The sequence below is a fragment of the Cupriavidus basilensis OR16 genome (genome assembly GCF_000243095.1).
Taxonomy (GTDB): domain Bacteria; phylum Pseudomonadota; class Gammaproteobacteria; order Burkholderiales; family Burkholderiaceae; genus Cupriavidus; species Cupriavidus basilensis_D.
Window position 1 is genome coordinate 1 of sequence record NZ_AHJE01000103.1, and the last position, 56,027, is coordinate 56,027.

Below are 56,027 nucleotides of genomic sequence, written 5' to 3' on the forward strand. Positions count from 1 at the left end.
GCAGCTTTTCGCCGTAGACCGACAGGATGCCGGACAGGAATTCCTCCAGCTTGGCGTAGTTGAAGGGCTTTTCGCTGCGGAAGACGAACGAACCGATGCGGTCGGTGTGGTTGTGGTGATGGTGGTGGTCGTGCTGGTGACCGTGGCCGTGATCTTGGTCATGGTGGTCATGGTCGCAGTCATCCTCGCAATGGTCGCCATGGGCGTGCGCGTGGTCGTGATCGTGCTCTTCGGCCTCGGCACGCAGGAAATCCGGGTCGATTTCCAGCTTTTCGTTCAGGTTGAAGCCCCGAAGGTCAAAGATCGTGTCGATTGGCGCTTCGCCAAAATGCGCCGTGCGCACGGGCGCGCGGGGGTTCATATGCAGCAGGCGGTGGCGCAGGTCGGCGATCTCGCCCTCCGGCACCAGGTCGGCCTTGGTCATGAAGATGGCGTCGGCAAAGCCCACCTGGCGCTGCGCTTCTTCCTGCTTGTCGAGCTGCTGGTTGGCGTGCTTGGCGTCCACTAGCGTGATCACGGCGTCCAGCAGGTAGCGCTGGGCGATCTCGTCGTCCATGAAGAAGGTCTGCGCTACGGGGCCGGGGTTGGCCACGCCCGTGGTTTCGATCACGACGCGGTCGAAATCGATCTCGCCGGCGTCGCGCCGGGTCATCAACTGCGACAGCGCCGCCACCAGGTCGCCGCGGATGGTGCAGCAGATGCAGCCGTTGCTGCAGATGCAGCCGTTGCTCATCTGCACGATCTGCTCGCGGCCATCCTGCACCAGGATCTCGTTGTCGATGTTCTCTTCGCCGAACTCGTTTTCGATCACGGCGATCTTCATGCCGTGCTGCTCGCTCAGGATGCGCTTGAGCAGGGTGGTCTTGCCGCTGCCGAGGAAGCCGGTCAGGATCGTGACCGGAATCAGTTTGGACATTATTTTCTCCGGGAAGGGATGCCGCTTTGGCCTGTCGTGCGCGGGTTAAGTGTGGTTTGGGTGACTTGTTCGTTCATTCATGTCGCGGACGGGCGGGCAGGGCCGCCGCTCAGCCATGCTTGCCGTGGGTGCGTGCGCCGCATTCGGCGCAAATGCCGTTGACGGTCAGCTCCACATGCTCAACGGCAAAGCCGCTCGGCACCTTGGGCGCGGCTTGCGCCGGCGCGCTGACGCTGTCCAGGCAGAAGGTGCGGTCGCAGCGGTTGCAGTGGAAGTGGCTGTGCTGCCGATGCACCTGCGCGCGCGCCGCTTCGTGCTCGACCAGGCTGAAGCGGAAAACGCGGTCGTGGCCAGCCCGTTTCTGGGCCAGCCCTTGCTCGACCAGCCAGTCGAGCACGCGGTACACGGTCACGCGGTCGATCGCTTCGCCATCGGCCGGCATGCGGTCGATCACGGCCTGATGGGTCAGTGGCTCATGGCTCTCCATCAGGCAGGCCAGGATGCCAAGACGCGGCTGGGTCACACGGGCGCCCAGCTCGCGCAGGCGTTCGTGGGCGGCGTCCAGGGTAGTCGGCGCGGGGGGCATGGCGGATCCAGGCATGGCCTGGGTGGGGGAGGGGCTGCTGCTCATGGACCGATTTAACCATAGCGCTCCGGGTGATGCAATTCAGTTGCGTCAACTCAGCGTCAACTCAGCGTCAACTCAGCATCAACTCGGCATCAACTCGGCGTCAACTCGGCGTCAACGCAGCGGCGCAACCGGCATCCGCACCGTCCGCGCCTTCAGGCTCCCGGATTGCGTCTATCATCGCCAGCAGGTTCCGAGACGCGAGGAGACACCCCATGCAGAACGACGCCAGCGCCCTGCTGTTCCCCAATTTCGAACCCTTTCGCCTGCACGTCGGCGACGTCGGGATCGCCGGTGTGCGCGGCGGCTCCGGCCCGCCGCTGTTGCTGCTGCACGGGCATCCGCAGAGCCACCTGATCTGGCACAAGGTGGCGCCCGCGCTGGCCGATCGCTTTACCGTCATCGCCACCGACCTGCGCGGCTACGGCAGCAGCAGCGCGCCGCCGGGCGACGCCGGCTTGGCGACCTATAGCAAGCGCGCCATGGCGCAGGACCAGGTGGCGGTGATGGCGAAACTGGGCTTCGACCGCTTCGCGCTATGCGCCCACGACCGCGGCGCGCGCGTGGCGCACCGGCTGATCGCGGACCACCCGGGCCGTGTCGCGCGCGCCATGCTGCTGGACATCGCGCCCACGCTGGCCATGTACGAGCGCACCAGCATGGCGTTTGCCGCCGCCTACTGGCACTGGTTCTTCCTGATCCAGCCGGCGCCGTTCCCGGAAACGCTGATCAACGCCGAGCCCGAGTTCTACCTTAACAAGCTGATGGGCCTGCGTCATGCCGGGCTAAGCCCGTTCGTGCCCGACGCGATGGCCGCCTACACCGCTGCCATGCGCGATCCCGCCCGCGTGCACGCGATGTGCGAGGACTACCGCGCGGCAGCCACCATCGACCTGGACCATGACCGCGCGGACCGCGCCGCTGGCCACCGGCTGGATTGTCCGCTGCGCGTGCTGTGGGGCGAGCACGGCGTGGTGGCCCGCTGTTTCGAGCCGCTGTCGCTGTGGCAGGAGGTGGCGAGCGAGGTCAGCGGCCGCGCGGTGCCTTGCGGGCACTACATCCCGGAGGAGGCGCCCGAAGCGCTGCAGGAGGAAATGCTCGGTTTCTTTTGCTGATCTTCCCTTGCCATCCTGTTGCGCGCCGATTCCCGCGGGCTGCGCCGAGTTCGATACATTTGGCGTGCATTTGCGAAGAAATGTCTTAGCGGGTTATTCCGGATATTTGCCACTTTTCGACATTGATAGCATTGCGCTCCGGTCGCGCGGCCCAAGCTGCGGCGTCCGTATGCGCTGTGCCCGCGTCATGGTCGGCGCTGCCGCCCGGATCGGGCTGGCAGCGCAGGAATGGCAGCGCCCGACAGGGTGCGCCACTCCGGCCGGGGCAGCGTCGGAACGGGAATAGCAGGGTATCCAGGAGATAGCATGAAACGAGTTGCACAGTTTGTGGCTGCCGCGCTGACGGTTGGCGTAATGGGGGTGCATGCGGGCGCGCAGGCAGAGGAATTCCCCGGCAGCAAGCCGGTATCGGTCGTGGTGCCGTTTGCCGCTGGCGGCCCGACCGACAAGGTCTCGCGCGAGCTGGTCATGATCATGTCCAAGCACCTGGGTACCACGATGGTGATCGAGAACCTGGGCGGCGCGGGCGGCACCATCGGCGCCAAGAAGGTTGCGCAGGCCAAGGGGGACGGCTACACCATCCTGATCCACCATATCGGCATGTCCACCGCGCCGGCGCTATACCGCAACCTCGGCTTCGACCCGCTCAAGGACTTTGAAACCGTGGGCGAGATCGCCGACGTGCCGATGGTGATGGTCGGCAACAAGAACCTGCCGCCGGCCAGCTTCAAGGAGCTGCTGCCCTACATCAAGGCCAATGCCAGCAAGTTGTCGCTGGCCAATGCCGGCATCGGCTCGGCCTCGCACCTGTGCGGCCTGCTCTTCCTGAGCGCGATCCAGACCGATCTGACCACGGTGCCCTACAAGGGCACGGCGCCGGCGCTGACCGATATCCTGGGCGGCCAGGTCAACCTGATGTGCGACCAGACCACCAATATCGCAGGCCAGCTCAAGGCGGGTGCGCTCAAGCCCTATGCGGCCATGCAGAGCCGCCGCGTGGAAGCCTTCAAGGACATCCCGACGGCCGCAGAGCAAGGCCTGCCGGGTGTCGAAGTGAAGATCTGGCACGCCATGTACGCGCCCAAGGGCACGCCCAAGCCAGTGGTGGACAAGCTCTCGGCAGCGCTGCAAAAAGCGGTGACGGATCCGACTTTCCGCGCCAAGATGGCTGAGCTGGGCGCCGAAGCCGTGCCCGCGCAGCGCGCCACGCCGGAATCGCTGAAGACCTTCCTGGCCGGGGAGATCGGCAAGTGGAGCCCGGTCATCAAGAAGGCCGGCGTCTACGCCGACTGACCGGGCGCACGGATCGCCCTCGTCCGCGGGCAGCCGCCCGTGGATGGTGAAAAGGCCACGCACGAGATGCGTGGCCTTTTGTTTTCCAGCGGCATTGCCCGCGCGCGCAGGCGGCCGCCTCGTCTATATTGGTCTGATTGCCTTCGACGCGGCAAGGAATGCGCACGGTGGACCTCGCACGGCGGCCCTTGAATTCGGCCACCCCCGTCGCCACCTACCTCTCCGACACATTCTCGCGAAGCCATCATGGAACAGTATCACGGCACTACCATCGTCAGCGTCCGGCGCGGCAACCAGGTTGCAGTCGGCGGTGACGGCCAGGTCACACTCGGCAATATTGTGATGAAGGGCACGGCCCGCAAGGTCCGCCGCATCTACAACGGCAAGGTACTGGTTGGCTTCGCCGGCAGCACCGCCGATGCCTTCTCGCTGCTTGACCGCTTCGAGGCCAAGCTGGAGAAGTACCAGGGCAACCTGACCCGCGCCGCCGTCGACCTCGCCAAGGACTGGCGCTCGGATCGCGCGCTGCGCCGGCTCGAGGCCATGCTGATCACCGCCGACCGCGACACCACGCTGGTGATCACCGGCAACGGCGATGTGCTCGACCCTGAAGGCGGCGTGGCCGCGATCGGCTCGGGCGGTGCTTATGCCCAGTCGGCGGCCAAGGCGCTGGTGGAGAACACCGAGCTTTCGCCCAAGGACATCGTCGAGAAGTCGCTGGGCATCGCCGGCGAGCTCTGCATCTACACCAACACCAATTTCGTCATCGAGACGCTGGAATGAGCGTCGGCCGGCCGCGCAATCGCCTGACGCGCGGCCGCCTGGGCCCGGATGCCGCCCCGCTCCGGTCCGTCGTCTTCCTCTGAACGGATACCATGTCGCATACCATGACCCCGTCGGAAATTGTTTCCGAACTCGACAAGCACATCATCGGCCAGACCAAGGCCAAGAAAGCGGTAGCGGTTGCGCTGCGCAATCGCTGGCGCCGCCAGCAGGTGGAAGAACCGCTGCGCCAGGAAATCACGCCCAAGAACATCCTGATGATCGGGCCGACCGGCGTCGGCAAGACCGAGATCGCGCGCCGCCTGGCCAAGCTGGCCGATGCGCCGTTCATCAAGATCGAGGCCACGAAGTTCACCGAAGTGGGCTACGTGGGCCGCGACGTGGACACCATCGTGCGCGACCTCGCCGAGATGGCGGTCAAGCAGGCGCGCGAATCCGAAATGAAGAAGGTGCGCGCCAAGGCCGAGGAAGCCGCCGAGGACCGCCTGCTCGACGTGCTGCTGCCGCCGCCGCGCGATATCGGCTTCAACCAGCCCGAGGAAAAGGATTCCAACACCCGTCAGGTGTTCCGCAAGAAGCTGCGCGAGGGTCAGCTTGACGACAAGGAAATCGAGCTCGAGGTTGCCGCCGGCTCGCCGAACATGGACATCATGGGTCCTCCGGGCATGGAAGACATGACCGAGCAGATCCGTACCATGTTTGCCGGCCTGGGCCAGGGCAAGAAGGCGCGCCGCAAGATGAAGGTGCACGAAGCCTTCAAGCTGCTGATCGACGAGGAAGCCGCCAAGCTGCTCAATGACGAAGAGGTCAAGCACAAGGCGGTGGCCAACGTCGAGCAGAACGGCATCGTGTTCCTGGACGAGATCGACAAGATCGCCAGCCGCAGCGAAGTGGGCGGCGCCGAAGTATCGCGCCAGGGCGTGCAGCGCGACCTGCTGCCGCTGGTCGAGGGCACCACGGTGAATACCAAGTACGGCATGATCAAGACCGATCACATCCTGTTCATTGCCTCCGGTGCGTTCCACCTGTCCAAGCCGAGCGACCTGATCCCCGAGCTGCAAGGCCGCTTCCCGATCCGCGTTGAGTTGGAATCGTTGTCGGTGTCCGACTTCGAGGCCATCCTGACGCAGACCGATGCCAGCCTGACCAAGCAATACCAGGCGCTGCTGAACACCGAGCAGGTGCAGCTTGTGTTCGCGCCGGATGGCATCCGCCGGCTGGCCGAGATCGCTTTCTCGGTCAACGAGAAGGTCGAGAACATCGGTGCGCGCCGCTTGTACACGGTGATGGAGCGGCTGCTGGAGGACCTGTCCTTCCACGCCACCAAGTCATCGGGCGAGACGGTTACCATCGACGCGGCCTATGTGGACGAACGCCTGGGAGACCTGGCTGGCAACGAGGACCTGTCGCGCTACGTGCTGTAAGCCTGAGCCTGGTTCCGCGGCATCCCGCGACAAAGGGCGCACTTCGGTGCGCCCTTTGTTGTTTTGCGATGTGCCCGCTCAGTGCGCGTGCACATGCGCCGCCGGCATCGGCGCGCTCAGCTCCAGCTCCGCCGCCGGCGTCTTCAGCTCGCGCGGGCTCTGGCCATCCGCAGGGACCTGCGTCCACTCGGTACGGCCGTCCTCGCACTCCTGGACCACTGGGAAATAGAGCTTTCCGGCTTGCTCCGGCAGCTTCATCAGCATCACGAACTCGTCGAAATGCGCGTCGGCCAGCGTGCCGGCAAACCAGCGCAGCGTGCGCACGTCCTCGCTCACGGTCTTGCCGTGCGAGGCATAGGGCTTGGCCAGCGGCGCGCGTTTCACTTCCAGTTGCCAGCCCGCCTTGGGCTGCGGATGGGCACCTTGCACGCCTTCGGGGATGGTCACGGTGATGGACCGGGTGGCGCTGCCGTTGCAGCCGTGACCCACCATCAGCGCGCCTTTGAAGTAGCTGCCCGCTGTTGCTGTCTTCTGCTCGAACACGATGTGGGAAAGCGCGGCGGGCGCCCAGCTGGCGCCGAGCGAGGCCAGCGCGATGGTCACTGCGGGCCGCAGGCGGGATGCGGTCATGTGGATTCTCCAGGGAAGCGCGCCAGTCTAGCGCCGATGGCGGTCGCCGGCGCTGCGGCGCACAGCCGCAGCGCCACGGCGCCGCCTGCCCAGGGAATCATGCCGGCATTGTCTTGCGCGGCTTTCGGAGCGTGACGCCTGATCGCAGCTGTGTGTTCGATGATGTTCGCCGGCCCTGCCGCCTTCACGCATGACGCATGCCGCGCCAGCAGCTAGAACGCACGGCTAAGACAAGCTCGTAAAGAGAAGAGTAAGACAGGTAAGCATTCGTAAGCACGCTGGTGCGTGTTGCGATGCAATGCCAAAGTGGCGGCCGGCACGATCGAACGATCGCAGCCGGCCGGTTTGTACCCGCTTTCTCAACCACCAACCAGGCAGGAGAACCGAAATGAAACGCGAGCTACTGTCCTCGTTCGGCGTGCTGTGCGGCCTTGCCGCGGCAACCGTCTTTCTCTGCGTGCGCCCGGAGGCCGCGCCCGTACTGCGCCAGGCGAGCGCGCCCGTTGTGGCGAAGCCCGCGATGTTGGCCAGCGTCACGCCGCAAGCCGCGGTGGAGCTGGCTGTGCAGGCCGGCGATCTTGGCTCGCGCGCCGATCGCCACGCCAGCGACGCCCTGCGCGTGGCCGAGCAATCCCCCGGGCGGGAAGAGGATCTGGACTGGGACTACGTCCAGTTGCGCCTCTGAACTTGCCGAATCCCGGCGATTGCCTAGCGCGATACCGGCCGCTTGCCCAGTTTGCGCTGCAGCGTGCGCCGATGCATATTGAGCGCACGCGCGGTGGCCGAGATATTGCCCTCATGCTCGGACAGGACGCGCTGGATGTGTTCCCACTCCAGCCGGGCCACCGATAGCGGCACCGGCTCTTCCATGGCGGCCTCGGCCGCGTCTTCCGATACCCCGGCCATCAGCGCGGTCAGGATCGAATCCACATTGGCCGGCTTGGCCAGGTACTCGTCGGCACCATGCTTGACCGCGGCCACCGCGGTGGCAATGCTCGCGTAGCCCGTCAGCACCAGGATGCGCGCCTGCGGCAACGCGGCGCGCAGCGGCGCGACCAGTTGCAGGCCAGACTCGGCCGGCGCGGTGCTGCCGGCTTCCGGCGGTGCGCTCAGGTGCAGGTCCAGCGTGATGTAGGCAAAGGGCGTTTGCGCGGCCAGCGCAAGCGCCTGCTGGCGGTTGTGCGCGATCTGCACGGCATAGCCGCGGCGCGTCAGCGCACGCGCCAGCGCGCCGGCAAACACGGCATCGTCGTCGACCACCAGGAAGGGAGCGGCGTCGCTGGCGCCGGGCTGTGCGCCATCGGCGGCGGGATCGTGGAGGGCGTCGGTCATCGCGGGCTCGTTGTCAGGGGTGAGGCAAACGGTGGGGCGGCCGGTAAGGCTGCCAGGGAGGGCGCGGGCAGGCGCAGCTCGGCGACGGTGCCGCCCTCGTGGTGGTCGTGCCAGGCCAGCCGGCCTCCCATCTGCTGGGCCGCGCTTTGCGCCAGGTACACGCCAATGCCCTGGCCGCCATGCATGCTGGTCATCGGTGCTTCGCCCAGGCGCGCGCGCTGGGATTTGGGGATGCCCAGGCCGCGGTCGGTGACACGGAAGGTCAGCGTCGGCAACTCGCGGTTGTTCTCCAGTGCGATGGCCAGGCGCAGCGGAATCTGCTCGTGCCCGCGGCCAGCTGGCTGCGCGCGGCGTTGTCCAGCAGGATCGTCAGGATCTGCCCCACGCGCGCGGCCTCCACCGGCAGGGCAGCGGCTTCGCCAATGGCATTGGCTTCCAGGCGGGCATGGGGGTGGCGCAATTGCCAGCGTTCCACATAACCGTCCAGCCACGTCTCGATGCGCTGCGGCGCCGCGGTCTCGTGGTCGTCGCGCAGGCGGGCCAGGATCGATTTGCACAGATCGAGCTGTTGTTCCATGGTCTGCAGGTCCGGCAGGTAGACGGACACTTGCGTGGTGGCCAGGCGCGGGTCCGCCGCATCGGCGCGCAGCTCGCCGGCGATGACCGCCAGCGTGGCCAGCGGCGTGCCGATCTCGTGGGCGACCGCGGCGGCCTGGTCGTTCAGCGCTTCCACGCGTGCGTCGCGCAGCAACTGCTCGCGCGCCAGGTTGAGTTCGGCGTCGCGCTGGCGCAGCACGCCCGAGAGCCGCGCCACGAACACCGCGATCATGGTCGCGCTGGCGACGAAGTTGAGCCACATGCCGGCCAGGTGGTAGTTGACGGCATTGTCCGGGTTGCGCAGGTTCAGCGGCACATACTCGATCAGCATCAGGCTGTAGCAGGCCATCGCGTAGACGGCGAGCGCGATCACGTTGCGCCACGGCAGGATGGCGGCGGCAATCGCCAGCCCCGGCAGGTAGAACGAGACAAAGGGGTTGGTCGCGCCGCCGGTGAAGAACAGGTTGGCCGACAGCGCCGTCAGGTCGACCATCAGCTGGCCCATCAGCTCGGCGTCGCTCGGCATGCCGCCGCGGCCGGTGTGCATGCGCAGGCGCAGGCCGGTCAGCAGGTTGAACACAGCCTGCAGGGAGAGGATCGCCAGCAGCGGGCTGTAGGGCAGGATCACGCCGGCCACGGCCTCGCACGACACCAGCAGCACCGCCTGCCCGCCCATCAGCGCCCAGCGCAGCCAGAACAGGCGGCGCAGGCTCATCAGGTTGTGGCGGACCGGGGCGATGCTCGTGGCGGAGCCGGGGCGGGAGGGGGCCGTGTCTGGTGGCACGGCTGCGGTGGTATCCATGCCGCGAGTTTAACAACGACCGGCGCCCGGCCCGCCGCGTGCGACACCGTGCCGCATTGGTTGGCGCCATGGCCGCTGCCAGACTGAGCGGTTCGCCGCCAGGCCGGCTCGCCGGTTTGCGCCGCCTGGCTCACGCTGCCAGGGTCGCCATGGTTTAATGCTTCCTTTATGCAGTCCTTTGAATCTCAGTGGAGATAGTCCAGATGCAAGCCAGATTCCTCGCCGCGGTGCCCGCAGCCCTGCTCGCCGCGCTGTGCTCGAACGCGGCGTTTGCCCAGGTCGATGTCAGCAACGCCTGGGCGACAAGCTGGTCGGCGTCAGCACGCCGGCGGCAGCCACGGCCGAAGTGCATGAAATGAAGATGGATGGCAACGTGATGCGCAAAGCCGGGTGGCTATCACGTGATGCTGATGGGCCTCAAGGCACCGCTGAAGAAGGGCGATACCGTGGCGCTGACGCTCAAGATCGAGCAGGGCGGCAAGGTGATCGAGCAGAAGGTCGACGCCGAAGTGCGCGACCTCACCGCAACGGCGCCGGCCGCCGGTGCGCACGGCGACCACAAGCACTGAAGTCTGAAGCCGTGCAGGCAGCTAGCCAGGCTGCCTAGCTGCGCAGGCTGATCGCGTCGTCCGGCTCGTCGCCGGCGGCCACCGCGATCACGCGCTCGCGCAGCCAGCTATGGCCGGGATCGGCGTCGGTGCGGTCGTGCCAGATCAGGCTGAAGCCAAAGCCCGGCAGGGGGAAGGGCGGATCGAACACCGCGAAGCGCGGGTCCTCCTCGAACGCGGCCAGGCTGCGGCGTGCCGTGGTCAGGACCAGGTTGGTGCCGGCAATCAGCGCTGGCGCCACGCTCCAGTGGGGCAGCACGCAGGCAATCTTGCGCCGCCCACCGACCTTGGCCACGGCAGCGTCGATGGCATCCACGCGCTCGCTATGGGTTGCCACCAGCACATGCGAGCGGGCCAGGTACGCCACCTGGTCGAGCTTGCCCAGGCCGCGCACCGTGGCCGCGTCCACCATGCAGGCATAGGATTCCTCGAACAGTTCCGTGGTGCGCACGCCCTCCGGGGACGGCCCGAACACGCCCAGCGCCATATCGATCTCGCCGTCCGCGACCTTGGCTGTCATGGCTTCGCGGCTGGCCTGGCTGACCACCAGGTCGATGCCCGGGGCGATCTTGCGCACCGCACGCAGCAGGCCGGGCAGCAGCGCCATGGCGCCGTAGTCGGACATGGCCAGGCGGAAGCTGCGGCGCGCCGTGGCGGGCTGGAAGCCGGACGGCCCCAGCAGGATGCGCACCTGCGCCAGCGCCTCGGCCAGCGGGCCCGCCAGTTCATGGGCGCGCGCGCTCGGCACCAGGCCGCCCTGGCCGCGCACCAGCAGCGGGTCGTCCAGCAACTGGCGCAGGCGGCCCAGCGCGTGGCTGACCGCAGGCTGGCTGAGGTGCAGGCGCAGCGCGGCGCGCGAAATATGTCGTTCGGCCAGCAGGGCTTCCAGCACCACCAGCAGGTTCAGGTCGATACCGCGGAGATCATTCATGCGGCGCATATTAACGCTATGAAACGAGAATTGGTAATTCGCGGCGCAGTATTTCACACTGAGGCATCAAATTTCTTGCGAAGGAGATGCCCCGATGCCTGGTCTCAACAACTTTTCGCCGGCGCTTGCAGGCCTCGTTCCCATAGCGGTGACCATTGTTTCCGGGGCACTGATTCCCTTCCAGGCCGGCGCCAATGCCACGCTCGGGCGCAGCCTGGGCCATCCGCTGTGGGCCACCTCGGTATCGCTGCTGGTTAGCCTGGCGGTGGTGCTGCCGCTGCTGTGGCTGCTGAAGGTCCCGCTGCCCTCGCTGGCGGCGGGCGGGCCGGCCTGGATGTGGGCGGGTGGCGTGGCGGGCGTGTTCTACATTACGGTGGCGCTGGTGCTGGCCCCACGCCTGGGCGCCGGCGGCTTTATCGCGGCGGTGGTGGCGGGGCAGATGGTGGGCGCGTTGCTGCTGGACCAGTTTGGCCTGGCGGGCTTCGCGGCGCGCGCCGTGACGCCGGGGCGCCTGGCCGGCGCTGCGCTGGTGGTGCTGGGCGTCGTGGTGATGCAGTTCGCCGCGGTGGCGGGGCAAGCACAACGCCAGCGCAGGCGGCGAACTGATCAGCCTGCGGCTTGTGCCTGGCCGGCATCCTCGCGCCGGCGCGCCAGGCAGGCGGGGCAGAGGCAGTGCTGGCCCGGCACGATCTGGCGGGCGGGCAGCAGCGGCTGGGTGGCGCACCAGCAGTGCGGCAGGCCGGCGGCATAGCCGCAGACAAAGCCGGCGCCGCAGGCGCTGCAATGCTCGACGGGGCGCAACTGTCCCGTCAGCACCGTGGCCGGATCGCTCACGGCTTGTCCCTGGGTGGCTCGTCTTCCTGGCCCAGCCGGGACATGGCGGAGCGCATCAGCCGCATCTGGCCCGAAAAATTGGTGCACGCATCGCAAATGGCCATGTGCCCGCGCATGCGCACGCGCTCGAACCAACTGAGCGGACGGTCCATGCCCTCCATGGTCAGGTGATGGATCTCGCGGCAGTTTGGCAGCAGCCGGCGGCGGGGTGGCGTATCAGACATGGCTTCCTTTGATCGACAGGTCGACAGGCGGTTTCAGGCCGTAGCAGCTCGCCTGGCTGCGGTGGCCCGGTTACAAGGTCCGGCTAGGCGCTTACGCCTTCTGCCCGAACCAGTTCAGTTCCAGGCACTCGCGCAGGCGCATGCGGGCTCGGTACAGCATGACCCATGCATTAGTCGTCGTGATTTCCAGTTCCTGACAGATTTCTTCGGTTTCCAGTTCCAGCCATTCCCGCATCATGAAAATCCGGCCGATCTTGGCGGGTAGCTTGTCCACGCACAGTTGCAGTATCTCGAAGAACTCGCGGCGCTCCAGCGCGCGGTCCGGGTTGCCCCAATCGGACGGTGGCGTATGGTAGTGGCCGTTCTTGGCGAACAAGGCGTCGAAGGCATCGATATCGGACTGGGCCTCGCCATCGTCGCCGCCGCCAAGCGTCAGGCGCACTTCGCGCCGGCCGCTGCGCAGCGTATCGATGATCTTGTGCTTGAGGATGCCGATCAGGTAGGTCTTCAGCGCGGATTGGCCGCTGAAGCGCTCCGGGTGTTCCAGCGCGGCCACCAGGGTGTCGGAGACGGTATCCTCGGCCAGTGCCTGGTCGCGCAGCTGCAGGCGGGCGAAGCGCAGCAAATGGGGGCGCAGGGCGCTAAGATCGTCGGGGTGCAGGCTCATTGAGTTGCCGCTATTCGGTGGCGATGCGACTGTAGGACTACCGTTGAATAACTGTTGCGTGGATAGAACGCCATGGTGCGCCGCAGTACGCATGCACCGGTTTTGGACCCCCGCTGCACCACCGTCTGCACGCGTGTGCCGCGGTTTCTTGTAAAATCGGCGCCTGCCGCGGCCGGAGGTGGCCTATTCGGGGTAAAAAGCCCCTTAACCAGTAGCTCACCGCCGGTCAGAATTGCCATGATACCTGTTGAATCTCACGGATGTCCCTTGCCATGAACGCCGACACCCCTGGGCCTGCCGCTACCGCGGTGGCCGCAATTGCCCCAGCCCTCAAGGCCGAAATCCTTGCCGAGGCGCTGCCCTATATCCGCAAGTTCCACGGCAAGACCATTGTGGTCAAGTACGGCGGAAACGCGATGACCGAGGAAAAGCTCAAGCACGGCTTCGCGCGCGACGTGATCCTGCTCAAGCTGGTCGGCATGAACCCGGTCGTGGTTCACGGCGGTGGCCCGCAGATCGACGAAGCCCTGAAGAAGGTCGGCAAGGTCGGCACGTTTATCCAGGGCATGCGCGTCACCGATGAAGAGACCATGGAAGTGGTCGAATGGGTGCTGGGCGGCGAAGTGCAGCAGGACATCGTCATGCTGATCAACCAGTACGGCGGCCAGGCCGTGGGCCTGACCGGCAAGGACGGCGGCCTGATCCGCGCCAAGCGCCTCAAGATGCCGGACCGCGAAAGCCCCGGCGCCTTCATCGACATCGGCTTCGTGGGCGATATCGAGGCCATCAACCCGGCGGTGGTCAAGGCCCTGCAGGACGACGCCTTCATCCCGGTGATCTCGCCGATCGGATTCTCCGACGATGGCCAGGCCTACAATATCAACGCCGATGTGGTGGCGGGCAAGATGGCCGAGATCCTCAAGGCCGAGAAGCTGGTCATGATGACCAACATCCCGGGCGTGATGGACAAGGCCGGCAACCTGCTGACCGACCTGTCGGCGCGTGAGATCGAGGAACTGTTCGCCGACGGCACCATCTCGGGCGGCATGCTGCCCAAGATCTCGTCGGCGCTGGACGCGGCCAAGAGCGGCGTCAATTCGGTGCACATCATCGACGGCCGCATCGAACACTCGCTGTTGCTGGAAATCCTGACCGAACAAGCGTTCGGTACCATGATCCGTTCGCACTAGAACGCATCTCCCGGCAGCGTGCCCATTGCGCGCATTGCGCGCGCTGCCGCCTCACTCTTCTTTCTTTCCCGCGTGCCCTCTATTTCCCCGCCCTTGCGCCGCAGCCTGCGCGGTGCGCGCCGACGCCGCCCCGCGGGCGACAATTCCGGCCGCACAGTCTGGCTGTTCGACCTCGACAACACGCTGCACGACGCGTCCCATGCGATCTTTCCCGCCATCAACCAGTTGATGACGGCGTATGTGGCGCGTGTGCTGGGCAGCGACGAGGCCACCGCCAGCGAGGTACGGGTGAAATACTGGCAGCGCTATGGCGCGACCTTGCTCGGCATGATCCGCCACCACAACGTCGACCCGGCCGACTTCCTGCGCGCCGCGCATGATTTCCCCGAGCTGGCGGAGATGGTGCGGGTGCGCCGCGGCCTGGTCGGCCACCTGCGCCGCCTGCCGGGGCGCAAGATCCTGGTGACCAACGCGCCGGAGCAGTACGCGCGCGCGGTCATGAAGGTGGCCGGCATCCAGCGGTGTTTCGAGCGGGTGGTCGCCATAGAGGACATGTGGGTGCATGGGCACCTGCGGCCCAAGCCGGACCGGCGCATGCTGCGCCGGCTGCTGGTGCAGCAGCGGGTGGCGCCGCATCGCGCGGTGCTGGTGGAGGACACGCTGTCCCACCTCAAGCGCTATGCGGGCACGGGCATCCGCACGGCCTGGGTGACGGGCTACCTGCGCACGCTGGCGCCATCGCGTCCGCACGACGTGCCGATGCCCGCCGGCGCTGCCGTGGCGGGCGCCAGCGGCGACGCCGTGCTGCGCAGCACGCTGGATGCGGAAGACCGGCAGCACGCCGGCCACGCCGCGCAGGAACATTCGGTGACGCTGGTAGCAGCCGAGACGCAGGATCCGCCGGCGCTGGCGCCGGGCACGATTGCGCCGCAGGCGCTGCCGGCATCGGCACCGCGCGTGCGGGCGCGGATCGTAAATCGCCCCGGTTATGTGGACGTAAAAGTACAATCCATGCATCAACTCCAACGACGAATGCGGAGAATCGGGTCATGATGCACAGTAACGAGCGCCCATCGGGTGCGGCCCCGGCCGCCGCCGGGCAGGGCGCAGGCGCGGACGGGGCGCCGGCACGCAAACGCCCGCGTCCTGGCGAGCGGCGTGTGCAGATACTGCAGACGCTGGCCGGTATGCTGGAAGTGCCGCGCGGGGAAAAGGTCACCACCGCGGCGCTGGCTGCCAAGCTCAGCGTGTCGGAGGCGGCGCTGTACCGCCATTTCGCCAGCAAGGCGCAGATGTTCGAAGGCCTGATCGGCTTTATCGAGCAAACCGTTTTCGGCCTGATCAACCAGATCACCACCCAGGAAGAGCATGGCTTGCGCCAGGCGCACGCCGTGGTGCGCATGCTGCTGTCTTTTGCCGAGAAGAATCCCGGCATGACGCGCGTGCTGACCGGCGAAGCGCTGGTGGGCGAGCATGATCGCCTGCAGGAGCGCATCAACCAAGTGGTGGACCGCATCGAGGCCTCGCTGCGGCAGTGCCTGAAGATCGCCATCAGCCAGGGCGCGTTTCCGCCCGACGCCGATGTGCCGGTGCGCGCCGCGCTGATCATGGCGACTGTGCAGGGGCAGTGGCACCGCTATGCCAAGAGCGGCTTTCGCAAGCTGCCGAGCGAGAACGCGGACGCGCAGCTGCGCGTGTTGCTCGGCTAGGCCGCGCCGGCGGCCATGAGAAAGGGCAGGCTCGCGCCTGCCCTTTTTTCGTTTTCAGGCAGCCGGCACATGGATGCTGGCCTTGATGTGCTTCAGGTTGGCCACGATCGTAAACGTCATCACGATCAGCAGGGACCAGGAACTCCACTTGCCCACATGTACCGCCGACCACGCGCCAAGCTGGTTGGGGTAGTGCCAAACCGCGAAGAACGTGCTGATGTTCTCCGCGATCCAGACGAACAGCCCGATCAGCACGAAAGCCAGCAACAGCGGCATCTCGCGCTCGCGGTCCAGCGGGCGGAAGCGCACGGTGGTGCGCGCGTACAGCCCGGCGATGCCACAAGCCAGGTACCAGCGGTAGTCGCCGATAAAGTGATGGGCGAAGAAGTTCGCGTAGACCAGCGCCGCCGCCAGGCCCGCCATCCAGTACGGCGGGTGATGGCGCACACTCACATCCAGCATGCGCCAAGCCTGGATGATGTAGCTGCCCACCGCCGCGTACATGAAGCCCGAGAACAGCGGTACGCCCAGCACCTTGGTGTACGCGAAATCAGGGTAGCTCCAGGACTGGATGCCGCCCGAGACCTTGAACACCTCCAGCGCGAAGCCAACGACGTGGAACAGGCTGATGGCCTTGAGCTCGTCCAGCGTTTCCAGGCGCGCCCACACCATCGCCGCCTGGATGCCGAGCGCGGCTGCCAGCAGCAGGTCGTAGCGCGGGATGCCAAGCAGGCCGCCGCGCGGGACAGCGAACACGCAGAGGAAGAACAGCCCAGCGAACAAGCAGGAGCGCGCCTCCTTGACGCCGAAGGCCAGGAACTCGCACAGCCCGCGCCGCGCGCCGGCGAGCGCGAGGCCAGGGCGTGGCGCGGTCAGGATCCGGTCGAGCCGGTTATGCGCGGGGCCATGGCCGTGCTGCAGCCCCGGGCGCAAGCCGAGCGAATCGCGCATGCGTGTAGCGATGGTTGTCATGCTGGCTTCAGTCCGCATAGGCGCGCGCCGGCACGCGGCGATCGGCAGGCCTGATGCGATCGCACCAGCGGCGCAGCGCAGCACCGAACGCGGCGAACGCCAGCAGCGGCAGGCCGATCCATGCACACTCCAGCCAGAAGCGCGCGGCGCCAAACAGGCCCGCGGCTGTCAGCGGCAGCGGCCGCCACGGCAGGCTCACGCGCTGCTCCGTCAGCGGGTAGAAGAGTGCCGTGCCGATGCCGCGGTCGGTCAGCAGGTCCAGCACGGGATGCGACACGGTGCTCAGCGCCACGAACAGGAACGCGATGCCGCGCTGCCAGCCGCAGCGCCGTGCCGCCAGGGCGGCCAGCAGGCCCAGCGCCACGGCGAAGCCGATCGAGTGGGTCAGGCCGCGATGGCCTAGCAAGGTGTTGTAGCGCACACCGGCGTACCAGACGTTGAGCATGTCGATATCCGGCACGATGCTCGCAGCGACGCCGGCCAGCAGCAGGCCGGTCGACACCCGGCGCCGTCCCAGCATGGCCGCCAGCGCGAGCGGCGGGCCGCAGTGCAGATAGGTTGGCATGGCGTTGCCCTCGGTTCAGGCTTGTACTGCGGCGGCATCGGTGGCCGAGTCGGCCGGGGCGGCAGGCTTGTCGCGCAGCGGCTGCCATGCGGCGCCCGCGGCGTACCAGTCGATGCGCCGGGTCATGACCATGATGGCGGCCAGGATCACGAACATCAGCAGCGAGCCCAGCATCAGCGCATTGTCCTCCGACAGCAGCAGGCCATAGAGCGCGCCGTACAGCACGGTCAGCAGCGTGGCAAAGGCCAGCCCGCGCCGCCAGCTCTGCAGCACGAACGACAGGTAGAAGCCCAGCAGCCCGATGCAGGCGGCACTGGCCGCCAGGTAGGCGAGCGCGAACGAGATATGCTCGGACAGGCTCAGCAGCAACAGGAAGAACACCGCGAGTGCCAGCCCTACCAGCAGGTACTGGATCGGGTGGATGCGCAGGCGCTTGATGAGCTCGAACATGAAGAAGCCGGCGAAGGTCAGTAGCACGAACATGGCGCCGTACTTCACCGCGCGCTCCGCCTGCAGGTAGATGTTGACCGGATCGATCAGCGTCACCGACACCGTTTCCAGTGTGCCGTCGCCCGAGCCAGCGAGCTGGCCGCGGACCTTGGTGTTGTACGAGGTCACGCTCCAGTTGCTGCGAAAGCCCTGCGCGGTCACGCTGCGGGTGCGGGGCAGGAAGTCACCGTCGAAACTCGGATGCGGCCAGGCGGAGTCGAGCGAGATATCGTTCTGGTCGCCCACCGGGGTGAACGCCAGCGACTGCGCGCCCAGCAGCGGCAGGGTCAGCGAGAACGGCACCACGCGCTGCGCCTGCGCGGACCTGCCATCCTGGCCGGGCCTGGCGGCTTTGGCGGGCGGCAAGTCGATCTCGGCGTGCAGGCCTTGCGACAGGCTCTTGAGCCGCGCGCCTTGCTCGAGCTTCAGCGGCTTGCCGTCCAGCTCGAACGCAGGCGCCGCCATCAGGCCGCGCGTGTCGCTGATGCCGATCGTGATGTACGGCTGGCCTACCTCAAAGCCGACGTGGCCGGCCGAGCGCGGCAGCTCGGCCGGGTCAGGCAGCGCGATGGTGCCCTGCCAGCGGCTTTGCATCTCGTACACCAGCACCTTGTGAATGCCGCGATAGCGCTCGCTCGGCGTGACCTCGCCCTTGACGCGCAGCGTCGTGGGGAAGACCAGCACCTGCCCGAGCTCCGCCTGCAGCACGGTGGCATTTGGCCGCTTCGGGTCGCTGCTGTCCGTTACGCGCAGGATCTCCTTGTACGGCAGTACCAGCACCGGGCCGGTCAAGGTCTGCGGGCCCGCGTAGCTCTGCCAGACGCTGCGCACCGCTTCCTCGCGGTAGTGCTTGCGGTCCTGCACGGCATTGCCCACGAGGTGCAGCGGGATCAGGATCAGCAGGATCAGCAGCGCGGTGATGGCGGATTTGGTTCATGGCGGCAGGCGCGCGAAAAGTGACGATGCCGCTAGCTTGGGATCGTCGTGTGAGCCGCCGCGGAAGCCTGTGTGAAGCGATGGAATCGATTGTGTGCCGAGTGTGAAGACACTATGCCGCTGGCAGCGTCAGCGTCGCGCAGGCTCCGCCCCCGGCGCGGTTGGCGAGGCTGATTTCACCGTGATGCAGCGTGGCGATTTCGCGCACGAAGCACAGGCCCAGCCCGGTGCTTTTGTCTTGCCCGCCGGGGCGAGGCAGCGAATAGAAACGCTCGAACAAGCGCGGCAGCGCATAGTCGGGAATGCCGGGGCCTTGATCGGTCACGCGCACGGCGATCTTCTCGGCGGGCTCACTGCCATGTGCCACGGACACTTCGACCGTGCTGGCCGCCGGCGCGAAGTCGATGGCATTCTCCAGCAGGTTGCCCAGCGCCTGGTGCAGCAGGAACGGATCGCCCTTCACGACCAGCGCGGGCTGGTCCGGCGGCAGCATGCGCAGTGTCAGGTCGCGCTGGCGGGCGCGCGGCTCCAGCTCGTGCAGCAATTGCTCGATCAGCGGCACCAGTGCAACCGGCTCGTGGGTCTCCAGGCTCTGGCGTTGCTCCAGCGCCGCCAGCGCCAGCAGCTTGCGGATCATTTCCTCGAGCCGCTGTGCTTGCCGCCGGATATTGGCGACAAAGCGGCTGCGGTCGGTGGCCGGCATGTCTTCCTGCAGCAACTCGGCGGCGCCGCTGATGGCCGCCAGCGGACTCTTCATCTCGTGCGTCAGCGTGTGGATGTAGTGCTCGACATACTGCTTGTTCTCCAGCCGCAGGCGCATGCTTTGCACCGAGCGCCCCAGCTCGGCCAGCTCGCTGGCGCCGCGCAGCGGCATCTCAGCGCGCTCGCCGGCGGCCACCGCGCGCGCATAGCGCTGCAAACGGCGCAGGCCGTGCACCAGCCACAGCGTGCAGCCGAGGCCGATCACGAACGCGCCGCCCATCAGCAACAAGCCGTTGAGCAGGATCTTGCGCTGGCTGCGCTCGATGAACGGCGCCATGGTCACGTTGGGCTTGGCCACGGTCAGCACGCCGATGGTCTTGTTGCCGTCGCGGATGGGGGCTGCCACATGCATCACCGTGCTAGCGTCGTCGTCGGGGTTGGCACGCGTGCTGCGCGCGCCGTACTCGCCCCGCAGCGTGCGGTAGACATCGTTCCAGCGCGAGTAATCCGCGCCCACGGCCGCCTCGCCGGAATCGAAGCGCACGATGCCGCGCTCGTCCGTGATGTAGATGCGGTAGCCCACCGCATCCTTGTGCATGCCCCATACATTGGCGTCGACCTTATCCTCGCGCAGCCGCGCCAGACGGCGCGCGAAGGCGCCGTTGGCAATGCGGCCGCTCTTCATGTCGTCGGCGGCCAGCACCGCCAGCACGTGGGCGGTGTCGACCAGCGTGTCTTCCATGGCCTGCCGCACGCCGGGCTTGACCTCCTGCACGAACACCCGCAGCGTGAGGAAGGCCGCCAGGCCGACGATCAGGAAGAAGCCGAGGAAGATGCGAAGCCCGATATGCATGCGTGCCCGTGGGTGGGTTGTGAATGAGGTGGAGGAGTGGCTTAGCCCTCGAGCGAATAACCCATGCCGCGATGGGTGCGGATCGAATCGCACTCGGGATCGAGCGCGCGCAGCTTGGCGCGCACCGTCTTGATATGCGTGTCGACGGTGCGGTCGATGGTGTCGAGCGCGTCGTGCCAGACCAGGTCCATCAACTGCGCGCGCGAATAGATGCGCCCGGGATGCTGCAGCAGCAAGGCCAGCAGCCGGTACTCGTAGCGGGTCAGGTCGAGCCACTGGCCCCGATAGGCCAGGCGCGCGCCGTCGGCATCGAGTGTGAATCCTTCGGGCGGCGCCGGGGCTTGCACCGGCTCCCGTGGCGCCGCGCGCTTGCCCGCGCGCCGCAGGATCACGCGTACCCGCGCCGCCAGCTCGCGCGGCGAGAAGGGCTTCACCACGTAGTCGTCGGCGCCGATCTCCAGGCCGACGATGCGGTCGATCTCCTCGTTGCGCGCGGTGAGGAAGATCACCGGCACATCGGAGAAGGTGCGCAGCGTGCGGCAGACTTCGAAGCCATTGATGTCGGGCAGGCCCACATCCAGGATCACCAGGTCCGGCGCCTGCGTGCGCAGGCGCGCCAGCGCCACGCTGCCGAGCGCGCAATGCTCGACCGTCATGCCCTCGGTGGATAGCGCATAGAGGATGGTGTCCGCGATCGCGGATTCGTCTTCGATGACCAGGATGCTGGGTGGATTCGTCAAGGCTGGATTGGCGTTGGGTTGGCGTTCGGAGCGCGTCCTGCGGTGCGCCGCCGCTGGCGCGTTTGTTTGCTCTATAATAAGCGGGTCGCGCCGATTTGATGACTGGCTTGCGGGCGCGCGGCGGCATGGTAACCCCTGGAGGATTGGTTTTGGGGGTTCCGGCAGCCAATATAAATGCGGCTAAAGAGGTGGGTCGGTTCCCTGCCACGCAAGGCACCGACCCGCGGGACGCAAGACCCGCGCAAAACCCGATTTGGCTGCGCCGTCGTTGATGCTGTGCTTGATGTCAGGTTTGATGTCATCCGCAGGCAACGTCCACGCAAGGCCGGTCGGGTTTTTTTACGCCTGTTGCCAACGGGCTTATTCCATGACAGACGTAGCCCCGCCTCCTGCCGCCCTTGCCCTGCCGACCGACTCGGTCGGCATCGTCGCGCCGCAGTGCATGCATTTCACCGAGCCGTTGAAGCTGCGCAACGGCACCTCGCTCGCCGACTACGACCTGATGGTCGAGACCTACGGCACGCTCAACGCCGCCCGCTCCAACGCCGTGCTGGTGTGCCACGCGCTCAATGCCTCGCACCACGTGGCCGGCGTGTATGAGCACGACCCGCGCGACGTGGGCTGGTGGGACAACATGGTCGGCCCGGGCAAGCCGCTCGACACCGACCGCTTCTTCGTCATCGGCGTCAACAACCTCGGCTCCTGCTTCGGCTCGACTGGCCCGATGAGTGCCAACCCCGCCACCGGCCAGCCCTACGGCGCCACCTTCCCGGTGGTCACCGTGGAGGACTGGGTCAATGCCCAGGCGCGCGTGGCGGACCGGTTCGGCATCACCCAGTTCGCGGCGGTGATGGGCGGCAGCCTGGGCGGCATGCAGGCGCTGGCCTGGAGCCTGATGTACCCGGATCGGCTGCGCCACTGTATCGTGGTGGCCTCCACGCCCAAGCTGTCGGCGCAGAACATCGCCTTCAACGAGGTAGCGCGCAGCGCCATCCTGTCGGACCCCGACTTCCACGGCGGCAACTACTACGCGCATGGCGTCAAGCCCAAGCGCGGCCTGCGCGTGGCGCGCATGATCGGCCATATCACCTACCTGTCCGACGAGGACATGGCGGAGAAATTCGGCCGCGAGCTCAAGACCGACGACATCCGCTTCTCGTTCGATGTCGAGTTCCAGGTGGAGAGCTACCTGCGCTACCAGGGCGACAAGTTCGCCGAATACTTCGACGCCAACACCTACCTGCTGATCACGCGCGCGCTCGATTATTTCGATCCGGCACTGGCCTTCGGCGGCGATCTCACGCGCGCGGTGTCGCAGACGCAGGCCAGCTTCCTGGTGGCCAGCTTCACCACCGACTGGCGTTTCGCGCCCAACCGCAGCCGCGAGCTGGTCAAGGCCTTGCTCGACAACAAGCGCCCGGTCAGCTACGCGGAGATCGATGCGCCGCACGGGCACGACGCCTTCCTGCTCGACGACCCGCGCTATCACAACCTGATGCGCGCCTACTACGAACGCATTGCCGAGGAGATAGGCGCATGAACGCCGCGGCCAACCCCAATATCCTGGCGCTGCGCCCCGACTTCCGCGCCATCGCGCGCTGGATCGAACCCAACTCCACCGTGCTCGACCTGGGCTGTGGCGATGGCAGCCTGCTACGCGTGCTGCAGGATGAGCTCGACGTGCAGGCCTACGGCATCGAGATCCAGGACGACGGCGTGCTGGCGTGCGCGCAGAAGGGCGTGCACGTGATCCAGCAAAACCTGGAAGGCGGCCTGGCGCTGTTCGAGGACAAGAGCTTCGATACGGTGATCCTGTCGCAGACGCTGCAGACCATCCACAACACCGCGCAGGTCCTGCGCGAGACGCTGCGGGTGGGGCGCGAGTGCATCGTGTCCTTCCCCAACTTCGGCTACTGGCCGCACCGGCTGTCGGTGTTCCGTGGCCGCATGCCGGTGTCGGAGGCGCTGCCGTACCAGTGGTACAACACGCCGAACGTGCGGGTGCTGACCATCAGTGACTTTGAATCGCTGGCGTCCAAGGTCGGCCTGCGCATTCTCGACCGCGTGGTGATGCACGAGGGCGTGACGGTCAACTGGGGCTCGAACTGGCGCGGCAGCCTGGCGGTGTACCGGGTTTGCGCCGCCTGAGCAGGCGAGGGCGGGGGGGCTGCGCTTGGCCGCCCGCCGCGCTAGCTGCCGGTCTCCAGCGCGGCCTGCGCCACCAGGTAGTCAATAAAGGCGCGCACCTTGGGGGCCAGGTGGCGGGTCGGCGTGTAGACCGCGAAGGCTGTGCCGACGTAGGGTTCGAGGATTTCCCAGTCGTCCAGCACCGGCACCAGGCTGCCTGAGGCCAGCGCAGCGGCGGCCGAGAAATCCGGCACCAGCCCGATGCCGCCGCCGGCTTGCGCCATGGCGACGATGGCAGCGCTGTTGTTGAGCGTGACCTTGGGCGGGATGCGCAGCGCCACGGTTTGCCCGTCGCGCTTGCGGCGCAGGCTCCAGCGCTCGCCGAAGGCGCCATAGCCCAGGTACAGGCAACGATGGCCGGCCAGCGCCTCGGGCTCGGGCGGCGTGCCATGCCGGGCCAGCCAGCCAGGGGCCGCCACCAGCCGGTAGCGCACCGCGCGGATCGGCCGCGCTGCCAGTCCCGGCGCCAGCTCGCGCGCAATGCGGATGGCCACGTCCACGCCCTCTTCCACCAGGTCCACCAGGCGGTCCGCCAGCGTCAGTTGCAGGTCCAGCGCGGGAAAACTGTCCAGCAGGGCCGGCAGCCGCGGCGCCAGCCAGGCCTGCCCGAACACCACCGGCGCGCTGACCCGCAGCAGGCCGTGCGGCGCGCCGCCGTGGCCGCCGGCCAGCGTGCTGACTTCCTGCGCCGCGGCCACCATCCGGGCGCACGCGGCGTGCACCGCCTGTCCGAGCTCGGTCAGGGTGAAGGCACGCGTGGTCCGTTGCAGCAGGCTCCCGCCGATGGCTGCTTCCAGCCGCGTCACATGACGGCTGACGGCAGATGGCGTCATGCCAAGCTCGCGGGCGGCGGCGGAGAAACTGCCGCATTCCACCACCCGGGCGAATACGGCCATGGCATTGAGTTGCACGACCGGCATGGGCTGGCTCCCGTATTTGTGATTACAGGTCAAATAGTAATTGTTTCCTGAGTGGATTGTTGACCTGGTTGCGCGGTGGAACAATGACGGCCAAGCGTATGGAGTCCCGTAGGAGATTGGCATGAATATCGATACATCTGGCGCCGCCGCGGCTTCCCCTGCCGCCGCCACGCAGGCCACGGAACCCATGCGGCGTGGCGGCGCCTGGCGCATGGTGGCGGCCATGGCCTTGTCGGGCACCATCGGCTGGTTCGTGGTGACCAGCGGGCAGTCGCCGCTGGACGTCGTGTTTTTCCGCTGCATCTTCGGCGGCGCCGCGCTGCTGGGCACGCTCGCCCTGCGGCGCGGCTGGCAGCCCATGCGCGCCGGCGACTGGGGCTGGCTGGCGCTGGGCGGCGTTACGCTGATCCTCAACTGGCTGGCCCTGTTCTCCGCCTATTCGTACAGCGGCATTTCGGTGTCCACCGTGGTCTATCACACCCAGCCATTCTTCCTGCTGCTGCTGGCAGCGCTGTTCCAGCGCGAGGCCATCGCGCCCGGCCGGCTTGCCTGGCTGGTACTGGCCTTTGGCGGCGTGGTGCTGATTACCGGCCTGGAACACGGCGGCGGCGCCGGCGGCATGCTGGCCGGGGTCGGACTGGCGATGCTGGCGGCTTTGCTCTACGCGATCACCACCATGGCCACGCGCCGCCTCAAGGGGATTCCGGCCGGGCAGATCGCGGGCCTGCAGATGGCGATGGGGGTGGTCATGTTGTTCCCCCTGGCGCATCCGGCGGTCCAGACGTTCGGCGGGCGGACCTGGGGGGCATTGCTGGCGCTTGGCCTCGTGCATACCGGCGTGATGTACACGCTGCTATACGGCGCCTTCCAGCGCCTCAACGTGCTGTCGATCGCCACGCTCTCGTTTGTCTATCCGCTGGTGGCCATCGTGATCGATGTGCTGGTGTTCGGGGTGGTGCTCACGCCGCTGCAACTCGCTGGCATGGCGCTGGTCCTGTTGGCGGTGATCGGCAACCAGCTCGGCTGGAATCCGCTGCGGCGGGCGCGGGGCTGACCCGGCGGCGGATTGGAGGGGGCGCTCGGTTGACGCGGCCCCAGCGCCCGTCCATCGTTTGCAGTATTATCGAACGATCGTACTTTTTTGGTCCACAACATGCCCGCCATGCCAGCCAGCCAGACCGTCCATTCCTTCGACCACGCGCTTGCGCTGGAGCCGGCCGGAGGCAACCTTTTCCATGGCCGCACCACGCCGGCTTACTGGAACATGATCGGCCCCTTCGGCGGCATCACCGCGGCCACCTTGTTGCAGGCCGCGCTGCAGCATCCCGAGCGGCTGGGCGATCCGTCCGCACTGACCGTCAATTTTGCCGGCCCGATCGTCGAAGGGCCGTTCGTGATCGAAGCGCGTCCGGTGCGCACCAACCGCAACACCCAGCACTGGACCATCGAACTGCGCCAGGGCGACGAAGTGGCGACCACCGCCACCGCCTTCTTCGCGGTGCGCCGCGAGACCTGGAATTGCGGCGAGGCGGTGTTCCCGCAGGTGCCGCCGGCAAGCGATGTCCCGCCGATGGCGGGCTTCGCACCGGTGCGCTGGCTGGATGCTTATGAGATGCGGCCGGTGCGCGGCGCCAAGCCGAATGCCGAGGCCGGCACCGAGAATCCTGACAGCCTGACGCAGTTCTGGCTGCGCGATGCGCCGGCACGCACGCCGGATTTCGCGTCGATGGCCGCCTGGTGCGACACTTTTTACCCACGCATCTTTCTCAAGCGCGCCGGCTTCGTGCCGGCCGGCACGGTGTCGCTGACCACGTATTTCCATGCCGATGCCCCGACCCTGGCCGCGCTGGGCGACAGCCATGTGCTGGGCAGCGCCCAGGCCCAGGTGTTCCGCCAGGGCTTCTTCGACCAGAGCGCGCAGATCTGGAGCCCGCAGGGCGAGCTGCTCGCGACCTCGCACCAGATCGTCTACTACAAGCAGTAAGCGGCAAGCGCCGCGGGGTGTCAGGCCGCGGCGCGGGCCTGGGCCTCGTAGCGGTGCACGGTGTTGCGCATCGCCCATAGCAGCACCACGCCGGGCACCGCCACCACCACGGTGCTCAGGTAAAAGGCCGACCAGCCATAGGCCTCCACCAGGTAGCCCGAGCTCGGCCCCACATAGACGCGCCCGACCGAGGCCAGCGCCGACAGCAGCGCGTACTGGGTGGCCGAGAACGAGCGGTTGCACAGCGTCATCAGCAGCGCCACGAAGGCCGCCGTGCCCATGCCGCCGCAGAGGTTCTCCACCGCGATGGTGGCGCCCATGGTCCACAGGTGCGGCGGCGTCACCGCCAGGATCCAGTAGCCGAGGTTGGACACCCCCTGCAGGATGCCGAACAGCAGCAGCGAGCGGTACAGGCCCAGGCGCACCATCAGCGTGCCGCCGAACAGCGCGCCCACGATGGTGGCGGCCAGCCCCAGCGTCTTGTTGACCAGGCCGACTTCGCCGGCCGAAAAGCCCACGCCGCGGATCAGGAAGGTGGTGGACAGGCTGCCGGCAAACGCATCGCCCAGCTTGTAGAGCACGATCAGAAGCAGCAGCCACCAGGCGCCGGGGCGCGAGAAGAAGTCGCGCAGCGGGCCCAGGATGGCTTCTTCCATGGAGCGCGGCATGCGCGCGGGCGATTCCGCCTCGGGCGCCCACAGCAGGCTGATGATGCCGATGCCCATCAACCCCGCCATCAGCAGGTACATCTGCTGCCAGCCCAGCACGCGGTCGGCCAGCCACAGCGCCAGCCCGCCTGACACCAGCATCGCCAGCCGGTAGCCAAGCACCTTGACCGCAGCCCCACGCCGCGCTCCGGCGCGCGCAGCACGTCGGTGCTGTAGGCGTCGAACACGATGTCCTGCGAGGCCGACATGAAGGCCACCAGCGTGGCCAGCGCCGCCAGCATCCACAGTGCCTCGCGCGGCGGGCAGAAGGCCATGCCCGCAATGCCCAGCACCAGCCCGATCTGGGTCGCCAGCAGCCAGCCGCGGCGCCGCCCCAGCAGCGGCGGCGTGTAGCGGTCCATCAGCGGGGCCCACAGGAACTTGAAGATATAGGCCTGGCCCACCAGCGAGAAGAAGCCGATGGTCTTGATATCAAGCCCTTCCACCGTCATCCAGGCCTGCAATGTGCCGGAGGTGAGCGCCAGCGGCAGCCCGGACGCGAAGCCCAGCGTGAGCATGGCGCCGATGCGGCGATTGCGGAAAATGTCGAGATAGGCTTGAAAGGTCATGAATCAGGATGGCAATCGGGATGGCAATCGGGGTGGCATTCAGGCGGGGCAAGGCGCCGTGTATTATTGCATTACCGTCAGCGCCGACCCGATGAGCGGGATGCGCCGGACCCATACGGTGTCCTGGGCGCAACACCCTTGCTCACCCTGCTTGCCGAAAACCGCATCCAAGGAATCGTCCATGTCCGATCGCCAGCGTTGTCAGTGCCGCCACCGGCGGGCCGGGATTGCGTTGCCACGTCGATTGGCCGCGCTGGCGCTGGCAGCCAGCGCCGCGCTGAGCATGAGCGCGGTCCGGGCTCAGGCCCAGCCCCAGGACGCCGAAGATGGCATCCGCGTGCAACGCGGCGGCGCTTCCATCCGCCAGATCGTGCCGGTCGAAGTCATCGAGCAGCAGGCCTCGCAGGAGTACGAGCAGCTCAAGGAAGAGGCGCAGGCCAAGAAGACGCTGGCCGGTGACAACAACCCGCAACTGGTGCGCCTGCGCGCCATCGCCAAGCGCATCCTGCCGCAGACCCCGCGCTGGAATGAGCGCGCGAAGCAATGGAAGTGGGAGGTGAACCTGATCAATTCCAAGCAGGTCAATGCGTTCTGCATGCCAGGCGGCAAGATCGCCTTCTACTCCGGCCTGCTCGACCAGCTCAAGCTGACCGACGACGAAGTCGCCATGGTGATGGGCCACGAAATCGCTCACGCGCTGCAGGAGCATGCGCGCGAGCGGGCGGCCAAGTCCGAGATCACCAACCTGGGCGCCAACGTGATCTCGCAACTGTTCGGCTTCGGCAATCTCGGCAATATGGCCCTGGGCACCGGGGCGCAGCTGCTCACGCTGCGGTTCTCGCGCTCGGACGAGACCGAGGCCGACCTGGTCGGCATGGACATCGCCGCGCGTGCTGGCTATGACCCGCGCGCCGCCGTGTCGCTGTGGCAGAAAATGGGCGCGGTCTCGCAAACCTCGGCGCAGTCGGGCTCGGAGTTCCTCTCCACCCATCCATCCGGGCGCACCCGCATCGCGGAGCTGGAGAAGCATCTGCCCGAGGTGTTGCCGCTCTACGCGCGCGCGATCGATTCCAGCGTTGGCAAGCTGCCGGCTTATCGCGCCAATATGGCTAACCTGGGCGGCGCGCCGGTCGACAGCGGCGACGACGACCGGCAAAAGCCACTAAAAAAGTAAAGACGCCCGAGAGGCTCTCTTTATGGTGGATCCTGTACGATAAAAACATCGAACCGGGGCAATGAGGAGAAGACCATGAAGCATTGGGTGCGATTCAGCCTGGTGGCTGGCGCCATGCTGGCGGGCGGCAGCGCGCAGGCGGCCGACCAGTTGCTGAACATGCCGATCGAAAAGGCGCTGGCGACGCCGGCGGCCAAGGAGCGCGTGGATCCGTCGATCAAGCTGTTGTTTGGTTTCAACAAGCTGCCGGGCGCGCACGATGGGCAGTCCTTCAAGACCGTCAAGCGCATGCGGCGGCCTATCGACAACAGCCGTGCCACCGGCGGTCCGCCGCCGCCAGGCGACGAGGAACTGTGCGCCACCATCTTTATCCAGGCGGTGCAGGAACTGCAGCAGCGCGCGACCAAGGACGGCGGCAACGCCGTGGTCGATATCCGCAGCAACTGGAAGGACGACGAGACCGCGAGCGACAGCACCTATGTCTGCGCCAAGGGCAGCGCCTATCTTGGCGTTGCGCTCAAGGGCATGGTGGTCAAGGCCGGGGGCTGATCAAGACGCTGCCTGAAGGCGGAAGGCGAAAAAAAGCCGGCGAACCCATCGCCGGCTTTTTCATTGGCGGGCGGATAGTGCCGCCGCATCAGTGCATCAGGCGCTCAGGCCGGTCGCTTCGTCCGCGCCGACATGCACGTTCATGCATTGCACGGCAGCGCCGGCAGCGCCCTTGCCCAGGTTGTCCAGGCGCGCCATCAGCACGATGCGCTCGGCCGAGCCGAACACGAACAGGTCAACGCGGTTGGTGTCGTTGCTGGCCTGCACGTCGAAGAAGCCGCCGTCCAGGTTGGCTTCGTCGCCGACCGGCATCACGCGCACGAACTGCTCGCCTTCGTAGTGCTTGCGGTAGATATCGGCGATCTGTTCCGGCGTGACCTGGCGCGCCAGGCGATCCGGGTACACCGGCACTGTCACGGCCAGGCCCTTGAGGAAATTGCCGACGATCGGGTTGAAGATGGGCGCTTGCGCCAAGCCGGCCTGCACGCGCATCTCGGGCAGGTGCTTGTGCGCGAGGCCAAGCGAGTACGGGCGCGGGCTATCCAGCTTCGGGTTACCGCCGGCTTCGAACTCGGCAATCATCTGCTTGCCGCCGCCGCTGTAGCCGGTCAGCGAGAACGCCGAGACGGGATAGTCGGCTTGCATCACGCCGGCTTCCACCAGCGGACGCACCGCCATCAGGAAGGCGCTGGCGTGGCAGCCCGGCACCGCGATGCGCTTGCTGGTGCGGATCTTCTCGCGCTGGCCGCGCGTGAGTTCCGGCAGGCCATAGGCCCAGCTATCGGTGGTGCGGAACGCCGTGCTGGCGTCGATCACGCAGGTATTGGGGTTGGTCACCAACGCCACGGCCTCGCGCGAGGCAACGTCGGGCAGGCACAGGAAAGCGACGTCGGCGGCATTCAAAAAGCGTGCTCGTTCGGCCGGATCCTTGCGCTTGTCATCGGCGATACGCAGCAGCTCCACATCGGAACGGCCGGAGAGATAGTCGAGCAACCGGAGACCGGTGGTGCCTTCCTGACCATCTACGAACACTTTGAAAACCATGGCGGACTCACTTGGAAATACGAAAGGTCCCACGCCGGAATCGGATGGGAACCTGCATTGTAACTAGGTTGGGGGGACGTCGCAGGGTGCATGCCGCAGTGCAACGCAAATCCCTTTGTTATTCGTAACCTAGTAGGTTAAATTCGGTGGAGAAGCATACGTCTCATAGCAGGCTCCCGGTGATGATGGCAGGAGGCTGGGCCTGGAACAGCGCGAGGCCGCCGGGATCTTCGGCGGCGGCGTCAATGCCTTCTCGCGCTATGAAACCGGCAAGTCCAAGCGGCCGCTGGCGCTGGTCAAGCTGCTCAAGGTGCTGGAGCGGCACCCCGAGTTGCTTGAAGAAGTGCGCTCGGCGTAGCCGGCGCGCCTGCTTACAACGGGAAGTCGTAGTCGATCGACAGCGGCGCGTGATCGCTGAACTTCTCATCCTTGTAGATCGAGGTGGCCTGCGCGGTCTCGGCGATTTTCGCCGTGGCCAGGTGGTAATCGATGCGCCACCCGACGTTCTTGGCATAGGCCTGGCCGCGGTTGCTCCACCAGGTGTACTGCTCGGGGCGCGGGTCCAGCTTGCGGAACACGTCCACATAGCCGTGCACATCGAACAGCTCGCCGATCCAGCCGCGCTCTTCCGGCAGGAAACCCGAATTCTTCAGGTTGCCCTTCCAGTTCTTGATGTCGATTTCCTTGTGGGCGATGTTGACGTCGCCGCACAGCACGATCTCGCGCCCGCTGGCCTTGAGTTGCAGCAGGTGGGGCAGGAAGGCTTCCATGAAGCGGAACTTCGCTTGCTGGCGTTCTTCCCCGCTGGAGCCCGAGGGCACGTAGACCGAGATTACGGCGAGATGCGGATACTGCACCTCTACATAACGGCCTTCGTTATCGAACTCGTCGACACCAAAGCCGGTGATGACACGCTCGGGCTTGTGCCGGGTATAGAGGCCGACGCCGCTATAGCCTTTTTTTCCGCATAATGGAAGTAGCCGTGGTAGCCATGTGGCGCCAGGAACGCTTCCGTCATGTCGGCAGCCTGTGCCTTGAGCTCCTGGACGCAGACCATGTCGGCGTCCTGCTTGCCCATCCATTCGAAAAAGCCTTTCTTGGCCGCGGAGCGGATGCCGTTGAGGTTGGCGCTGATAATCCGTAACATCTCGGGAAATTTTGAAATCAGAGAGAAAAGATGACGCAGCAGACGACGCCGCAGCCCGGCGCTGGCGACCTGAGCCAGACCTTCATCCGCTTCGCGCTCGACGCTGGCGTGCTGTCCTTCGGCGAATTCGTGACCAAAGCGGGCCGCAAGTCGCCGTATTTCTTCAATGCAGGCCTGTTCAACCAGGGTGCGATGCTGGGCCAGGTGGCGCAATTCTATGCGAAAACCCTGCTGGCCTCCGGTTTGGAGTTTGACGTGCTGTTTGGGCCGGCGTACAAAGGCATCACGCTGGCGTCCGCGACCGCGGTGGCGCTGGCCGGGCTCGGCCGTGACGTTGGCTTCGCCTACAACCGCAAGGAAGCCAAGGACCACGGCGAAGGCGGCACGCTGGTGGGCGCCAAGCTGCAGGGCAAGGTCGTGATCATCGACGACGTGATCTCGGCCGGCACCTCGGTGCGCGAGTCGATGGCGATGATCCGCGCGGCTGGCGCGGAGCCGGCTGCCGTGCTGATCGCGCTCGACCGCATGGAAAAGAGCGGTACGGCCGACCAGGTCGGGACGCATTCCGCAGTGCAGGACGTGCAGCGCGAATATGGCGTGCCGGTGATCTCCATCGCCAGCCTGAAGGATCTGCTGGCTTACCTGGACGCATCGCAGGATCCCGCACTGGGCGGTTCGCGCGAGGCCGTGGCTGCCTATCGGCAGCGCTACGGCGTATAGTCTGGAACCTGTTGCCTGTTGTTTGCAAAGCTTTCCCGCAATGCAGCAGATAACCGGGAACCGCGCAGGAAAATCGCCGGTCTGACTGATCTCGCTGGCCGGCCCCACCGGATCCCTGGGCCGCCGGCGATTCGCCTTGCCGCCCGGCAAGGTGGCACAGCATCTCTTTCCTGGAGGTTAGCTGGCGATGGACATCAAGACGATCCGCGAGCAGGCATTCGCCATGCCGCTCACCAGTCCGGCCTATCCGATGGGGCCATACCGCTTCATCCATCGGGAGTTCTTCATCATCTCCTACCGCACCGATCCCGAGCTCTTGCGCGCGGTGGTGCCGGAACCGCTGGAGATCACCGATGCGGTGGTCAATTACGAATTCATCCGCATGCCAGACTCCACCGGGTTTGGCGACTACACCGAGTCGGGCCAGGTGATTCCCGTCACCTACCAAGGCAAGCCCGGCAACTATACCCACGCCATGTACCTCGACGACCATCCGCCACTGGCGGGCGGGCGCGAGCTATGGGGCTTCCCGAAGAAGCTGGCCAGCCCCACGCTGGCGGTCCACACCGATACGCTGGTCGGCACGCTCGACTACGGGCCGGTGCGCGTTGCCACCGGCACCATGGGCTACAAGCACCGCGAGCTCGACAAGGATGCGCTGGGCCTGGCGCTCGCGAGCACGCCCAACTACCTGCTCAAGGTCATCCCGCACGTGGACGGCTCTGCGCGCATCTGCGAACTGGTCTGCTACTTCCTGAAGGACGTGCAGATGAAGGGCGCGTGGACCGGGCCTGCGGCGCTGTCGCTGTCGCCCCATGCGCTCGCGCCGGTGGCCGCCCTCCCTGTGCTGGAAGTCCTTGGTGCCAAGCATTACGTTGCCGACCTCACCCTAGGGCTGGGCGAGGTCGTGTTCGACTACCTGGCCTGAGCGGCCACGCGTACATCGGTTTCCAACGGTGCCGGCGCATCGGCCCGGCCCACCTGAACCATCCAGACAGGAGAAACGTCCATGAAGCTCCAGGGAAAATCCGCCATCGTAACCGGCGCTGCCAGCGGCATCGGCCGCGCTATTGCCGACCTGCTCGCCAAGGAAGGCGCGGCGGTTGCCATCGCCGACCTGAATCTCGAGGCGGCGCAGAAGGCCGCCGCCGATATCGAAGCCGCCGGCGGGCGCGCCATCGCCGTGGCGATGGACGTGACCAACGAGGACGCGGTCAACAGCGCGACCGAGGCGGTAGCCAAGGCGTTTGGCGGGATCGATATCCTGATCTCCAACGCCGGCATCCAGATCGTCAACCCGATCCAGAACTATGCTTTCTCCGACTGGAAGAAGATGCAGGCCATCCACGTCGACGGCGCCTTCCTCACCACCAAGGCCGCGCTCCAGCATATGTACAAGGACAAGCGCGGCGGCACCGTGATCTACATGGGCTCGGTGCATTCGCACGAGGCCTCGCCGCTGAAGTCCGCCTACGTTGCCGCCAAGCATGCGTTGCTTGGCCTGGCGCGTGTGCTAGCCAAGGAAGGGGCGGAGTACAACGTGCGCTCGCACGTGATCTGTCCGGGCTTCGTGCGCACGCCGCTCGTGGACAAGCAGATTCCCGAGCAGGCCAAGGAACTCGGCATCAGCGAGGAAGAAGTGATTCGCCGTGTCATGCTTGGCGGCACCGTGGACGGCGTCTTCACCACCGTGGACGACGTGGCGCAAACCGCGCTGTTCCTGTGCGCGTTCCCGTCGGCGGCGCTGACCGGTCAGTCCTTTATCGTGAGCCACGGCTGGTACATGCAGTAAGCGATACGAAAAGCGGCCGGGCGCAGATACCGCCGCCCGGCCGGCATGACCGCGTGAAACGTCGGAAAACAATGTCATCAAGGAGGGGTCGTGGCAGGTGGACGTCGGCAGAAGCTGGATAAAGTGGCACAGGAAAATACAGTGGCACAGCAAAAGGGCACGCCGAAGCAGGCTGTTAAAAGCGCGGCTGTAAAACGCGCGGCGGCGGCCGTGGTCGCGACCCCGGCGGCGCCCGCGCGCCAACGCGGGGCGCCAAAGCCCGAATCGCTAAGAGAGCCGGAGCCAAACCTGCTGCCTCCCGGCGGCTGCGCGCCACCGGACCTCGCGCCCGAAGGCGCCGGCCGCAAGCGGCCGGTTCACCATGAATACACGGTCAGGGCATTGGTGCTGCAAGGTGGCGGGGCGCTGGGTTCCTACCAGGCAGGCGTGTACCAGGGCCTGGCCGAGGGCGGCATCCAGCCGAACTGGGTAGCCGGGATTTCAATCGGCGCGCTGAACGCTGCTGTGATCGCCGGCAATGCGCCCGAGCGCAGGGTCGAGCAGTTGCGCGCTTTCTGGGACTACATCTGCCAGCAGCCCTGGCTGCCCAGCCTGCTGCCTTACGAGGTGGCCGCGGAGGGGGCCGCGCATTGGCCCGATCCGCTGCGCATCTGGTTCGACGGCATCGAGGCCGCGCGCGCCATCTTCGAGGGACAGCGGGGCTTCTTCCAGCCGCGTCCGTGGTCCAGCCTGGTGGAGCGCCAGTGCGGCCCCACCAACGCCAGCTATTACGATACCAGCCCGCTCAAGGCGACGCTGGAGCGCTTTGCCGACTTTGACCGCATCAACGCGCAACATAAAGAGATGCGCGTGTCGGTGGGCGCGGTGAATGTGCGAACCGGCAATTTCGCTTATTTCGACAACACCCGGCGCAAGCTGCGCGCCGAGCATTTCATGGCCTCCGGCGCTTTGCCGCCAGGATTTCCCGCGGTGGAGATCGATGGCGAGTTCTATTGGGACGGTGGCCTGGTCTCCAACACGCCGCTGTCGGAAGTGCTGACCGCCCAGCCCCGGCGCGATGCGCTGATCTTCCAGGTGGACCTGTGGAGCGCGCGTGGCAAGTTGCCGCACAACCTGCTGGATGTGGCCGAGCGCCAGAAAGACATCCAGTATTCCAGCCGCACGCGCACCATCACGGATTACATGAGCGAGCAGCAGAATTACCGCCGCATGCTGAGCGAGGTGATGGCGCTGGTGCCGCAGGGGCAGCGGGACAATGACTGGTACCGCAAGGCGGCGGAGTACGCATGCGATGCGCGCCGCAACGTGATCCAGCTGATCTATCGCGACAAGACGTTTGAGGGCAATGCCAAGGATTATCAGTTTGGCTTGCTGACGATGAATGAACACTGGACCAGCGGGCTGGATGACATTCGGGAAACGTTGAAGCATCCGGAATGGCTGGCCATGCCGGCGCACGAAAAGCCGTTTGTCACGCACGACATCCATCGCGGCAACGGGCACGTCTGATCAGGTGCGCGGGGGCAGGGGCCGGCCTGGCCCTGATCCCCTCGCTTCGGCTTGCGGCCTTACACCACCTTCAACTTCGCCAGCTCCGGCTTTCCCGGCGGATACTTGGGCTTCAACTTCTCGAACACTTCCAGCAAGATCTCCGCCACCATCAGGTTACGGTGCGTCTTCGAATCCGCCGGCACGATATACCACGGTGCTTCCTGGGTGCTGGTCGCGGCAATGGCGGCCTGATAGGCGGTCTCGTAGTTCTTCCAGTATTGCCGCTCTTCCAGATCCTTGGGGTCGAATTTCCAGTGCTTCTGCGGATCCGCCAGGCGCGCTTCCAGCCGGGCCTTCTGCTCGTCCTTGGAAATATGCAGGAAGCATTTGACGATGGTGGTGCCGGTTTCCAGCAGCATCGTCTCGAAAGCGCGCAGCTGCTTGTAGCGGCGCTCGCATTCGGCTTCGTCGATCCACTCGTGCACCCGCGTGATCAGCACGTCTTCGTAGTGGCTGCGATTGAACACCACAATCTCGCCGTCGCGCGGCACCTGGGCATGGATGCGCCACAGGTAGTCGTGCGCGAGTTCTTCGGCGGTGGGGGATTTGAAGGCGACGACGCGAATGCCAAGAGGGTCGAAGCTGCGGAACACGCCGCGCACGGTGCCGTCCTTGCCGCTGGTGTCCATGCCTTGGAGCACCACCAGCAGCTTGCGCCGGTGTTCGGCGTAGAAGATGTCCTGCAGCGCGTCGAGCCGGGTGCTCAGTTCGGTGATGCGGGCCTGGTCGGCGGCCTTGTCGCCGCTGGAGAACGGCTTGGCGCTGCTGTTGAAGTCGGCCAGGCGGAAGTTCTTGTCCGAGGTGATGCGGAAATCGGCGAGCGGCATTGGCACTCCATGGAGGGCGCGGCCGTGGCAGGCCGCAAGCCCCTATGGTCAGGCAGGCAGCCGGTCCAGGTCAATGCTGCCTTCGAACACGGTGGTGGCCGGGCCGGTCATGCGTACCGGCTCGCCCTCGCCGTCCCAGGCGATTGAGAGGTCGCCGCCGTGGGTGTGCACCAGCACCGGCGAGTCCAGCAGGCCGCGGCGAATGCCGGCGACGACCGCCGCGCAGGCGCCGGTGCCGCAGGCCAGCGTCTCGCCGGCCCCGCGCTCGAACACGCGCAGGCGGATCGTATGGCGCTCCACCACCTGCATGAAGCCGGCGTTGACGCGGTTGGGAAAGCTCGTGTGATGCTCGATGATGGGGCCGTCCTGCAGCACCGGGAACGCCTCGGTGTCGCCCACCACCTGGACCGCGTGGGGGTTGCCCATCGAGACTGCCGAAATCCACTCGGTGCGCCCGTTTACTTCCAGCCCGTACAGGGTGTCGCGGCCTTCGGCCTTGGCCGGCAGGCCGTCGGGGCGGAACGGCACGCGGGCCGGTTCGAGTTCCGGCGGGCCCATGTCGACCGTGACCTGGCCGTCGTCCTGCAGCGTCAGGGTGATCACGCCGTTCATCACCTGCACGCGTACCGAGCGCTTGTCGGTCAGGCCGTGGTCGGTGACAAAGCGTACGAAGCAGCGTGCGCCATTGCCGCAGTGCTCGACCTCGCCGCCGTCGGCGTTGAAGATGCGGTAGCGGAAGTCAACGTCGTCGCGGGTGGGCTTCTCGACCACCAGGATCTGGTCGGCGCCCACGCCAAAATGCCGGCTGGCGAGCGCGCGCCACTGCACCGGTGTCAGGTTGAGGGTCTGGTGGATGCCGTCAAGCACGACGAAGTCGTTGCCGGCGCCGTGCATCTTGGTGAACTGGAGTTTCATAGAGCGATTGTAGTCGGGCCGTCCGGCGCTTGCTGGCGGCGTGTCGAGGGTGGCGCGTGCAGCACGTCTGCCCGGCGATGCCGCCGCCGCGCGCACGTGGTCAGTAGTTTTCGCGCTCGCCGTCCGGGCGGTGCTTGAAGCGCTTGTGCACCCAGTAATACTCAGTCACGCGGGGGCGGATGCAGTCTTCGAAGAAGGCGTTCATGCGCCGGGTGTCCTCGGTCACGCTATCGCCAGGATAGTTTTCCCAGGCCGGCAGGATGCGCAGCATGTAGCCTTGGTAGTCGGGCAGCATTTCGGTATAGATCGGCACGACCTTGGCCCCGGCCAGCCGCGCCAGGCGCGAGACCGAGGTCAAGGTCAGGGCCTCCACGCCAAAGAACGGGATGTACTCCGAGTCGCGCTCGCCAAAGTCCATGTCGGCGATCAACTGCAGGGCCTCGCCCTTGCGCAGGCAGCGGATGATGTCGCGCGCGCTGTCGTTGCGGGCAATCATCTTGGCGCCAAAGCGGCCGCGCGCATGCTTGAGGAACCCGTCGAACAGGTCGTTCTTCTGCTTGGTGTAGAGCGATGCGCCGGAGCGCTTCACGTGCTCGCGCAGGTGGATGGTGAGGCGGATCGCACCGGCTTCGACGCCGGAGAGATGCAGCGTGACGAGGATATGGGGCGTGCCGTCCAGCGCCACCAGGCCGGCCTGGTCGTCGATCTGGACCCAGCGGCGCATCTGTGCCTCGCTGCCGGTCCAGAAGATGCCGCGTTCGGCAAAGCTGCGAAAGACGGTGCGGAAGGTCTGGCGCGAGAGCGCTTCGATCTCGGCGTCGGTCCGCTCGGGAAAGCACAGGCGCAGGTTGGTCTGCACCACGCGGCGCCGGCTGCTGGGAATGAGGTAGAGCAGGCTGCCAAGGCCTTCGCCGAAGCGCGCCACGAGCGGATAGGGGAGCTTGCCCAGCACGGTCAGGAGGCCGATGCCAAGCCAGGTAAAGATGCGGCTCATTTTTGGTCGTTGGAGAGAGAGGCAGGTGCCGCTTCCGGCACCTCCAAGGGGTTGCGCGAGGCGTCGGCCGCGGGCGTGCGAGGTGGCTCCGCGGGCGGCAGCGCAGCGCCGCCCGGATGCTTGTAGCGGTTGTAGCCCCACAGGTACTGCGTCGGGCATGTCTTCACCAGCTTCTCGACAGCCGCGTTGATCACGGCGGCGGCTTCGGCCTGGTCATCGGGCAGCAGGTCCTTGATGACCTGCATATGGCCGAGGAAGCCGGCGCCGCGCGGCAGGCGCTCTGCAAAAATCACCGCGATGGGCGCGCCCGTGTGCTGCTGCAGGCGCTGCACCAGCGTCATGGTATAAGCCGGCTTGCCGAAAAACGGCGCCCAGGCGCCTTCGCCGCCGGTCGGGACCTGGTCCGGCAGGATGCCGATGGCCTCGCCCCGCTTGAGCGCCTTGACCAGCATGCGCACGCCGCGCGGCAGCGCCGGCGCCATTGCCAGGTTGGGGCGGGTGCGCATCTTGACGATCCAGTCGCGCAGCCAGGCCTGGTGCGGCGGCTTGTACAGCGCCGTGACCGGATGCCGCAGGGCAAACGCCTGCGGAAGCACTTCGAAGCAGCCGTGATGCGGCACCAGGATGATCAGCCCGCGGCCCTGCGCCATCAGCTTGTCCAGTTCCGGCCAGAGCCGGTCGGCAAAGCTGTACATGCGTGCCTCTGGATTGCGCCGGCTCCAGAAATAGGGCATTTCGAGGATCATGCGGCCCGTCGAGCGGGCCGCCTCCGCCACCATCGCGTCGCTGGCGTCGGGATAGGCATGGCGAAGGTTTTCCCTGAGCCGCGTGCCATAACGTCCTGGCAGGCGTGCCGCCAGCAATCCGAGCGCGCCGCCGATGGCGTGGAGCCAAGAAAGCGGCAAGCGGGAAATCAGCCAGAACAGGAAGGTCATCGGATTGCGGTAGCGGCCCGGCGGGCCGGGTAGGTCGTTAATGTTTTGCCGGGCGCTGCCGTTAGTGGGGCAATCAAAATGAATCTGGTGTTGTTACGGGGCCCACCGTACGGCTCGCACTGCTTGCCGGCTTGCGCCAGGCCGGAAACGCGCCGCTGATATGGGTGGCGCGGCCTGGCTTCGACAGCGTCCGGTATTTGGCAGGCTTGCCAGATAACCGGGGTGCTGCAGCGTAGCTAGCAGGCGCGTATAATAGCGCGTATCGCCGAGTTAACTGACAACTTGCGGGGCGATACCGTTCTACCGGAACGGCATGAAAATACCGCTAAAGCGTCGCCGCCCGGGCTTAGAGGTTGGCGCGCAATAGCCAAACCTGGAGAAAAGTTCGTGGCAAACGACTTCTTGTTCACTTCGGAATCCGTCTCCGAAGGCCATCCCGATAAGGTCGCCGACCAAATTTCCGATGCTGTCCTGGACGCCATCCTGGCCCAGGACAAGTACGCACGCGTGGCCGCTGAAACGCTGTGCAACACCGGCCTGGTTGTCCTGGCCGGGGAAATCACCACGACCGCCAACGTCGACTACATCCAAGTTGCGCGCGACACCATCAAGCGCATCGGCTACGACAACACCGAATACGGCATCGACTACAAGGGCTGTGCAGTGCTGGTCGCTTACGACAAGCAATCGCCTGATATCGCCCAAGGCGTGGACCGCGCCTCCGACGATTACCTGAACCAGGGTGCCGGCGACCAGGGCCTGATGTTCGGCTACGCTTGCGATGAAACGCCGGAGCTGATGCCCTTCCCGATCTATTACTCGCACCGCCTGGTCGAGCGCCAGTCGCAGCTGCGCCGCGATGGCCGCCTGCCCTGGCTGCGTCCGGACGCCAAGTCGCAGGTGACCGTGCGCTACGTCGAAGGCCGTCCGCACAGCGTGGATACCGTGGTGTTGTCGACCCAGCACTCGCCGGATATCACCCAGGCGCAGATCCGCGAAGCCGTGATCGAGGAAATCATCAAGCCGGTGCTGCCGGCCGCGATGCTCAAGGACACCAAGTACCTGGTGAACCCGACCGGGCGCTTCGTCATCGGCGGCCCGCAAGGCGATTGCGGCCTGACCGGGCGCAAGATCATCGTCGACACCTACGGTGGCGCTTCGCCCCACGGCGGCGGTGCTTTCTCGGGCAAGGATCCGTCCAAGGTCGACCGCTCGGCAGCCTATGCCGCACGCTATGTCGCCAAGAACGTGGTCGCCGCCGGCCTGGCGCGCCAGTGCCAGGTGCAGGTCAGCTACGCCATCGGCGTGGCCCGCCCGATCAACGTGACGGTGTACACGGAAGGCACCGGCAAGATCTCCGACGAGGCGATCGCCGCGCTGGTGCAAGAGCACTTCGACCTGCGCCCGAAGGGCATCGTGCAGATGCTTGACCTGCTGCGCCCGATCTACGAGAAGACCGCTGCCTGCTTTTTTTTCGCGCCTGGGGTGGCGTTCCTGGCTTGCCGCAGCTTTGTCCTGGATCAACCGGGGCAGGGCGGGGCGTGGCGCGCCATGGCCGCGAGGGTAGAATCGCGGGATGGCAAGGCGGCCCGGCGAGTGGCGTTTTGTTATCCTGCCGCGGCGCGCGCATGCGCGCTCAAGACCGCCGGAGCCCGCATACCGAGGATGCCCATGTCACTTGATTCGACCTTTAGCCCTTCCACGCCCTCCCCGGCCACCGTGCCCGGGGCAGCTGCGCCCGCGTTCAACCTGATCCGGCCCCAGCCCTATACAGAGTGGGCCCCGCAACTCGATGCCGCCACCAAGGCCGGGTTGCGCCGCGAGCTGGAGCAGGGCGCCGTGCTGTTCTTCCCCCAGTTGCGCTTCCAGTTCGCGCCCGGCGAGGAGCGCTTCCTGGATAGCCGCTGGTCGGACGGCAAGGCAAAGAACATCAACCTGCGCGCCAACGACCAGGCCGTGCGCGGCGCGATTGGCGGCGAGCAGGACCTGAAGGACCTGTACCAGCTGATTCGCCGCTATGCCGAGTACAGCGAGAAGCTGGTGCTCAGCCTGTTCCCGGAGTATGGCCCGCACATGGTGCGTGCCGGCACGTCGCTGCGGCCGAGCGAGATCGCCGGGCGGCCGGTGAGCTGGCGCAAGGACGACACGCGGCTGCACGTGGATTCCTTCCCGTCCAATCCGATGCTGGGCCAGCGGCTGCTGCGCGTGTTCCACAACATTGACCCGCAGGCGCCGCGCGTGTGGCGCGTGGGCGAGCCATTCGGCGATTTCGCCAAGCGCTTCGTGCCGAAGACCAAAGGCATGTGGCCGGGGCAGGCGCGGGTGATGGAGATGCTGCATATCACCAAGCGCCGGCGCTCGGAATACGACCACCGGATGCTGCAGTTGCATGACCTGGCCAAGGCTGACCTGGACTATCAGGCCAATGTTGCGCAGCAGGAGTTCCAGTTCCCGCCGGGGTCGACCTGGATCGTATTCAGTGACCAGGTGCTGCATGCGGCCATGCGGGGGCGGGCCATGATGGAGCAGACCTATTACCTGTCGCCCAAGGCGATCTCGGACCATACGCATTCGCCGGAGGCGGTGCTGGCGCGGATGCTGGGGCGGCCGATGGTGGCGGGTTGACGCCTGGCTTGAACCGGCACCTGCCTGGCTGCTGGCTTTCGCCCCCGCCTCAGCGCATCAGCAGTTTGATCATCGTTTCAAAGCGCTTGCCATAAGGCGGCTTGAGCAGCCCGGCGCCATTGATCCCGGACTGGCGGAAGATCGGCTTGAGCTTGGAGAAAGTTTCAAAGCCAGCCTGGCCGTGATAGGCGCCCATGCCGCTGGGGCCTACCCCGCCGAAGGGGAGGTTTTCCTGGGCAATATGCAGCAGCGTTTCGTTGACACTGACGCCGCCTGCCACGGTTTGCGCCATCACGTGGTCGATCGTGCGGCTGTCTTTCTCGAACAGGTAGAGCGCCAGCGGGCGTGGCCGGTCGTTGATGAAGCCGATGGCCTCTTCGAGCGTGCGGTAGGTCACCAGTGGCAGCACCGGGCCGAAGATTTCCTCGCGCATCACAGTGGCGTCGGCGGGGACATCCAGCAACAGCACCGGCGCGAGGCGGCGGCGCTCCGGGTCCGATGGCGCCTGTGACAGCGGCACCACGCGCGCCCCGGCGCGGGCGGCGTCGCTCACCAGGCCGTCCAGCCGCGCGAAGTGCCTCGGGCTGATGATGGTGGTGTAGTCGGGGTTGCCGGCATCGCCCGGCTGGTCCGGGTAGAGGCGGGCGGCGCAGGCGCGGGCGGCCTCGACGAAGGGCTCGCGCAGGGCCTCCGGCAGCAGCACATAGTCCGGGGCGATGCAGGTCTGGCCGGCGTTGAGCAGCTTGCCCACCAGGATGCGTTCGACCGCGCGCTGCAGGTCGGCGCCGGGGCCGACGATGGCCGGCGACTTGCCGCCCAGCTCGAGCGTGACGGGCGTGAGGTTGGCAGCCGCCGCGCGCATCACATGGTGGCCAACCTGGGTGGATCCGGTAAAGAGCAGGTGATCGAAGGGCAGGGCGGAAAACGCGCTCGCCACCTCGGCGTCGCCATTGATTACCGTGACCTCGTCGGCGGCGAAGATCTGCTGCGCCAGGCGCGCGAACAGCGCGGCGAAGCGCGGGGTGTACTCGGAGAGCTTGATCATGGCGCGGTTGCCCGCGACCAGCGCGCCCACCAGCGGGCCCACCGTCAGGTACAGCGGGTAGTTCCACGGCACCACGATGCCGATCACGCCCAGCGGCTGCGGCATCAGGCGCGATGTGGCGGGCTTGAACCACAGCCCGGTGCTCACCCGGCGCACCCGCATCCAGCGCTTGCCATGACGCAGTGCATCGTCGATGCCGGCCACGCTGGGAAAGACCTCGAGCAGGGCGGTTTCCTGGCGCGCTCGGTTGCCGAAATCGGCGCTGATGGCTTGCGAGATCTCGTCCATGTGCCCGGTCACCAGCTTGCGCAGGCGTCGCAGCCGGTCGGCGCGCACTTCCCAGGCCGGAGCCTGGTCGCGCCGCGAGGCGGCGCGCATGGCGTCGAATACGGATGACATCTCGGGCACTTCTCTCATGGCGCGCTCTCCTTGGGGTTGTGCGCTGCCCTTGGCGCGCGAGGCGTTTCGAATCCCGCACCATATGCCATGCGGCGGCGCCTGGCAATGGAGACCGGTCACTAGCCGCGCGCTTCAAACAACCGTATTGGCCGACCCGCCTTCGCCCTTTCCAGGGCCCCGGCAACGCCCTACACTGATTTCGCGGCATGCTCTCGGCGTGCCAGCCAGACCGGGTTGACCGGCACTGCCGAAGCGTTCGGCGCAACCCCGGCACACTGACCTCGGACCAGGCGGGGAGACGGATGGAAACCACCTTTGACTATCTCGTCGTTGGCGGCGGTTCGGCGGGGTGTGCCCTGGCCGGCCGGCTGGCCGACAGCGGCAGCGACAGCGTGGCCGTGCTCGAGACCGGCGGCCACGATCACCATGTGCTGGTGTCGACGCCGGCGGGCTGCGCGGCAATGCTGCCGCGTGCCGGCAGCCATAACTACGGCTACCGCACCGTGCCGCAGCCCGGGCTGAACGGGCGCCGCGGCTACCAGCCGCGCGGGCGCGGCCTGGGGGGCAGTTCCTCGCTCAATGCCATGATCTACACGCGGGGCACGCCGTCCGACTATGACGGCTGGGCCACGGCCGGCTGCGACGGCTGGGCCTGGGACGATGTGTTGCCCTTAACGTGTCGGACCTGCGCACGCCTAATCCATTTGGCCAGCGCTTTATCGAGGCGGCCCAGCAGGCCGGCTATCGCCGCAATGACGATTTCAATGGCGTGGATCAGGAAGGCGCTGGCTGGTACCAGGTGACCCAGCATGGCGGCGAGCGCTGGAACGCAGCGCGCGCCTACCTGCATCGCGCCGACGCCGCCGACCGCGCCTGCAATGGCGGGCGCGACAACCTGCATGTGATGACGGGCACGCAGGTGCTGCGCATCGAGTTCGAGGGCCGCCACGCGGTGGGTGTGGTGGTGCGCCTGGATGGCCGCGAGACCTTGCTGCGGGCACGCCGCGAGGTGATCGTGTCGGCCGGCACGTTCGGTTCGCCGCAACTGCTGATGGTGTCGGGCGTCGGCCCTGCCTCGCATCTGCGCGAACTAGGCATTCCCGTGGTGCACGACCTGCCGGGCGTGGGCGCCAACCTGCAGGACCATCTCGACATCATCATCCATAAGCGCGTGGCGGCATCCGAGCTGTTCGGCGTGTCGGTGGGCGGCGCGTTTCGCCTGCTGGCCGAGATCCTGCGCTACCGGCGCGAGCGCACCGGCATGCTGACTTCCAACTTTGCCGAGGCAGGCGCCTTCCTGAAGAGCCACGCCGGGCTGGACGAGCCGGACCTGCAGCTGCATTTCGTGGTCGGCATGGCCGACGACCATATGCGCCGCATCCGCCTGGGCCATGGCTACTCCTGCCACGTTTGCGTGCTGCGCCCGAAGAGCCGGGGCGAGGTGCGGCTGGCCTCGCCCGATATCCGCGAGGCGCCGATGATCGACCCGTGCTTCCTGTCGGACCCGCGGGACCTGGACGGCCTGGTGACCGGCGTGCGGATCGTGCGCCGCATCCTGGCCCAGCCGCAACTGGCGGCGTTCGGCGGCAAGGAGCTGTATTCGGCGCACCTGCCGGCCGATGGCGGCGACGACAGCACGATCCGCGCAATGATCCGCGCCCACGCCGACACCATCTACCATCCCGTCGGGACGTGCCGCATGGGCATGGACGAATACGCGGTGGTGGACCCGCAACTGCGGGTACGGGGCGTGGAGGGCTTGCGCGTGGTGGATGCGTCGATCATGCCGACGCTGATTGGCGGCAACACCAATGCGCCGGCCATCATGATCGGCGAGCGCGCGCATGACCTGATCCGGCACGGCCCGCGCGTGGTATTGCGCATGGCGGAGGTGTTGGCGGTATGAGGGGCGGGGTCGCGCCCCCCATACCCACGCTCAGGCCGTAGCCAGGCGGAAGGTCGATACCGTGTCGCGCAGCTTGCCGGCCTGGTCGTCCAGCGACTGCGCGGCGGCGGCCGCCTCTTCCACCAGCGCGGCATTCTGCTGCGTGACCTCGTCCATCTGGCCCACGGCCTGGTTGACCTGCTCGATGCCCGCGCTTTGCTCATCGGATGCCGCGGCGATCTCGGCGATGATGTCCGACACGCGCTTCACCGCATTCTGGACTTCGCTCATGGTCTTGCCGGCATCCTCGGCTTGCGCCGAGCCCGTGCGCACGGTGTTGACCGAGCGGTCGATCAGGTCCTTGATTTCCTTGGCGGCGCTGGACGAGCGCTGCGCCAGGCTGCGCACCTCACCCGCCACCACCGCGAAGCCCCGGCCTTGTTCGCCGGCGCGCGCGGCTTCCACCGCGGCATTGAGCGCCAGGATGTTGGTCTGGAATGCGATGCCCTCGATCAGGCTGGTGATTTCCGCGATACGGTTGGAACTGGTGCTGATCGCGCCCATGGTTTGCACCATCTGCTGCACGGCGGCGCCGCCGTGCTCGGCCACGCTGGCGGCATTGCCGGCCAGGCCGCTCGCCTGGCGCGCGTTGTCGGCGTTCTGGCGCACGGTGGTGGTGAGTTCTTCCATGCTCGATGCGGTCTGCTCCAGCGACGCAGCCTGCTGTTCGGTCCGTGCCGACAAATCGGTATTGCCCGCGGCGATCTGGCGCGCCGCCACGCCGACGGAGTCGGTTGAATCGCGGACCTCGCGCAGCGCCACGCTTACCCGCTCCAGCAGGCGGTTGAAGGCAGCCGCGGTACGGCCGATTTCGTCCAGGCGGCCCACCGGCGCGTGGCGTTCCAGGTCCAGGGAGTTGCTGACGTACTCCAGGGTTTCCTCGATCTCGGCCAGGCTGCCGCGGATGCGGCGATACAGCGTTGCCGCCAGGAAGCCGGTGACGAGCACCGAAACGACGATGACCGCCGAGAACACGCGGACCGCCGTGGTGTACTGCTCGCGATTGTGCTTCTCGGCGAGATCGCCCAGATCGCCGTTATAGGTGATGTGATCGTCGATCGCCTTGCGCAAGGCGATCGATGCGTCGTCCAGTTCGCCGCTCACCAGCATGGCATGGGCCGCGGCGAAATCGTTGGCACGCGATTTTTCCAGCATGGCGGCACGCCCGGCGCGGTAGCGCCTGATCGCGGCGCGGTCGGCTTCGAGCATCTTGCGGTCGGTATCGTCGCTGATGTCGTCGCGCTCATACCTTGCGGCGGTGGTGTCGAACTTCTCGTCGGCGCGAGCCAGTGCGGCTTCGGCTTCGGCCTTGGCCTTGGGGTCTTCGCTCATGGCGTGCCGGTAAAGCGAGATGCGCATGGCGTTGACGTTGTCCTTGAGCGAAATCAGGGTGCGCACGCTACCCAGCGTGTTGTCGTTGAGGTACTCGAAACGCTGTTCCGACTCGCTGAGTTGCCAGATGCCGCCGAGGCCCACGGTGAGCAAGGCGAGCAGGGCCAAGGATAAAGATAGCAACAGGCGTTGGCTGATGTTCATGTCGGGATGTCGGCGCCCGCCGTGTAGCCGGGCGCGCCGCTTGGTGATTTAAAGGGGATCAATATGCACTTATGTATTAAGTGCATGACATTAATACCAAGGGATTTACGGCAGGACCGGCGCCACCTGTAGCGGGATGGCGCGAGAAAATGCGTGACGAGGCCGTTGACGCGCTCGCTTGCCTCAGGCTGGCCAGGCACGCGCCACCACGCGCGCGAGCGCGGCATCGTCGCCTTCCAGCGTGCCGAACACGCGGCCGTGCTGACGCCCCAGCCGGCTCGCGACGAAGCGCTGCGCATCGTCGGCGTCGGCATATGCGAGCATCAGCGCCGCCTGCGCCGTCAACACCAGGCCTTGGGCAAAGCGCCGCGCGCCGGCTTCCAGGCGCTCGGGTGCATCGCGCAGCATCGCCTGCAGCGAGGCAAGCTCTGCCCGCACCGCGGGATGGCCGCCCGCGCGCCGGCCAAGGTCCTGCAGCAGCCGGCCAGCGTCCTCGGGGTTGCGCTGCAGCGCGCGCAGCACGTCCAGGCACATGATGTTGCCCGAGCCCTCCCAGATCGAGTTGACCGGTGCCTCGCGGTATAGCCGAGCCATCGGCCCCTCTTCCACGTAGCCGTTGCCGCCCCACACTTCCATGGCTTCGCCGGTGACCTCGATGGCGCGCTTGCAGATCCAGAACTTGGCCGCCGGCGTGACAACGCGCTTCCAGGCGGCGGCCAGCGGATCGGCATCGGCCCGCTCGAAGGCATTAGCGAGTTCCATCATGAGCAGCGTCGCGGCCTGGCTCTCCAGCGCCAGGTCCGCCAGCACGTTGCGCATCAGCGGTTGCTCCACCAGCAGGCGGCCGAAGGCCATGCGGTGCCGCGCATGGTGAGTGGCCTGCACCAATGCGGCACGGATGATGGCGGCGCTGCCGATCACGCAGTCCAGCCGCGTATAGGTGGCCATCTCGATGATGGTCGGGATGCCACGCCCTTCCTCGCCAATCAGGATGCCCGTCGCCTCGCGGAATTCCACCTCGCTGCTCGCGTTGGAGCGGTTGCCGAGCTTGTCCTTCAGGCGCTGTATCTGCACCGGGTTCTTGCTGCCGTCGTCGCGAAAGCGCGGCACGAAGAAGCACGACAGCGGCCCGTCCTCCGCGCCCATGCGCGCCACCACCAGGTGCGCGTCGCACATCGGCGCGGAGAAAAACCACTTGTGCCCGGTGATCGCATACTCGGCGCCACGGCCCTCGCCGCGCAGCGCGCGCGCCACCGTGGTGTTGCTGCGCACATCCGAGCCACCCTGCTTTTCCGTCATGCCCATGCCGATCATCACGGCGCGCTTGTCGCGCCAGGGCAGGTCGCGCGGGTCATGGTCGGTGGCGAACAGCTTGGGGCCGATCTGCGCGAACAGCGCCGTTTCCTTCTGCAGTACGGGGATGCTGGCAAAGGTCATGGTGGGCGGGCACAGCGAGCCCGATTCGGCCTGCGCCTGCAGGAAGTAGCCCGCCGCGCGCGCCACCCAGGCGCCCTCGCGCGGCTGGGCGAACGGCAGCGCCTGCAACTGCTGGCTGCGCAGCAAGGCCAGCAAGGCGTGCCAGGCTGGCGGGAATTCCACTTCGTCGATGCGCTCGCCGGTACGGCTGTGCGTATGCAATTCGGGCGCGTGCCGATTGGCCTCGGCCGCCCACTGCTGCACATCGGCCTTGCCCAGGCGGGCTCCGAACACGTCGAGCGCATCGGCATGCCAGCCGCCGCCCAGCCGCTCCAGCGCGGCGCGCAGGGCGGGGTCGCCGGTGAACAGGTTGTAGTCGGTCAGGTCCGCGACCTGATTGAACACGCGATGGGTGGCGGCTTGCGGCATGAGGTCTCCTGTGCGGTCTTCTGCGCGCGTGCGCATGGGCATGTCTGATTACATGGTAGAGCAAGCGGCGGGCGCTGTGCGGGGCCGGAACGCTGTGCCGATTCGGGCGCTCCACGCCCGCCGCGGCGCGGTCGTGCACCGCAGCAAGACGATAAGCTCCCTGAAACGCACGACACTCCAGATTGAAACAGGGGTGGTCAAGCCCCGAGCCTTGTGCTTAAATTCACCCCGTTGGATGAAACAGGGGTGCCGTACGGATGGGCCGTGCGGCTGAGAGAGTCCCTTCGAACCCGATCCGGCTAGTACCGGCGTGGGAAGTTTCATGGTTACCGAACAGCTCCTGCCTTCTCCAAGGCACATGACCCGGCCACACCGCCGCGGCCATGCTCACAGGGCGGCCGGCGCCAATGTGTCGCAGATGCACTATGCGCGCCGCGGCATCATCACGCCCGAGATGGAATACGTGGCGCTGCGCGAGTCGCTGAACCTGCAGGCGCTGTACGACAAGCCCGAATACAAGGCGCTGCTGCGCCAGCACCCCGGCAACGCGCTGGGTGCTTCGCTGCCGCTGCGCCCGGAAGACATGACGCCGGAATTCGTGCGCCGCGAAATCGCCTCGGGCCGCGCCATCATTCCCGCCAACATCAACCACACCGAGCTGGAGCCGATGGCGATCGGGCGCAATTTCCGCGTCAAGATCAACGGCAACCTGGGCAACTCCGCCGTGACGTCGTCGCTGGCCGAGGAAGTGGAAAAGATGGTGTGGTCGATCCGCTGGGGCGCCGACACCATCATGGACCTGTCCACCGGCAAGCACATCCACGAAACCCGCGAGTGGATCCTGCGCAACTCGCCGGTGCCCATCGGCACGGTGCCCATCTACCAGGCGCTGGACAAGACCGGCGGCGTCGCCGAGGACCTGACCTGGGAAATGTTCCGCGACACGCTGATCGAGCAGGCCGAGCAGGGCGTGGACTACTTCACCATCCACGCCGGCGTGCTGCTGCGCTACGTGCCGATGACCGCGGACCGCGTCACCGGCATCGTCTCGCGCGGGGGCTCGATCATGGCCAAGTGGTGCCTGGCGCATCACAAGGAAAACTTCCTGTACACGCACTTCGACGAGATCTGCGAAATCATGAAGGCGTACGACGTGTCGTTCAGCCTGGGTGATGGCCTGCGTCCCGGCTGTATCGCCGACTCCAACGACGACGCCCAGTTCGGTGAGCTGCGCACGCTCGGCGAGCTGACCGACAAGGCCTGGAAGCACGACGTGCAGGTCATGATCGAAGGCCCGGGCCACGTGCCGCTGCAGCGCATCCAGGCCAATATGGATGAAGAGCTGAAGCACTGCTACGAAGCGCCGTTCTACACGCTGGGGCCGCTGGTGACTGACATCGCTCCCGGCTATGACCACATCACCAGCGGCATCGGCGCGGCCAATATCGGCTGGATGGGCACCGCCATGCTGTGCTATGTCACGCCGAAGGAACACCTGGGCCTGCCGGACAAGGAAGACGTGCGCGAAGGCATCATCACCTACAAGATCGCCGCCCACGCGGCCGACCTTGCCAAGGGCTGGCCCGGCGCGCAGCTGCGCGACAACGCGTTGTCCAAGGCGCGCTTCGAGTTCCGCTGGGAAGACCAGTTCAACCTCGGCCTGGACCCGGAACGCGCGCGTTCGTACCACGACGCCACGCTGCCGGCCGAAGGCGCCAAGATTGCACACTTCTGCTCGATGTGCGGTCCCAAGTTCTGCTCGATGAAGATCACGCAGGAAGTGCGCGACTACGCCGCCTCGCTCAAGCCCGAAGCCCAGCAAGGCATGCAGGAAAAGTCGATCGAGTTCGTCAAGAGCGGCAGCAAGATCTACTCGTAATGCAATAGGTGATTAGGTGATTAGGTGAATAGGTGTGGCGCATGCCCGTGCAGCGCCGCACACGAAGTTCCGTGCCCTTCGAGGGGCACGCCATGACTTAAAGGAGGCCGGTGCTCGCCGCGCCGTCGCGGCGAGCACCGGCACAACCATCCCCATGACAGTGCAGTCGTTTGATGTGGCCGTGCTCGGCGCCGGCCTGGCCGGGCGCCTATCCGCCTGGCAACTGGTACGTGCCGGCCTGCGCGTGGCGCTGGTCGAGCGCGGCGGCCCCGATGGCGCTGGCTCGGCCGCGCACGTTGCCGCGGCGATGCTGGCGCCCCTGGCGGAATCCGCCATTGCCGAACGCCGCATCGTGGAGCTCGGCACCGCCAGTGTCGGCCTCTGGCGCGCCTGGGTAGCCGAAATGCTGGAGCCCGTGTTCTTCCAGGAAGACGGCACGCTGGTGCTATGGCATACGCGCGACCGCAGCGAGATGTCGCTGTTCACCAGCCGGGTGCGTGCCGTGGCGCCGCCCGAACTGGTGGCCGAGCGCATGCGCGCGCTGGACGGCAATGGCGTGGCCGCGCTCGAGCCGGCGCTCGCGGGCCGTTTCTCCCAGGGGCTGCTGCTGGCGGGCGAAGGCCAGCTGGACAATCGCGGCACGCTGCGCGCGTTGCTGGCTTGCGCGGTTGCCGGCGGCCTGCATTGCGTCTGGGAAGCCGGTGAAATCGAGGCCGGCGACCTGCCGGCGCTGGGCATCTGCGCACGCGTGGTGCTGGATTGCCGCGGCCTGGGCGCCCGCGCCGCGTGGCCGGGACAGCCCGCCGCGCACGGCAGCATGCCGGGATTGCGCGGCCTGCGCGGCGAAGTCGTGCGAGTGCACGCGCCCGAGGTCAAGCTGCATCGCCCGGTGCGCCTGCTGCACCCGCGTTATCCGATCTATATCGCGCCCAAGCCTAACGACCTCTATGTGATCGGCGCCACCGAACTCGAAAGCGAGGACGATTCGCCGATGAGCGTGCGCTCCGCGCTGGAACTGCTTTCCGCGGCGTACTCGCTGCACCCGGCCTTTGGCGAAGCGCGCGTGCTTGAACTCAATGTGCAGCGCCGCCCGACGCGCCCGGACCACCTGCCGGCCATCCGGGTCGACCAGCATGCCCGCATCGTGCGCCTCAATGGCCTGTACCGGCACGGCTTCCTGATTGCCCCGGCGGTCACCGAGGCTGCCTGCCAGGTGGTACAGGCTTTGCTCGGCGACGATCCCGCCGCGCATGCCGTGCCCGCCTCGGTGCGCTGGCCAGGCATGATCGCGGCCGTGCTCGATACCGTCGCCGGCTCGCCGGTGCTGCACTGAACGACAATGACCATGGATATCCTGCTCAACGGCCGTCCGCTCGCCCTCGCCGATCGCGCCACACTGGCCGATGCGGTGGCGGGCGCAGGCATCGCGCCACCCTTTGCCGCCGCGCTCAACGGCCAGTTCGTGCCGCGCGCCGCGCATGCGGCCACCGTGCTCGCCGCCGGCGACCGAATCGACCTCGTGCAACCCGTGACGGGAGGCTGACCAAACATGACCTTCAATACCACTGAACCCCGCCGCGACCTGTTCGCCGACCCCTTCGTGCTCTATGGCGAGTCGTTCGCCTCGCGCCTGTTGCTGGGTACCGCGCGCTACCCGTCTCCCGCCACGCTGCAGGCCGCGGTGGAAGTGGCCCGGCCCGCCATGCTGACGGTGGCGCTGCGCCGCCAGGGCGCGGTCGGCGATGGCGAGGGCGGCCAAGCCTTCTGGCAGATGCTCCGTGCACTGAACGTGCCGGTGCTGCCCAATACCGCCGGCTGCATGGCGCCGCAGGAAGTCATCACGACCGCCATGATGGCGCGCGAGGTGTTCGAGACCGACTGGATCAAGCTGGAGCTGGTGGGCGACGATTACACGCTGCAGCCCGATACGCTCAACCTGCCCGCCGTGGCCGAGACGCTGATCAAGGAGGGCTTCAAGGTGCTGCCATATTGCACCGAGGACCTGGTGCTGTGCCGCCGCCTGCTGGACGTGGGCTGCCAGGCACTCATGCCATGGGCCGCGCCGATCGGCACCGGCAAGGGCGCCGTCAATCCGCACGCCATGCGCCTGTTGCGCGAACGCTTGCCCGATACCCCGCTGATTGTCGACGCCGGCCTCGGGCTGCCGTCGCACGCCGCCCAAGTGCTCGAGTGGGGCTATGACGGCGTGCTGCTGAACACCGCGGTGGCGCAGGCCGCCTATCCGGTCAACATGGCACGCGCCTTCGCGCTGGCCGTGGACGCGGGCCGCACCGCCTACCTGGCCGGCCCCATGCCGGAGCGCGATATCGCACAGGCCAGCACGCCGGTGGTGGGCATGCCGTTCTGGCATGCCGAAGGCGTGGAGGACCGCGCATGACCCGCAATCTTCTCCCGGCCGGCATCGACGCCGCGCTGCGCGACACGCTGCTGGCGCGCTATGGCGCCACCTTCGGCATCAGCGACAAGACCTGGCGCGCCTGGGCGCGGGGCGACGTGCCCGCCGCGCTCGGCGATGCCGATGTGGCGCTGTTCGACGGCGAGGCCGACGCGGCCACGCTGGCGCGCATTGCCGCCGCCGGCGCCATCGCCATCGAGAGCGACCGCGAAGGCGGGCAGTGGAGCGACACCGTGCGCTCGCCGATGGGCACCTGGGTCTTCAGCGCCCATGCCGACGACGATACTGCGCATTCGCCGGCCTTCGTCGCCGTGCTGCTGGCTTGCCTGGCGCTGCATTTCCCCGCGCACGATGCGCTCTGCCTGGCGCGTGCCTGGCAGCCGGGCTCGCTGGACTGGCCGGTGGATTTCGCGCGCTTCCCGCACGTGCGCCACGCCGCGCTGGTTGCGCCGGAGCAGCGCGCCGAGCCCTTCGCACCGTGCCCGCCGCTAGGTCTGTACGCGGTGGTGCCCAGCGCTGAATGGATCGAGCGACTGGTCGCGCTGGCGCTGCCCACCGTGCAGCTGCGCTTCAAGTCCGACGATGCGCAGGCCGTGCGCAGCGAGATCGAGCGCGCCGCCAAGGCCGCGCGCGGCAGCGCCTCGCGCCTGTTCATCAACGACCACTGGCGTGCCGCCATCGACTACCACGCCAGCCAAGGCGGCGACAGCGGCATCTACGGCATCCACCTCGGCCAGGAAGACCTTGATGACGCCGACCTCGACGCGCTGCGCGCCTGCGGGCTGCGGCTTGGCGTGTCCACGCACGGCTATGCCGAGATGCTGCGCGTGGCCACCATCGGCCCGAGCTACCTGGCGCTGGGCGCGATCTTCCCGACCACCACCAAGGTCATGCCGACCGCGCCGCAGGGCCTGGGCCGCTTCCACGCCTACGTCAAGCTGATGCAGCCGGTGGTGCCATCGCTGGTGGGCATCGGCGGCGTCGATGCCGCGCGGCTGCCGGAAGTGCTGGCGGCTGGCGTGGGCAGCGCGGCCGTGGTGCGCGCGATTACCGAGGCCGCTGACGTGCCGGCGGCGGTGACGAATCTGCTGGGGATGTTCCCGGCGGCCTGAGCGCGTTGGGCCCGGACGGGCAGGCGCACGCGGTGTGACTGTCCTCGTCCGGGCGCCCGAGCTAGCCACATACCGTCGCACACAGATGCCGTTGCCAGACATTCGCCTCGCCACGCCTGAAGACATAGCGAGCCTGCCCGCCATCGAACGCGCGGCGGCCGCGTTGTTTCCCGAGTCCGACCTGCCGCCCACGCTGCGCCAGCACGTCACCCCCATTGGAGACCTGCGGTGCGCGCAGCGTGAGGGCCGCCTGTGGGTCGCCGTTGCTGACGACGGCAGCGTCGCCGGCTTCGCGCTGGCAAGCGCGAACGGACCGCATGCCTGCCTCGAAGAGATGGACGTCCACCCCGACCATGCCCGCCGTGGCTTCGGCCGCGCGCTTGTGAGCGCCGTCGCGGATGGCTTGCGCCGACAAGGCCTGCAGTCGCTCAACCTCACCACTTTCAGCCACCTGCCATGGAACGCGCCGTTCTATGCGCGCCTCGGCTTTCTCCCGCTCGATGAAGCCGATCTCAGCGCGGAGCTCCGCGCCGCACTGGCGCGCGAGGCCGCGCTCGGCTTGCGGCAGCGCATCGCCATGCGCCTGGCGTTGCAGGCGTCGCCCCGGGTTACGATAGCGCCGTGCCATCCACTCCGGCAAACACCATGCTCCGCTGTACCACGCTGATCGTTTCGCTGTTGATGCTGCTTGTCACATTCAGTGCCGGGGATGCGCACTGGATCGCCGGTGCTGGCATTGCCGACCGAGGGTTGCAGGGCGGCGCCTTTGTCTGGCTTTTCCTGTTTTGCTTCCTGGCCTACATTCCGCTCGTGGTGCTGGTTGCCAGCTACATGCTGAGGGACCTGCTGGCGCTCTATCTGTATAGAAACCAGCGCGCCGCCGTCAACCTGGTCTTGTTTTCCGTGATGCCATCGATCGCGCTCTATCGCTTCAATGCCTGGTTTGTCTCGGAGATCCTGTAGGCCAGGCAAACGCCTGCACTCAGCCGCGCGCGCCACGCTCCAGGAGCTTGTACAGATGCGAGCGTGAAATACGCAATTGCTCCGCCGCGCGCTTCTTGTTGCCACCGTGCCGCGCGATGGCCTGCAGCACGGCCTCGTACGCTACTTCACGCAGGTCTGCCGGCGCTGCGGCACCCGCGTCGATCGCGGCCTCGTTCATGGCCTCGTCCAGTGCCTCGCCATACGGCAACGGCGGCTCGCTCAAACCGTACGCCGCCGCGCTTTCCTCGCCCCGGGCGAAATCCGCCGCGCGCAGCACGCGCGCGTCGCAGAACACCAGTGCTTCCTCGATCTTCTGCCTGAGCTGGCGCACATTGCCCGGCCACCGCCGCTCGGCCAGATAGCGCGGCACTTCGGATGCCACTTCCGGCACCGGCACCCGGTTGCGCGCGCAGAAGCCGCGCACGAAATGGGTCAGCAGGGCAGGGATGTCCTCGCGCCGCTGGCCCAGCGCGGGAATGCGCAGCACCACGCCGCTCAGGCGGTAATACAGATCCAGGCGGAAGCGTCCGCCATCGATCAGCGCCTGGATGTCGCGGTTGGTCGCCGCCACCAGCCTGAAGTCCACGCGCTGCGCCTGCCGGCTGCCGAGCCGTTCCACCATATGGTCCTCCAGCACGCGCAACAGCTTGACCTGCATCTCCATCGGGATATCGGCGACCTCGTCGAGGAACAGCGTGCCGCCGGCCGCCTGCTCCAGCTTGCCGGCCTGTCCAAGGCGATGGCTGCCAGTGAAGGCGCCCGCCGCATGCCCGAACAGCTCGGACTCGATCAGCGTGGCGGGCAGCGCGGCCAGGTTCAGGCTCACCAGCGGCTTTCCCTGGGCCGCGCGGCTGGCGCCGTGAATGGCGCGCGCCACCAGTTCCTTGCCGGTGCCGCTCTCGCCGAGGATCAGCACCGGCACGTCCAGCCGCGCCACGGTGTCGATCTCTCTGCGCAGCCGCTGCATGGGTGCGCTGTCGCCAATCAGCAGGCCGGGGCCGGCGCCCGCTTGCTGCTCGCGCAACGCGTCGAGCTCGCGCTGTGTTTGTGCCAGTTGCGAGCGCAACTGTGTCATCTCGCGGTGCATGCGGCCAATGGCTTCGGGCTCCTTGAAGAGGATCTGGCCGATGGCGCCAACCACCTCGCCCGCGGCGCTGATCGGGATGCGGTTCACCACGCGTGTCACGCCGTTCATCTCCTGCAACTGCCCGATCTCGGCCTTGCCGCTGGCGGCCACCTGCGCGAGGCGTGAATTGGGGATGACGTCCACTGCGGGCCGGCCCGTG

Annotated in this window: 47 protein-coding genes, 10 pseudogenes and 1 riboswitch; of the genes and pseudogenes, 31 read left to right on the plus strand and 26 right to left on the minus strand. The window is 66.9% G+C overall.

Annotated features, from left to right (window positions below):
• Together OR16_RS31490 and OR16_RS31495 are read right to left on the minus strand one after the other, a co-directional pair.
• Positions 1–916 (minus strand): CobW family GTP-binding protein (locus OR16_RS31490; RefSeq protein ID WP_006162710.1); only part of this gene is annotated, 916 nt, incomplete at its 3' end.
• Between the two features lie 109 nt (positions 917–1,025).
• The gene (locus tag OR16_RS31495) at positions 1,026–1,547 is read right to left on the minus strand and encodes a Fur family transcriptional regulator (protein ID WP_043421910.1); all 522 of its coding nucleotides are present in this window, start codon (positions 1,545–1,547) and stop codon (positions 1,026–1,028) included.
• A 212-nt stretch (positions 1,548–1,759) separates the two neighbouring features.
• Here OR16_RS31495 and OR16_RS31500 point away from each other — a divergent pair, with 212 nt between their 5' ends.
• From OR16_RS31500 to hslU, 4 genes are all read left to right on the plus strand, one after another.
• Positions 1,760–2,659, plus strand: coding sequence for an alpha/beta fold hydrolase (locus tag OR16_RS31500; RefSeq protein ID WP_006162712.1), 900 nt, complete (start codon positions 1,760–1,762; stop codon positions 2,657–2,659).
• A gap of 306 nt (positions 2,660–2,965) precedes the next feature.
• Positions 2,966–3,952 (plus strand): tripartite tricarboxylate transporter substrate-binding protein, encoded by a 987-nt coding sequence (locus tag OR16_RS31505; protein WP_006162713.1) that lies wholly within the window; start codon positions 2,966–2,968, stop codon positions 3,950–3,952.
• A 246-nt stretch (positions 3,953–4,198) separates the two neighbouring features.
• Positions 4,199–4,735: an ATP-dependent protease subunit HslV gene (hslV, locus tag OR16_RS31510; protein WP_006162714.1), complete on the plus strand. Its 537-nt coding sequence runs from the start codon at positions 4,199–4,201 to the stop codon at positions 4,733–4,735.
• A 92-nt stretch (positions 4,736–4,827) separates the two neighbouring features.
• Positions 4,828–6,159 carry an ATP-dependent protease ATPase subunit HslU gene (hslU, locus tag OR16_RS31515; protein ID WP_006162715.1) on the plus strand — a complete coding sequence of 444 codons (1,332 nt, stop codon included), beginning with the start codon at positions 4,828–4,830 and terminating at the stop codon, positions 6,157–6,159.
• Between the two features lie 78 nt (positions 6,160–6,237).
• Here hslU and OR16_RS31520 read toward each other — a convergent pair whose 3' ends face one another.
• Complete coding sequence (locus OR16_RS31520; RefSeq protein ID WP_006162716.1) at positions 6,238–6,789, minus strand: YcnI family protein; 552 nt, start codon at positions 6,787–6,789, stop codon at positions 6,238–6,240.
• A gap of 388 nt (positions 6,790–7,177) precedes the next feature.
• Between OR16_RS31520 and OR16_RS31525 the strand changes: the two genes are divergently transcribed.
• Complete coding sequence (locus tag OR16_RS31525) at positions 7,178–7,474, plus strand: hypothetical protein (protein ID WP_006162717.1); 297 nt, start codon at positions 7,178–7,180, stop codon at positions 7,472–7,474.
• Between the two features lie 23 nt (positions 7,475–7,497).
• Here OR16_RS31525 and OR16_RS31530 read toward each other — a convergent pair whose 3' ends face one another.
• Together OR16_RS31530 and OR16_RS31535 are read right to left on the minus strand one after the other, a co-directional pair.
• Positions 7,498–8,121: a response regulator transcription factor gene (locus tag OR16_RS31530; RefSeq protein ID WP_006162718.1), complete on the minus strand. Its 624-nt coding sequence runs from the start codon at positions 8,119–8,121 to the stop codon at positions 7,498–7,500.
• Positions 8,118–9,520, minus strand: a pseudogene (locus OR16_RS31535) (ATP-binding protein). The gene OR16_RS31530 and the pseudogene OR16_RS31535 overlap by 4 nt, the downstream one beginning before the upstream one ends.
• Positions 9,521–9,723: 203 nt before the next feature.
• Here OR16_RS31535 and OR16_RS31540 point away from each other — a divergent pair.
• A pseudogene (locus OR16_RS31540) lies at positions 9,724–10,089 on the plus strand (copper chaperone PCu(A)C).
• Positions 10,090–10,123: 34 nt separating this feature from the next.
• On the opposite strand, the gene OR16_RS31545 reads toward OR16_RS31540, so the two are convergent.
• Complete coding sequence (locus OR16_RS31545) at positions 10,124–11,059, minus strand: LysR family transcriptional regulator (protein WP_043421919.1); 936 nt, start codon at positions 11,057–11,059, stop codon at positions 10,124–10,126.
• A gap of 94 nt (positions 11,060–11,153) precedes the next feature.
• Here OR16_RS31545 and OR16_RS31550 point away from each other — a divergent pair.
• Positions 11,154–11,546: pseudogene (locus OR16_RS31550) on the plus strand (DMT family transporter); the annotation flags it as partial.
• A 119-nt stretch (positions 11,547–11,665) separates the two neighbouring features.
• Here OR16_RS31550 and OR16_RS42035 read toward each other — a convergent pair.
• The 3 genes from OR16_RS42035 to OR16_RS31560 form a co-directional block, all read right to left on the minus strand.
• The gene (locus OR16_RS42035) at positions 11,666–11,893 is read right to left on the minus strand and encodes a cysteine-rich CWC family protein (RefSeq protein ID WP_081488928.1); all 228 of its coding nucleotides are present in this window, start codon (positions 11,891–11,893) and stop codon (positions 11,666–11,668) included.
• On the minus strand, positions 11,890–12,117 hold the full coding sequence (locus OR16_RS31555; protein WP_006162723.1) for a zf-HC2 domain-containing protein: 228 nt from the start codon (positions 12,115–12,117) through the stop codon (positions 11,890–11,892). The genes OR16_RS42035 and OR16_RS31555 overlap by 4 nt, the downstream gene beginning before the upstream one ends.
• Before the next feature lie 91 nt (positions 12,118–12,208).
• Positions 12,209–12,784, minus strand: a complete 576-nt coding sequence (locus OR16_RS31560) for a sigma-70 family RNA polymerase sigma factor (protein WP_006162724.1) — start codon at positions 12,782–12,784, stop codon at positions 12,209–12,211.
• 260 nt (positions 12,785–13,044) lie between these two features.
• Between OR16_RS31560 and argB the strand changes: the two genes are divergently transcribed.
• The 3 genes from argB to slmA all read left to right on the plus strand — a co-directional run bounded on the left by argB (position 13,045) and on the right by slmA (position 15,683).
• A complete protein-coding gene (argB, locus tag OR16_RS31565) occupies positions 13,045–13,974 on the plus strand; it encodes an acetylglutamate kinase (RefSeq protein ID WP_006162725.1) in 930 nt (309 codons plus the stop codon).
• A 72-nt stretch (positions 13,975–14,046) separates the two neighbouring features.
• The gene (locus tag OR16_RS31570; RefSeq protein ID WP_050983165.1) at positions 14,047–15,027 is read left to right on the plus strand and encodes an HAD-IA family hydrolase; all 981 of its coding nucleotides are present in this window, start codon (positions 14,047–14,049) and stop codon (positions 15,025–15,027) included.
• On the plus strand, positions 15,024–15,683 hold the full coding sequence (slmA, locus tag OR16_RS31575; protein ID WP_006162727.1) for a nucleoid occlusion factor SlmA: 660 nt from the start codon (positions 15,024–15,026) through the stop codon (positions 15,681–15,683). The genes OR16_RS31570 and slmA overlap by 4 nt, the downstream gene beginning before the upstream one ends.
• A 54-nt stretch (positions 15,684–15,737) precedes the next feature.
• Here the strand turns inward: slmA and OR16_RS31580 are convergent, their stop codons facing one another.
• The 5 genes from OR16_RS31580 to creB all read right to left on the minus strand — a co-directional run bounded on the left by OR16_RS31580 (position 15,738) and on the right by creB (position 20,940).
• Complete coding sequence (locus tag OR16_RS31580) at positions 15,738–16,559, minus strand: DUF817 domain-containing protein (RefSeq protein WP_423739699.1); 822 nt, start codon at positions 16,557–16,559, stop codon at positions 15,738–15,740.
• Positions 16,560–16,662: 103 nt separating this feature from the next.
• Complete coding sequence (locus tag OR16_RS31585) at positions 16,663–17,220, minus strand: metal-dependent hydrolase (RefSeq protein ID WP_006162729.1); 558 nt, start codon at positions 17,218–17,220, stop codon at positions 16,663–16,665.
• Positions 17,221–17,235: 15 nt separating this feature from the next.
• On the minus strand, positions 17,236–18,630 hold the full coding sequence (creD, locus tag OR16_RS31590; protein WP_043421911.1) for a cell envelope integrity protein CreD: 1,395 nt from the start codon (positions 18,628–18,630) through the stop codon (positions 17,236–17,238).
• Positions 18,631–18,757: 127 nt separating this feature from the next.
• On the minus strand, positions 18,758–20,200 hold the full coding sequence (gene creC / locus OR16_RS31595; protein WP_006162731.1) for a two-component system sensor histidine kinase CreC: 1,443 nt from the start codon (positions 20,198–20,200) through the stop codon (positions 18,758–18,760).
• Positions 20,201–20,241: 41 nt separating this feature from the next.
• Positions 20,242–20,940 (minus strand): two-component system response regulator CreB, encoded by a 699-nt coding sequence (gene creB, locus OR16_RS31600; RefSeq protein ID WP_006162732.1) that lies wholly within the window; start codon positions 20,938–20,940, stop codon positions 20,242–20,244.
• Between the two features lie 367 nt (positions 20,941–21,307).
• Here creB and metX point away from each other — a divergent pair, with 367 nt between their 5' ends.
• Entirely contained in the window at positions 21,308–22,480 is a 1,173-nt protein-coding gene (gene metX / locus OR16_RS31605; RefSeq protein ID WP_006162733.1) for a homoserine O-succinyltransferase MetX, read from the plus strand.
• Positions 22,477–23,088 carry a methionine biosynthesis protein MetW gene (gene metW / locus OR16_RS31610; protein WP_006162735.1) on the plus strand — a complete coding sequence of 204 codons (612 nt, stop codon included), beginning with the start codon at positions 22,477–22,479 and terminating at the stop codon, positions 23,086–23,088. Before metX ends, metW begins: the two co-directional genes overlap by 4 nt.
• Positions 23,089–23,129: 41 nt before the next feature.
• Here metW and OR16_RS31615 read toward each other — a convergent pair whose 3' ends face one another.
• Entirely contained in the window at positions 23,130–24,047 is a 918-nt protein-coding gene (locus tag OR16_RS31615) for a LysR family transcriptional regulator (protein WP_006162736.1), read from the minus strand.
• Positions 24,048–24,234: 187 nt separating this feature from the next.
• Between OR16_RS31615 and OR16_RS31620 the strand changes: the two genes are divergently transcribed.
• Together OR16_RS31620 and OR16_RS31625 are read left to right on the plus strand one after the other, a co-directional pair.
• Entirely contained in the window at positions 24,235–25,101 is an 867-nt protein-coding gene (locus OR16_RS31620; protein WP_237717296.1) for a DMT family transporter, read from the plus strand.
• Positions 25,102–25,209: 108 nt separating this feature from the next.
• The gene (locus OR16_RS31625; RefSeq protein ID WP_043421932.1) at positions 25,210–26,031 is read left to right on the plus strand and encodes an acyl-CoA thioesterase; all 822 of its coding nucleotides are present in this window, start codon (positions 25,210–25,212) and stop codon (positions 26,029–26,031) included.
• A 20-nt stretch (positions 26,032–26,051) separates the two neighbouring features.
• Here OR16_RS31625 and OR16_RS31630 read toward each other — a convergent pair.
• Positions 26,052–27,307: pseudogene (locus tag OR16_RS31630) on the minus strand (muropeptide transporter).
• Positions 27,308–27,488: 181 nt separating this feature from the next.
• On the opposite strand from OR16_RS31630, the gene OR16_RS31635 reads away from it, so the two are divergent.
• Positions 27,489–28,481, plus strand: a complete 993-nt coding sequence (locus OR16_RS31635) for a M48 family metallopeptidase (protein ID WP_050983164.1) — start codon at positions 27,489–27,491, stop codon at positions 28,479–28,481.
• Positions 28,482–28,556: 75 nt separating this feature from the next.
• Positions 28,557–29,030 (plus strand): hypothetical protein, encoded by a 474-nt coding sequence (locus OR16_RS31640; RefSeq protein WP_006162741.1) that lies wholly within the window; start codon positions 28,557–28,559, stop codon positions 29,028–29,030.
• A gap of 96 nt (positions 29,031–29,126) precedes the next feature.
• On the opposite strand, the gene argC is transcribed toward OR16_RS31640, so the two are convergent.
• A complete protein-coding gene (gene argC, locus OR16_RS31645) occupies positions 29,127–30,074 on the minus strand; it encodes an N-acetyl-gamma-glutamyl-phosphate reductase (RefSeq protein WP_006162742.1) in 948 nt (315 codons plus the stop codon).
• A 190-nt stretch (positions 30,075–30,264) separates the two neighbouring features.
• Between argC and OR16_RS42040 the strand changes: the two are divergent.
• Positions 30,265–30,432, plus strand: a pseudogene (locus OR16_RS42040) (type II TA system antitoxin MqsA family protein); the annotation flags it as partial.
• 13 nt (positions 30,433–30,445) lie between these two features.
• On the opposite strand, the pseudogene OR16_RS31650 reads toward OR16_RS42040, so the two are convergent.
• Positions 30,446–31,221 (minus strand): annotated as a pseudogene (locus OR16_RS31650) (exodeoxyribonuclease III).
• A 30-nt stretch (positions 31,222–31,251) separates the two neighbouring features.
• On the opposite strand from OR16_RS31650, the gene pyrE reads away from it, so the two are divergent.
• The 4 genes from pyrE (at position 31,252) to OR16_RS31670 (ending at position 35,242) form a co-directional block, all read left to right on the plus strand.
• Complete coding sequence (gene pyrE / locus OR16_RS31655) at positions 31,252–31,941, plus strand: orotate phosphoribosyltransferase (protein ID WP_006162743.1); 690 nt, start codon at positions 31,252–31,254, stop codon at positions 31,939–31,941.
• A 187-nt stretch (positions 31,942–32,128) separates the two neighbouring features.
• Positions 32,129–32,869, plus strand: coding sequence for an acetoacetate decarboxylase (locus tag OR16_RS31660; RefSeq protein ID WP_006162744.1), 741 nt, complete (start codon positions 32,129–32,131; stop codon positions 32,867–32,869).
• 81 nt (positions 32,870–32,950) lie between these two features.
• Complete coding sequence (locus OR16_RS31665) at positions 32,951–33,733, plus strand: 3-hydroxybutyrate dehydrogenase (RefSeq protein WP_006162745.1); 783 nt, start codon at positions 32,951–32,953, stop codon at positions 33,731–33,733.
• A 141-nt stretch (positions 33,734–33,874) separates the two neighbouring features.
• Positions 33,875–35,242 carry a DUF3734 domain-containing protein gene (locus OR16_RS31670; RefSeq protein ID WP_006162746.1) on the plus strand — a complete coding sequence of 456 codons (1,368 nt, stop codon included), beginning with the start codon at positions 33,875–33,877 and terminating at the stop codon, positions 35,240–35,242.
• Between the two features lie 59 nt (positions 35,243–35,301).
• On the opposite strand, the gene OR16_RS31675 is transcribed toward OR16_RS31670, so the two are convergent.
• The 4 genes from OR16_RS31675 to OR16_RS31690 form a co-directional block, all read right to left on the minus strand.
• The gene (locus OR16_RS31675; protein ID WP_006162747.1) at positions 35,302–36,111 is read right to left on the minus strand and encodes a polyphosphate kinase 2 family protein; all 810 of its coding nucleotides are present in this window, start codon (positions 36,109–36,111) and stop codon (positions 35,302–35,304) included.
• 48 nt (positions 36,112–36,159) lie between these two features.
• The gene (gene dapF / locus OR16_RS31680; protein ID WP_006162748.1) at positions 36,160–37,026 is read right to left on the minus strand and encodes a diaminopimelate epimerase; all 867 of its coding nucleotides are present in this window, start codon (positions 37,024–37,026) and stop codon (positions 36,160–36,162) included.
• A gap of 100 nt (positions 37,027–37,126) precedes the next feature.
• A complete protein-coding gene (locus OR16_RS31685) occupies positions 37,127–38,020 on the minus strand; it encodes a lipid A biosynthesis lauroyl acyltransferase (RefSeq protein WP_006162749.1) in 894 nt (297 codons plus the stop codon).
• Positions 38,017–38,955, minus strand: a complete 939-nt coding sequence (locus OR16_RS31690; protein ID WP_006162751.1) for a lysophospholipid acyltransferase family protein — start codon at positions 38,953–38,955, stop codon at positions 38,017–38,019. Before OR16_RS31690 ends, OR16_RS31685 begins: the two co-directional genes overlap by 4 nt.
• Before the next feature lie 387 nt (positions 38,956–39,342).
• Between OR16_RS31690 and metK the strand changes: the two are divergent.
• Positions 39,343–40,419: pseudogene (gene metK / locus OR16_RS46610) on the plus strand (methionine adenosyltransferase); the annotation flags it as partial.
• A gap of 348 nt (positions 40,420–40,767) precedes the next feature.
• A pseudogene (locus OR16_RS46615) lies at positions 40,768–41,580 on the plus strand (Kdo hydroxylase family protein); the annotation flags it as partial.
• 49 nt (positions 41,581–41,629) lie between these two features.
• On the opposite strand, the gene OR16_RS31700 reads toward OR16_RS46615, so the two are convergent.
• Positions 41,630–43,042 (minus strand): coniferyl aldehyde dehydrogenase, encoded by a 1,413-nt coding sequence (locus OR16_RS31700; protein ID WP_006162754.1) that lies wholly within the window; start codon positions 43,040–43,042, stop codon positions 41,630–41,632.
• 284 nt (positions 43,043–43,326) lie between these two features.
• Here OR16_RS31700 and OR16_RS31705 point away from each other — a divergent pair.
• Positions 43,327–44,930, plus strand: a pseudogene (locus OR16_RS31705) (GMC family oxidoreductase).
• 201 nt (positions 44,931–45,131) lie between these two features.
• Here OR16_RS31705 and OR16_RS31710 read toward each other — a convergent pair.
• Together OR16_RS31710 and OR16_RS31715 are read right to left on the minus strand one after the other, a co-directional pair.
• Positions 45,132–46,505 (minus strand): annotated as a pseudogene (locus OR16_RS31710) (methyl-accepting chemotaxis protein); the annotation flags it as partial.
• Between the two features lie 183 nt (positions 46,506–46,688).
• Positions 46,689–48,350 carry an acyl-CoA dehydrogenase family protein gene (locus OR16_RS31715; RefSeq protein WP_006162757.1) on the minus strand — a complete coding sequence of 554 codons (1,662 nt, stop codon included), beginning with the start codon at positions 48,348–48,350 and terminating at the stop codon, positions 46,689–46,691.
• 232 nt (positions 48,351–48,582) lie between these two features.
• A riboswitch (TPP riboswitch) is annotated at positions 48,583–48,684 on the plus strand.
• A gap of 24 nt (positions 48,685–48,708) precedes the next feature.
• On the opposite strand from OR16_RS31715, the gene thiC reads away from it, so the two are divergent.
• The 7 genes from thiC to OR16_RS31750 all read left to right on the plus strand — a co-directional run bounded on the left by thiC (position 48,709) and on the right by OR16_RS31750 (position 54,720).
• On the plus strand, positions 48,709–50,229 hold the full coding sequence (gene thiC / locus OR16_RS31720; protein WP_081488930.1) for a phosphomethylpyrimidine synthase ThiC: 1,521 nt from the start codon (positions 48,709–48,711) through the stop codon (positions 50,227–50,229).
• 154 nt (positions 50,230–50,383) lie between these two features.
• Entirely contained in the window at positions 50,384–51,562 is a 1,179-nt protein-coding gene (locus tag OR16_RS31725) for an FAD-dependent oxidoreductase (protein WP_006162760.1), read from the plus strand.
• 12 nt (positions 51,563–51,574) lie between these two features.
• Positions 51,575–51,772 (plus strand): sulfur carrier protein ThiS, encoded by a 198-nt coding sequence (thiS, locus tag OR16_RS31730; RefSeq protein ID WP_043421941.1) that lies wholly within the window; start codon positions 51,575–51,577, stop codon positions 51,770–51,772.
• Positions 51,773–51,778: 6 nt separating this feature from the next.
• Positions 51,779–52,627, plus strand: coding sequence for a thiazole synthase (locus OR16_RS31735; protein ID WP_006162762.1), 849 nt, complete (start codon positions 51,779–51,781; stop codon positions 52,625–52,627).
• Positions 52,624–53,757, plus strand: a complete 1,134-nt coding sequence (locus OR16_RS31740; protein WP_006162763.1) for a thiamine phosphate synthase — start codon at positions 52,624–52,626, stop codon at positions 53,755–53,757. The genes OR16_RS31735 and OR16_RS31740 overlap by 4 nt, the downstream gene beginning before the upstream one ends.
• A gap of 85 nt (positions 53,758–53,842) precedes the next feature.
• Positions 53,843–54,424 carry a GNAT family N-acetyltransferase gene (locus OR16_RS31745; RefSeq protein ID WP_006162764.1) on the plus strand — a complete coding sequence of 194 codons (582 nt, stop codon included), beginning with the start codon at positions 53,843–53,845 and terminating at the stop codon, positions 54,422–54,424.
• Entirely contained in the window at positions 54,403–54,720 is a 318-nt protein-coding gene (locus OR16_RS31750; RefSeq protein ID WP_006162765.1) for a hypothetical protein, read from the plus strand. The genes OR16_RS31745 and OR16_RS31750 overlap by 22 nt, the downstream gene beginning before the upstream one ends.
• 19 nt (positions 54,721–54,739) lie before the next feature.
• Here the strand turns inward: OR16_RS31750 and OR16_RS31755 are convergent.
• The coding region (locus OR16_RS31755) for a sigma-54 interaction domain-containing protein (protein ID WP_006162766.1) at positions 54,740–56,027 on the minus strand (1,288 nt) is incomplete at its 5' end.

Coding starts and splice junctions, on each gene's coding strand:
- OR16_RS31495 (WP_043421910.1), bottom strand. CDS start 1,547: ATGAGCAGCAGCCCCTCCCCCACCCAGGCCATGCCTGGATCCGCCATG.
- OR16_RS31500 (WP_006162712.1), top strand. CDS start 1,760: ATGCAGAACGACGCCAGCGCCCTGCTGTTCCCCAATTTCGAACCCTTT.
- OR16_RS31505 (WP_006162713.1), top strand. CDS start 2,966: ATGAAACGAGTTGCACAGTTTGTGGCTGCCGCGCTGACGGTTGGCGTA.
- hslV (WP_006162714.1), top strand. CDS start 4,199: ATGGAACAGTATCACGGCACTACCATCGTCAGCGTCCGGCGCGGCAAC.
- hslU (WP_006162715.1), top strand. CDS start 4,828: ATGTCGCATACCATGACCCCGTCGGAAATTGTTTCCGAACTCGACAAG.
- OR16_RS31520 (WP_006162716.1), bottom strand. CDS start 6,789: ATGACCGCATCCCGCCTGCGGCCCGCAGTGACCATCGCGCTGGCCTCG.
- OR16_RS31525 (WP_006162717.1), top strand. CDS start 7,178: ATGAAACGCGAGCTACTGTCCTCGTTCGGCGTGCTGTGCGGCCTTGCC.
- OR16_RS31530 (WP_006162718.1), bottom strand. CDS start 8,121: ATGACCGACGCCCTCCACGATCCCGCCGCCGATGGCGCACAGCCCGGC.
- OR16_RS31545 (WP_043421919.1), bottom strand. CDS start 11,059: ATGAATGATCTCCGCGGTATCGACCTGAACCTGCTGGTGGTGCTGGAA.
- OR16_RS31555 (WP_006162723.1), bottom strand. CDS start 12,117: ATGTCTGATACGCCACCCCGCCGCCGGCTGCTGCCAAACTGCCGCGAG.
- OR16_RS31560 (WP_006162724.1), bottom strand. CDS start 12,784: ATGAGCCTGCACCCCGACGATCTTAGCGCCCTGCGCCCCCATTTGCTG.
- argB (WP_006162725.1), top strand. CDS start 13,045: ATGTCCCTTGCCATGAACGCCGACACCCCTGGGCCTGCCGCTACCGCG.
- slmA (WP_006162727.1), top strand. CDS start 15,024: ATGATGCACAGTAACGAGCGCCCATCGGGTGCGGCCCCGGCCGCCGCC.
- OR16_RS31585 (WP_006162729.1), bottom strand. CDS start 17,220: ATGCCAACCTATCTGCACTGCGGCCCGCCGCTCGCGCTGGCGGCCATG.
- creC (WP_006162731.1), bottom strand. CDS start 20,200: ATGCATATCGGGCTTCGCATCTTCCTCGGCTTCTTCCTGATCGTCGGC.
- metX (WP_006162733.1), top strand. CDS start 21,308: ATGACAGACGTAGCCCCGCCTCCTGCCGCCCTTGCCCTGCCGACCGAC.
- metW (WP_006162735.1), top strand. CDS start 22,477: ATGAACGCCGCGGCCAACCCCAATATCCTGGCGCTGCGCCCCGACTTC.
- OR16_RS31615 (WP_006162736.1), bottom strand. CDS start 24,047: ATGCCGGTCGTGCAACTCAATGCCATGGCCGTATTCGCCCGGGTGGTG.
- OR16_RS31620 (WP_237717296.1), top strand. CDS start 24,235: ATGCGGCGTGGCGGCGCCTGGCGCATGGTGGCGGCCATGGCCTTGTCG.
- OR16_RS31625 (WP_043421932.1), top strand. CDS start 25,210: ATGCCAGCCAGCCAGACCGTCCATTCCTTCGACCACGCGCTTGCGCTG.
- OR16_RS31635 (WP_050983164.1), top strand. CDS start 27,489: ATGTCCGATCGCCAGCGTTGTCAGTGCCGCCACCGGCGGGCCGGGATT.
- OR16_RS31640 (WP_006162741.1), top strand. CDS start 28,557: ATGAAGCATTGGGTGCGATTCAGCCTGGTGGCTGGCGCCATGCTGGCG.
- argC (WP_006162742.1), bottom strand. CDS start 30,074: ATGGTTTTCAAAGTGTTCGTAGATGGTCAGGAAGGCACCACCGGTCTC.
- pyrE (WP_006162743.1), top strand. CDS start 31,252: ATGACGCAGCAGACGACGCCGCAGCCCGGCGCTGGCGACCTGAGCCAG.
- OR16_RS31660 (WP_006162744.1), top strand. CDS start 32,129: ATGGACATCAAGACGATCCGCGAGCAGGCATTCGCCATGCCGCTCACC.
- OR16_RS31665 (WP_006162745.1), top strand. CDS start 32,951: ATGAAGCTCCAGGGAAAATCCGCCATCGTAACCGGCGCTGCCAGCGGC.
- OR16_RS31675 (WP_006162747.1), bottom strand. CDS start 36,111: ATGCCGCTCGCCGATTTCCGCATCACCTCGGACAAGAACTTCCGCCTG.
- dapF (WP_006162748.1), bottom strand. CDS start 37,026: ATGAAACTCCAGTTCACCAAGATGCACGGCGCCGGCAACGACTTCGTC.
- OR16_RS31685 (WP_006162749.1), bottom strand. CDS start 38,020: ATGAGCCGCATCTTTACCTGGCTTGGCATCGGCCTCCTGACCGTGCTG.
- OR16_RS31690 (WP_006162751.1), bottom strand. CDS start 38,955: ATGACCTTCCTGTTCTGGCTGATTTCCCGCTTGCCGCTTTCTTGGCTC.
- OR16_RS31700 (WP_006162754.1), bottom strand. CDS start 43,042: ATGAGAGAAGTGCCCGAGATGTCATCCGTATTCGACGCCATGCGCGCC.
- OR16_RS31715 (WP_006162757.1), bottom strand. CDS start 48,350: ATGCCGCAAGCCGCCACCCATCGCGTGTTCAATCAGGTCGCGGACCTG.
- thiC (WP_081488930.1), top strand. CDS start 48,709: ATGACCCGGCCACACCGCCGCGGCCATGCTCACAGGGCGGCCGGCGCC.
- OR16_RS31725 (WP_006162760.1), top strand. CDS start 50,384: ATGACAGTGCAGTCGTTTGATGTGGCCGTGCTCGGCGCCGGCCTGGCC.
- thiS (WP_043421941.1), top strand. CDS start 51,575: ATGGATATCCTGCTCAACGGCCGTCCGCTCGCCCTCGCCGATCGCGCC.
- OR16_RS31735 (WP_006162762.1), top strand. CDS start 51,779: ATGACCTTCAATACCACTGAACCCCGCCGCGACCTGTTCGCCGACCCC.
- OR16_RS31740 (WP_006162763.1), top strand. CDS start 52,624: ATGACCCGCAATCTTCTCCCGGCCGGCATCGACGCCGCGCTGCGCGAC.
- OR16_RS31745 (WP_006162764.1), top strand. CDS start 53,843: ATGCCGTTGCCAGACATTCGCCTCGCCACGCCTGAAGACATAGCGAGC.
- OR16_RS31750 (WP_006162765.1), top strand. CDS start 54,403: ATGCTCCGCTGTACCACGCTGATCGTTTCGCTGTTGATGCTGCTTGTC.